At 44.0% G+C, this 57,671-nt stretch carries 53 protein-coding genes and 1 riboswitch (1 of these 54 only partly in view); of the genes, 33 read left to right on the top strand and 20 right to left on the bottom strand.

What is annotated here, in order from left to right; all coding sequences use genetic code 11:
• Positions 1-691: the final stretch of a MocR-like pyridoxine biosynthesis transcription factor PdxR gene (gene pdxR, locus OC193_RS16285; RefSeq protein ID WP_048663321.1), read on the top strand. It extends 767 nt beyond the left edge of the window; only the last 691 of its 1,458 coding nucleotides appear in the window; its start codon lies off the left edge, out of view; the stop codon is at positions 689-691.
• Positions 692-707: 16 nt separating this feature from the next.
• Here the strand turns inward: pdxR and yjeH are convergent, their stop codons facing one another.
• Complete coding sequence (yjeH, locus tag OC193_RS16290) at positions 708-1,973, bottom strand: L-methionine/branched-chain amino acid transporter (protein WP_048663323.1); 1,266 nt, start codon at positions 1,971-1,973, stop codon at positions 708-710.
• A gap of 255 nt (positions 1,974-2,228) precedes the next feature.
• On the opposite strand from yjeH, the gene OC193_RS16295 reads away from it, so the two are divergent.
• The 3 genes from OC193_RS16295 (at position 2,229) to OC193_RS16305 (ending at position 4,346) form a co-directional block, all read left to right on the top strand.
• Positions 2,229-2,690 (top strand): Lrp/AsnC family transcriptional regulator, encoded by a 462-nt coding sequence (locus tag OC193_RS16295; protein WP_048663325.1) that lies wholly within the window; start codon positions 2,229-2,231, stop codon positions 2,688-2,690.
• Positions 2,684-3,604, top strand: coding sequence for a LysR family transcriptional regulator (locus tag OC193_RS16300; RefSeq protein WP_048659057.1), 921 nt, complete (start codon positions 2,684-2,686; stop codon positions 3,602-3,604). Before OC193_RS16295 ends, OC193_RS16300 begins: the two co-directional genes overlap by 7 nt.
• A 127-nt stretch (positions 3,605-3,731) precedes the next feature.
• Positions 3,732-4,346 (top strand): LysE family translocator, encoded by a 615-nt coding sequence (locus tag OC193_RS16305; protein ID WP_048659058.1) that lies wholly within the window; start codon positions 3,732-3,734, stop codon positions 4,344-4,346.
• 115 nt (positions 4,347-4,461) lie between these two features.
• On the opposite strand, the gene OC193_RS16310 is transcribed toward OC193_RS16305, so the two are convergent.
• Both OC193_RS16310 and OC193_RS16315 read right to left on the bottom strand, forming a co-directional pair.
• On the bottom strand, positions 4,462-5,625 hold the full coding sequence (locus tag OC193_RS16310; protein ID WP_048659059.1) for an alpha/beta hydrolase: 1,164 nt from the start codon (positions 5,623-5,625) through the stop codon (positions 4,462-4,464).
• A 53-nt stretch (positions 5,626-5,678) separates the two neighbouring features.
• Positions 5,679-5,909: a hypothetical protein gene (locus OC193_RS16315; RefSeq protein WP_048659061.1), complete on the bottom strand. Its 231-nt coding sequence runs from the start codon at positions 5,907-5,909 to the stop codon at positions 5,679-5,681.
• Positions 5,910-6,182: 273 nt separating this feature from the next.
• On the opposite strand from OC193_RS16315, the gene hcp reads away from it, so the two are divergent.
• Positions 6,183-7,844, top strand: a complete 1,662-nt coding sequence (gene hcp, locus OC193_RS16320; RefSeq protein WP_048659062.1) for a hydroxylamine reductase — start codon at positions 6,183-6,185, stop codon at positions 7,842-7,844.
• Between the two features lie 120 nt (positions 7,845-7,964).
• A complete protein-coding gene (locus tag OC193_RS16325) occupies positions 7,965-9,020 on the top strand; it encodes a hybrid-cluster NAD(P)-dependent oxidoreductase (RefSeq protein ID WP_048659063.1) in 1,056 nt (351 codons plus the stop codon).
• A 239-nt stretch (positions 9,021-9,259) separates the two neighbouring features.
• Here OC193_RS16325 and OC193_RS16330 read toward each other — a convergent pair whose 3' ends face one another.
• Positions 9,260-10,696 carry a glyceraldehyde-3-phosphate dehydrogenase gene (locus tag OC193_RS16330; RefSeq protein ID WP_048608907.1) on the bottom strand — a complete coding sequence of 479 codons (1,437 nt, stop codon included), beginning with the start codon at positions 10,694-10,696 and terminating at the stop codon, positions 9,260-9,262.
• A 924-nt stretch (positions 10,697-11,620) separates the two neighbouring features.
• Here OC193_RS16330 and OC193_RS16335 point away from each other — a divergent pair.
• Positions 11,621-14,212, top strand: coding sequence for an ATP-binding protein (locus tag OC193_RS16335; RefSeq protein WP_048663514.1), 2,592 nt, complete (start codon positions 11,621-11,623; stop codon positions 14,210-14,212).
• Here the strand turns inward: OC193_RS16335 and OC193_RS16340 are convergent.
• The 3 genes from OC193_RS16340 to OC193_RS16350 all read right to left on the bottom strand — a co-directional run bounded on the left by OC193_RS16340 (position 14,209) and on the right by OC193_RS16350 (position 15,709).
• The gene (locus tag OC193_RS16340) at positions 14,209-14,445 is read right to left on the bottom strand and encodes an SMP domain-containing protein (protein WP_048659065.1); all 237 of its coding nucleotides are present in this window, start codon (positions 14,443-14,445) and stop codon (positions 14,209-14,211) included. The two genes, OC193_RS16335 and OC193_RS16340, sit on opposite strands and share 4 nt — an antisense overlap.
• A 170-nt stretch (positions 14,446-14,615) precedes the next feature.
• The gene (locus OC193_RS16345) at positions 14,616-15,242 is read right to left on the bottom strand and encodes a D-Ala-D-Ala carboxypeptidase family metallohydrolase (RefSeq protein WP_048663326.1); all 627 of its coding nucleotides are present in this window, start codon (positions 15,240-15,242) and stop codon (positions 14,616-14,618) included.
• Between the two features lie 152 nt (positions 15,243-15,394).
• Positions 15,395-15,709, bottom strand: coding sequence for a DUF496 family protein (locus OC193_RS16350; protein ID WP_004730049.1), 315 nt, complete (start codon positions 15,707-15,709; stop codon positions 15,395-15,397).
• A 195-nt stretch (positions 15,710-15,904) separates the two neighbouring features.
• Between OC193_RS16350 and OC193_RS16355 the strand changes: the two genes are divergently transcribed.
• The 5 genes from OC193_RS16355 (at position 15,905) to luxQ (ending at position 21,113) form a co-directional block, all read left to right on the top strand.
• Entirely contained in the window at positions 15,905-16,105 is a 201-nt protein-coding gene (locus OC193_RS16355) for a hypothetical protein (RefSeq protein ID WP_048659067.1), read from the top strand.
• A 63-nt stretch (positions 16,106-16,168) separates the two neighbouring features.
• The gene (locus OC193_RS16360; protein WP_019823422.1) at positions 16,169-16,825 is read left to right on the top strand and encodes a YceH family protein; all 657 of its coding nucleotides are present in this window, start codon (positions 16,169-16,171) and stop codon (positions 16,823-16,825) included.
• Complete coding sequence (locus OC193_RS16365) at positions 16,826-17,140, top strand: GIY-YIG nuclease family protein (RefSeq protein ID WP_048659068.1); 315 nt, start codon at positions 16,826-16,828, stop codon at positions 17,138-17,140.
• 308 nt (positions 17,141-17,448) lie between these two features.
• The gene (locus OC193_RS16370) at positions 17,449-18,543 is read left to right on the top strand and encodes an autoinducer 2-binding periplasmic protein LuxP (protein WP_048659069.1); all 1,095 of its coding nucleotides are present in this window, start codon (positions 17,449-17,451) and stop codon (positions 18,541-18,543) included.
• Complete coding sequence (luxQ, locus tag OC193_RS16375) at positions 18,543-21,113, top strand: quorum-sensing autoinducer 2 sensor kinase/phosphatase LuxQ (protein ID WP_048663327.1); 2,571 nt, start codon at positions 18,543-18,545, stop codon at positions 21,111-21,113. Before OC193_RS16370 ends, luxQ begins: the two co-directional genes overlap by 1 nt.
• Positions 21,114-21,161: 48 nt before the next feature.
• Here luxQ and OC193_RS16380 read toward each other — a convergent pair whose 3' ends face one another.
• Positions 21,162-21,821, bottom strand: a complete 660-nt coding sequence (locus tag OC193_RS16380) for a PilZ domain-containing protein (protein ID WP_048663328.1) — start codon at positions 21,819-21,821, stop codon at positions 21,162-21,164.
• Between the two features lie 195 nt (positions 21,822-22,016).
• Here OC193_RS16380 and OC193_RS16385 point away from each other — a divergent pair, with 195 nt between their 5' ends.
• Complete coding sequence (locus tag OC193_RS16385; protein ID WP_048663329.1) at positions 22,017-22,367, top strand: HopJ type III effector protein; 351 nt, start codon at positions 22,017-22,019, stop codon at positions 22,365-22,367.
• 118 nt (positions 22,368-22,485) lie between these two features.
• Here OC193_RS16385 and OC193_RS16390 read toward each other — a convergent pair whose 3' ends face one another.
• Entirely contained in the window at positions 22,486-22,794 is a 309-nt protein-coding gene (locus tag OC193_RS16390; RefSeq protein ID WP_080967369.1) for a DUF1289 domain-containing protein, read from the bottom strand.
• A 158-nt stretch (positions 22,795-22,952) separates the two neighbouring features.
• Between OC193_RS16390 and yegD the strand changes: the two genes are divergently transcribed.
• The 4 genes from yegD (at position 22,953) to OC193_RS16410 (ending at position 27,612) form a co-directional block, all read left to right on the top strand.
• Entirely contained in the window at positions 22,953-24,305 is a 1,353-nt protein-coding gene (gene yegD / locus OC193_RS16395) for a molecular chaperone (protein WP_048663330.1), read from the top strand.
• A gap of 492 nt (positions 24,306-24,797) precedes the next feature.
• Positions 24,798-25,835 (top strand): porin, encoded by a 1,038-nt coding sequence (locus OC193_RS16400; RefSeq protein ID WP_048659075.1) that lies wholly within the window; start codon positions 24,798-24,800, stop codon positions 25,833-25,835.
• Between the two features lie 361 nt (positions 25,836-26,196).
• A complete protein-coding gene (locus OC193_RS16405) occupies positions 26,197-26,829 on the top strand; it encodes a fumarylacetoacetate hydrolase family protein (RefSeq protein WP_048663331.1) in 633 nt (210 codons plus the stop codon).
• A gap of 150 nt (positions 26,830-26,979) precedes the next feature.
• On the top strand, positions 26,980-27,612 hold the full coding sequence (locus OC193_RS16410; RefSeq protein ID WP_048659077.1) for a LysE family translocator: 633 nt from the start codon (positions 26,980-26,982) through the stop codon (positions 27,610-27,612).
• A 107-nt stretch (positions 27,613-27,719) separates the two neighbouring features.
• On the opposite strand, the gene OC193_RS16415 is transcribed toward OC193_RS16410, so the two are convergent.
• A complete protein-coding gene (locus OC193_RS16415; RefSeq protein ID WP_048659078.1) occupies positions 27,720-29,426 on the bottom strand; it encodes a phospho-sugar mutase in 1,707 nt (568 codons plus the stop codon).
• Between the two features lie 485 nt (positions 29,427-29,911).
• Here OC193_RS16415 and coxB point away from each other — a divergent pair, with 485 nt between their 5' ends.
• Genes coxB through OC193_RS16435 form a run of 4 tightly spaced genes read left to right on the top strand, consistent with a single transcriptional unit; the run spans position 29,912 to position 34,321 of the window.
• The gene (coxB, locus tag OC193_RS16420) at positions 29,912-31,129 is read left to right on the top strand and encodes a cytochrome c oxidase subunit II (RefSeq protein WP_048663332.1); all 1,218 of its coding nucleotides are present in this window, start codon (positions 29,912-29,914) and stop codon (positions 31,127-31,129) included.
• The gene (gene ctaD / locus OC193_RS16425) at positions 31,126-32,787 is read left to right on the top strand and encodes a cytochrome c oxidase subunit I (RefSeq protein ID WP_048659081.1); all 1,662 of its coding nucleotides are present in this window, start codon (positions 31,126-31,128) and stop codon (positions 32,785-32,787) included. The genes coxB and ctaD overlap by 4 nt, the downstream gene beginning before the upstream one ends.
• An 11-nt stretch (positions 32,788-32,798) precedes the next feature.
• A complete protein-coding gene (locus OC193_RS16430) occupies positions 32,799-33,407 on the top strand; it encodes a cytochrome c oxidase assembly protein (RefSeq protein ID WP_048659082.1) in 609 nt (202 codons plus the stop codon).
• Between the two features lie 29 nt (positions 33,408-33,436).
• Positions 33,437-34,321 (top strand): cytochrome c oxidase subunit 3, encoded by an 885-nt coding sequence (locus OC193_RS16435; protein ID WP_048659083.1) that lies wholly within the window; start codon positions 33,437-33,439, stop codon positions 34,319-34,321.
• Between the two features lie 72 nt (positions 34,322-34,393).
• Here the strand turns inward: OC193_RS16435 and OC193_RS16440 are convergent, their stop codons facing one another.
• Complete coding sequence (locus OC193_RS16440) at positions 34,394-34,624, bottom strand: DUF2909 family protein (protein WP_048659084.1); 231 nt, start codon at positions 34,622-34,624, stop codon at positions 34,394-34,396.
• Between OC193_RS16440 and OC193_RS16445 the strand changes: the two genes are divergently transcribed.
• The 4 genes from OC193_RS16445 to cyoE all read left to right on the top strand — a co-directional run bounded on the left by OC193_RS16445 (position 34,518) and on the right by cyoE (position 38,171).
• The gene (locus OC193_RS16445; RefSeq protein WP_080967370.1) at positions 34,518-35,435 is read left to right on the top strand and encodes an SURF1 family protein; all 918 of its coding nucleotides are present in this window, start codon (positions 34,518-34,520) and stop codon (positions 35,433-35,435) included. The two genes, OC193_RS16440 and OC193_RS16445, sit on opposite strands and share 107 nt — an antisense overlap.
• A gap of 55 nt (positions 35,436-35,490) precedes the next feature.
• The gene (locus OC193_RS16450) at positions 35,491-36,099 is read left to right on the top strand and encodes a hypothetical protein (RefSeq protein ID WP_048663333.1); all 609 of its coding nucleotides are present in this window, start codon (positions 35,491-35,493) and stop codon (positions 36,097-36,099) included.
• 88 nt (positions 36,100-36,187) lie between these two features.
• Positions 36,188-37,243, top strand: a complete 1,056-nt coding sequence (locus OC193_RS16455; RefSeq protein ID WP_048663334.1) for a COX15/CtaA family protein — start codon at positions 36,188-36,190, stop codon at positions 37,241-37,243.
• Positions 37,233-38,171, top strand: coding sequence for a heme o synthase (gene cyoE / locus OC193_RS16460; protein WP_048663336.1), 939 nt, complete (start codon positions 37,233-37,235; stop codon positions 38,169-38,171). Before OC193_RS16455 ends, cyoE begins: the two co-directional genes overlap by 11 nt.
• Positions 38,172-38,285: 114 nt before the next feature.
• Here the strand turns inward: cyoE and gbpA are convergent, their stop codons facing one another.
• A complete protein-coding gene (gene gbpA / locus OC193_RS16465; protein WP_048663337.1) occupies positions 38,286-39,752 on the bottom strand; it encodes an N-acetylglucosamine-binding protein GbpA in 1,467 nt (488 codons plus the stop codon).
• A gap of 72 nt (positions 39,753-39,824) precedes the next feature.
• Positions 39,825-39,914, bottom strand: a riboswitch (cyclic di-GMP riboswitch).
• Positions 39,915-40,236: 322 nt separating this feature from the next.
• Here gbpA and OC193_RS16470 point away from each other — a divergent pair.
• The 4 genes from OC193_RS16470 to aroG all read left to right on the top strand — a co-directional run bounded on the left by OC193_RS16470 (position 40,237) and on the right by aroG (position 42,955).
• The gene (locus OC193_RS16470) at positions 40,237-40,590 is read left to right on the top strand and encodes a hypothetical protein (RefSeq protein WP_048659090.1); all 354 of its coding nucleotides are present in this window, start codon (positions 40,237-40,239) and stop codon (positions 40,588-40,590) included.
• Between the two features lie 99 nt (positions 40,591-40,689).
• Positions 40,690-41,361, top strand: a complete 672-nt coding sequence (locus tag OC193_RS16475) for a DUF3313 domain-containing protein (protein WP_048663339.1) — start codon at positions 40,690-40,692, stop codon at positions 41,359-41,361.
• 12 nt (positions 41,362-41,373) lie between these two features.
• Positions 41,374-41,589, top strand: coding sequence for a DUF3820 family protein (locus OC193_RS16480; protein ID WP_048663340.1), 216 nt, complete (start codon positions 41,374-41,376; stop codon positions 41,587-41,589).
• 313 nt (positions 41,590-41,902) lie between these two features.
• Entirely contained in the window at positions 41,903-42,955 is a 1,053-nt protein-coding gene (gene aroG / locus OC193_RS16485; RefSeq protein ID WP_048663341.1) for a 3-deoxy-7-phosphoheptulonate synthase AroG, read from the top strand.
• A 110-nt stretch (positions 42,956-43,065) separates the two neighbouring features.
• Here the strand turns inward: aroG and OC193_RS16490 are convergent, their stop codons facing one another.
• The 3 genes from OC193_RS16490 to OC193_RS16500 all read right to left on the bottom strand — a co-directional run bounded on the left by OC193_RS16490 (position 43,066) and on the right by OC193_RS16500 (position 47,195).
• Positions 43,066-44,490, bottom strand: coding sequence for a phosphohexomutase domain-containing protein (locus OC193_RS16490; RefSeq protein WP_048663343.1), 1,425 nt, complete (start codon positions 44,488-44,490; stop codon positions 43,066-43,068).
• Positions 44,491-44,505: 15 nt separating this feature from the next.
• A complete protein-coding gene (locus tag OC193_RS16495) occupies positions 44,506-45,999 on the bottom strand; it encodes a mannose-1-phosphate guanylyltransferase/mannose-6-phosphate isomerase (protein WP_048663344.1) in 1,494 nt (497 codons plus the stop codon).
• An 80-nt stretch (positions 46,000-46,079) separates the two neighbouring features.
• On the bottom strand, positions 46,080-47,195 hold the full coding sequence (locus OC193_RS16500) for a mechanosensitive ion channel family protein (RefSeq protein WP_048659095.1): 1,116 nt from the start codon (positions 47,193-47,195) through the stop codon (positions 46,080-46,082).
• 186 nt (positions 47,196-47,381) lie between these two features.
• On the opposite strand from OC193_RS16500, the gene OC193_RS16505 reads away from it, so the two are divergent.
• Both OC193_RS16505 and OC193_RS16510 read left to right on the top strand, forming a co-directional pair.
• A complete protein-coding gene (locus OC193_RS16505) occupies positions 47,382-48,038 on the top strand; it encodes a potassium channel family protein (RefSeq protein WP_048659096.1) in 657 nt (218 codons plus the stop codon).
• A gap of 26 nt (positions 48,039-48,064) precedes the next feature.
• Positions 48,065-49,432 carry a TrkH family potassium uptake protein gene (locus tag OC193_RS16510; RefSeq protein WP_048659097.1) on the top strand — a complete coding sequence of 456 codons (1,368 nt, stop codon included), beginning with the start codon at positions 48,065-48,067 and terminating at the stop codon, positions 49,430-49,432.
• 94 nt (positions 49,433-49,526) lie between these two features.
• Here the strand turns inward: OC193_RS16510 and msrB are convergent, their stop codons facing one another.
• Positions 49,527-50,669 carry a peptide-methionine (R)-S-oxide reductase MsrB gene (msrB, locus tag OC193_RS16515; protein ID WP_048663345.1) on the bottom strand — a complete coding sequence of 381 codons (1,143 nt, stop codon included), beginning with the start codon at positions 50,667-50,669 and terminating at the stop codon, positions 49,527-49,529.
• 199 nt (positions 50,670-50,868) lie between these two features.
• Between msrB and OC193_RS16520 the strand changes: the two genes are divergently transcribed.
• The gene (locus tag OC193_RS16520) at positions 50,869-51,267 is read left to right on the top strand and encodes an OsmC family protein (RefSeq protein WP_048659099.1); all 399 of its coding nucleotides are present in this window, start codon (positions 50,869-50,871) and stop codon (positions 51,265-51,267) included.
• 124 nt (positions 51,268-51,391) lie between these two features.
• Here OC193_RS16520 and OC193_RS16525 read toward each other — a convergent pair whose 3' ends face one another.
• From OC193_RS16525 to phnW, 4 genes are all read right to left on the bottom strand, one after another.
• Positions 51,392-52,462: an OmpA family protein gene (locus tag OC193_RS16525; RefSeq protein WP_048663346.1), complete on the bottom strand. Its 1,071-nt coding sequence runs from the start codon at positions 52,460-52,462 to the stop codon at positions 51,392-51,394.
• 343 nt (positions 52,463-52,805) lie between these two features.
• Positions 52,806-53,624, bottom strand: coding sequence for a phosphonoacetaldehyde hydrolase (gene phnX, locus OC193_RS16530; RefSeq protein ID WP_048663347.1), 819 nt, complete (start codon positions 53,622-53,624; stop codon positions 52,806-52,808).
• Positions 53,625-53,708: 84 nt separating this feature from the next.
• Complete coding sequence (locus OC193_RS16535) at positions 53,709-55,166, bottom strand: aspartate aminotransferase family protein (RefSeq protein WP_048663348.1); 1,458 nt, start codon at positions 55,164-55,166, stop codon at positions 53,709-53,711.
• Positions 55,166-56,269: a 2-aminoethylphosphonate--pyruvate transaminase gene (gene phnW, locus OC193_RS16540; RefSeq protein WP_048663349.1), complete on the bottom strand. Its 1,104-nt coding sequence runs from the start codon at positions 56,267-56,269 to the stop codon at positions 55,166-55,168. The genes OC193_RS16535 and phnW overlap by 1 nt, the downstream gene beginning before the upstream one ends.
• A gap of 325 nt (positions 56,270-56,594) precedes the next feature.
• Here phnW and OC193_RS16545 point away from each other — a divergent pair, with 325 nt between their 5' ends.
• Positions 56,595-57,605 (top strand): putative 2-aminoethylphosphonate ABC transporter substrate-binding protein, encoded by a 1,011-nt coding sequence (locus tag OC193_RS16545; protein ID WP_017094998.1) that lies wholly within the window; start codon positions 56,595-56,597, stop codon positions 57,603-57,605.
• The last annotated feature ends 66 nt before the right edge of the window (positions 57,606-57,671 follow it).

Genomic DNA, 57,671 nt, shown 5'->3' on the forward strand with positions numbered 1-57,671 from the left:
CACTCCAAGCAATCAATACCCAATGGGCACAACACTTAATACCGAGCAACGCCTCAAGCTAATCGATTGGGCCAACAAAAATCAGTCTTGGATTATTGAAGATGACTACGACAGTGAGTTTCAGTTTGCACATCGCCCTTACACCAGTATGCAAGGCTTAGCGGGTAAACTCGGGTTTGATGACCGAATCATTTATGTTGGTTCGCTGAGTAAAGTCATGTTCAACGGACTCCGCTTAGGCTACTTAGTGGTGCCAGAAAGTCTGGTGGCGAAGTGTCTTGAGATTAAAGATGCGCTCACTGGAGACACGGCGTCTCATACACAAGAAGCTTTGGCGGATTTTGTTCGAGAAGGCGACTTGCTGCGTCATATTAGAAAGATGCGTCGGTCATACAAACTCAAGTATGAAGCGATGATAGAAGCGATTGAAAGCGAGTTTAACGGTGATCTTGAAGTAATCAGTCAGGCGGCAGGACTACATGTAACGGTGAAGTGGTACAACGGAATATCTGAACATGAGTGGAGCCGTAGAGCAGAGCTTGAAAATATCATCATTCGTCCGTTTGATTTTTATGAATACGGTTCGAGTGATGCTCGTGATTGGAGTGGGGCGGTGCTGGGTTTTGGAAATATACGTTTGGCTGAGATAAAGCCGAAGATCAAACAGATCGCTCGGCTATTTTATCAGTGATATTGGTAGAGTTTGCTTACAACTTGTCGATAGAAACAGTGGGCTTACCCAACCATTTTCGCCAAGGGAGTGACAATGTCACAAAAATAGTCACGGCATAGAGCATCGACCAACTTAAACAGATAAACACTAAGGTACATATGACCAATGAGAGCATGGCTGTGTATCTAGATGCACCTGTCAGTAATCGGCAAGCCGCTAACATAGCAAGCAAATAAACCAGAACAAAAATACCATTGGCGAGCTTGAGAAAGAACTCAAGGTCCAAATTAGACAGTTCACCAATCACACACGAGATAAGCGCGATAAATCCAATAGCTAATGTTGGGTAAAGTGGTACGCCGCGGCTGTTCAGTTGAGCCATTCTACTTGTAGGAGTGTGTTGGCGAGCTTGAGCCCAGATCATTCGTGATAGGCTTTGTGTGTAAAGGTTGAGACTGGCAAAGCAAGCAAAGAAACCTAGCACACTGATGACGGTTTTGAAGCCATTACCAAACAGTTGTTCTGTTACCCAAGGGATGGATGCGGCATCGAATTCAGGTGAACCGTAAGCCCCCAGTTTAAGAATCACCACTGAACAAGTCCAGTACACTAACCCCGCAACAAAACAGCCTGCAATGATGGCGATTGGGAAGTCACGTTGTGGATTTTTGAACTCCTCTCCCATGTGAGCAAAAGCTTCTATTCCGACAAAGCACCAAAACATGACGGCTAAAGCAGCGCCGATGGACCACATAGAATCGGACGAGATGGTAGGGAGAGCCACATCGGTTACCGTGATGTCGGCTTTCCAAACAAAAGCGCTAACCAAGGCAAAAATTGATAAGGCAATCACCGTTTGCAAGCGGCCTGAAGACTTACTGCCCATCAAATTGACGGCAATCAGCAGAGCGACGGTAAAGGATTGAGCCCCAAGTGGTGTGTCGAGAGGTGCAGGTAACAACTGTTGAGCAAAGCCGCCTGCTAATGCAATCGCGGCTGGAATGCCAACAGGAATAACACTCACAAACAGCCAAGCGACACTCGTTTCTAAACGCTCGCTGAACGCCTGACGTACAAAGTAGGCGGTGCCACCTGCATTTGGGTAGCGTTTTCCCAACGCAGCAAAGGTTAGAGCGATAGGACAAATAGCGATAAACAGGATTAACCAAGCCAGTAGCGACAGCTGTCCAGCAATGCCTGCCGCGATAGCGGGAATCATAAAGAGCCCAGTACCCAACAAGGTCGTCGAGAGCTGCCCGATTCCGGACACTAGCGTGATTTCTTGTTTAAGTTGTGTCATTCGCTCTCCTAGCTATTGGCTTATGTGTTGACCTTCAGGTGTCTGTCTTCTGATGTTTGGGTGATGCTATGAATGAGAGCATACATTGTCGCCATCAATAATACAGCTAGCGAAACGTCGTAAGACACCGTCATTTTAACGGTATTAATCCGATTAAGCGTGAAAGTGTCGGCTGTCATAATGGCTGTTATAAGTAGGAAAGTTGTGTCAAATTAGGCGTTATAAATAGAACAATAAGTGGAAAGAATCAGAAGCATGGATAAATTTGATCGCCAGATTTTGGATATTCTCAAAATCAATGCACGATGCTCAGTGAGCGATATCGCACGAGATGTCAGTCTCTCGCGCTCAGCTGTGAACGCCAGAGTCAAGAAACTGGAAAGCGATAAAGTGATTACGGGCTACTGCGCTCAAGTTACAGACCCCAATCAAACGAAGAATGTGTGTGCTTATATTTTGTTGAAGTTCGACATGTCGAGCAGCGACCATAGTTGTGAGTCCTACGCGCAACGAATCCAGAGTATTGATGGTGTGCAGTGGTGTCACTCGATCAGCGGTGAGACGGACATGATGCTGTACGTTGAAGTGGAAAGCATGGAGCATTTAAATCAAGTTCGCGACCAACTGCAAAGCTATCCAGATCTGCGTCACCTAATGACTCATACTGTGCTGACCGAGTTTTTTAACAAACTGAATCCGACGGTACATTCATGTTAGGCAATATCAACTTAAACCTACTGCGTTCACTGCATGTACTTCTAGAGGAGTGTCATGTCAGCCGCGCAGCTCAACGCTTGCACATTACACAGTCAGCGGTTAGCCGCCAACTTAGCCAGCTAAGAGATTTGTGTGGTGATCCTTTGTTGGTTCGTGATGGTAACAAATTGGTTCCTACCAATCGTGCTCTATTACTTAAAGACAAACTCGATGACTTATTGGGCGAGTTTGATCACCTGTTAGACGATAAACCCTTTGAGCCACGAGACTGGCAAGGTGAGTTGGTGTTGTCTTCGAGTGATTATGTGGCTCAGTATATTCTTCCTGTGATTGTTGCAGAGGTGTCCGCTGAAGCGCCGAATATCAATTTGGCTTATCGCCTGTGGCAGCCAAACTACCTTGAAGCACTGAACGAGTCGGGGATCCACTTAGCTTCTAGTATGTTTCCCACAAAGCCAGAGCATGTTTCAAGCATCAAACTTGGTGAAGACAAGTCGGTGTGTTTGATGCGCAAGTCTCACCCATTAGCTCAACAAGTGGTTTTGAGTGCAGAAGACATTGTTAACTACTCTCACATAAAGGTGACGGGGGGCGGAGATAAAGACAGCTACGCGGACATAGCATTGAAGAAGCAAGGCCTGAAGCGAAGAGTGGCTTTGCAGGTTCCGTTCTTTTCATCGGCTGGCACTGTATTGATGCAAGACGATTACCTGATGATTGTGCCGGAACATATCGCCTATAACCTAGGTCGACACCTCGATACTACCTACTTTTCTTTGCCGTTTGATACGGAAATGCATACCTATTGGTTAATGTGGCACCCTAAATATGACAACGACTCTGCCCACAAATGGGCGAGAGAAAAGGCATTCCAAGCCATGAAAAAGTCGAGTTACAATATCAGTATGATTTGAAATCATAAGTGTAATGATAACCTTTGATTTCAAATGATACGTTCTGCGGATTATGGTAAGTGCCAAGTATTGAGTATTAAGCGTAGAGTGTTCAGCTGGAACGCTTTATTTTACTAGGAATGGAATGATGACAGTAACAATTTGGTTTTCTTTATTAGCGATTTGCTTGTTGGGTGCAATGTCTCCGGGCCCGAGTTTGGCGATGATCGCTAAGCACAGCTTGGCTGGTGGCCGCATGAACGGACTTATCGCAGCTTGGTCGCATGCTGCTGGTATCGGTATTTATGCGTTCGCAACCATTGTTGGTTTGGCCGTTGTGCTTGAGCAATCACCAATGTTGTTCAAAGGTATTAGTTTAGCGGGTGCTGCGTATCTGCTTTATCTCGGCGTAAACGCGTTACGTTCGAAAGGTGGTGTTGCCGCGAAATTAGAGGCGGGGGAAAAGATGAGTTACATGCAGTCTGCTCGCGAGGCTTTCTTGATCTCTATCTTAAGCCCAAAGATTGCGCTGTTCTTCATCGCTCTGTTCAGCCAATTTGTTGCATTAGGTAATGAACTGACCAATCAAGTGATCATTGTCTCAACGCCGTTGATTGTCGACGGCCTTTGGTACACTTTTATCACCTTGGTGCTATCTAGCCCGTTGATTGTTGAACGTATTCGCTCAAAGGCGCAGCTGATTGACCGACTATCAGGTTTGGTGTTGATCCTGCTTGCTGTTCGTGTGGTGTGGACGATATAGCAGTAAGCGATAAGAGTAAGTTACGAGAAACGATACTCATTAAAAAAGGCTCACTAGACGTTATCTAGTGAGCCTTTTTGATTTCTATGGATTGGCTTCGACAGGTTTGAGCTTGTTAGCCTTCAGAATTCAGCACGGCATCTAACTTCGCCATAGAATCTGAGAAGTAGGGGTTGTAGGTCAAACGCGCATGGTTCTTCCCTTCCTCGCGATAGCCCCATGCTGAGTACCAAACTTCACTGGTTGCATTACATTGTTCTTCAAAGCCTTCAGCCTGACCATTAGAGCAGATCTTCTCGCTACCATTGATTCCGTAGTAAGGGTTGCTTGGTGAGAACAGTAAGCCCATGTGAGAGCCGTTCGAGATACGCTGATCTGGAATTTTCATGCTGTACTGAACAGCGCGAGGATCCTCGAGTGTCGTTTCTCCTTGCCAAACCAACACATTGTTTGGATTCGGCATCGATTCAGTAAATGCTTGCTGAACGTAGTTGGTGTCAATCACGCTGTCGCCTTCACTCATCATAATAAACACCGGCTTATCGAAGTGCTTATCTTCCAAGTCATTGCGAACGACTTCTGATGTCTCGTAGTAAACTGAAGCACCGTTCATTGGCAGTGAGTTGTAACGCAGCACGTTATCTTCAGGATCTTGATCGGCCCAAGTAACAAAGTAGCTCGCTAGCTCTGCATATTGAACGGCTGACGAGCTCGGTTGAAACGCAGGAGAGAACAGCAGTAACCCAGAGATTTTTGGATCATGCATCGCCTGTGAAGTCACGAGGTTCGCACCGGTTGAATAGCCGCCTAGCCAAACAGAATCATACTCTTGCTCGAGTAACTTCGTATGATGAGCTACCACACCTTGCCAATCTTCTAGGCTCGGCTGCATTAAGTCACCCACGCGACTACCATGACCCGGCAGTAACACGGTTCTCACTAAGTAACCTTGCTCAGCCAAATGGGTAGCGATGTCTTTAAATGAGTAGGGTGAGTCACCTAATCCATGAACCAGTAACACTGCCTTGCCGTTTGGCGAGGTTGGTTGATACTCGGTTGGCGAATTGAGTTGGATCTCGAGTTGTTTGTCTTCCGTCATGAACACACGGTTTTTCAATAACCAATCTTGGGTGTCATTGACGTAGGCATCAAAGCTGTCTTGCTGATAGCTAGGCAAATCTGGAGAAGTTTCGTAAGCGGGTATTGATGTCTCGTTGGAGCAACCAACGAGACTTAAAGTCGTTAAGGCCAGCAGTGCTAGGAGGGGCTTTCTTTGCATTATGTAATCTTGTCTCTGTTGTGCTTTCACTATGTCTGAAACTGAAGTTTAGATTATTTTCTGCTTGAAAGGTCTTCGTACTCACCTTCAATAACTCCGGCATCATGGGTTGATGACTGACGAGTGTTCATATGAGCTGCGAAACCTTGTTTCTTCATTTGATTCTGAATGCGCTTGCCAGTGATTAAAGCTGCAATAGCCAAAGGAATAGCAAGGATCAAGCTTGTGAATAGTGCCAAAAGGCCAGTAAATAATGCAACAATCGTAACTAATATATTTTTCATATTCATTCCTCTTTTTCTATGTTGTTACTTTATCGCTTCTATTCTGAACGAAACATGAACGCCGTTAATTAATCTCGGAGAGTCACTATGACACGGATGTGTGCTCTTGGGGAGTTTATATGTAGTCATAATCACGCACTAAAAACATGGAATACAGCTAAGTCTAATAAAATCAATGAGTTAAAAGTTGGCACGGTTGATGCTCTATAGGGGTTGGAATAAGTCACTGTAAGCAAAGCACTTACAGCTAATAAAAATTACTGGAGCCCCTATATGTTCTGTATTCAATGTGAACAAACAATTCAAACCCCAACCGTAAAAGGCTGTTCTTTCGCACAAGGTATGTGTGGTAAAACTTCGGAAGTATCCGACCTTCAAGACGTGTTGGTGCATTCTCTTCAAGGTGTTTCTTTCTGGGCTAATTTAGGCCGTGCTTGTGATGTTATTGATACTGAAATTGATGAATGGGCACCAAAAGCATTTTTCGCAACATTAACGAACGTTAACTTCGATCCTGCTCGCATCATCGAATTTGCTCAGCAATCTCACGAGTTTAAGCAGCGTTTAGAACAACAAGTTCGAGCGGCAGCTACGTTGACCGGTTTTGAGATCCCAGCGCTTTCTGCTGCTGCTCAATTCGATCTTCCAACGGATTCGTCAGAGTTATTGGCGCTTGCCCCTCAAGCAGCGGTAAACCGCGGTCACGACTCTCAACACGAAGATGTGATTGGTCTTCGCCTTCTTTGCCTATACGGCTTAAAAGGTGCGGCAGCGTACATGGAGCACGCACGTGTTCTTGGTCAAACTGACAATGCTATTTTTGCTGAATACCACGAAATCATGGCGTTCCTAGGTACAGACCCATCAGACCTAAAACAACTGTTAGATACGTCTATGCAGATTGGCTTGATGAACTACAAAGTAATGGAAATGCTGGATAAGGGCGAGACAGATACATTTGGTCACCCTCAACCAACAACCGTGAATGTGAAGACGAAGAAAGGTCACTGTATCCTTGTTTCTGGTCACGACCTGCATGACCTAGAAAAGATCCTTCAACAAACAGAGGGCAAGGGCATTAACGTTTACACCAACGGTGAGATGCTACCTGCACACGGTTACCCTGAACTGAACAAGTACCCACACCTTGCGGGTAACTACGGCAGCGCTTGGCAGAATCAGCAAAAAGAATTTGCGAACTTCCCTGGTGCGATCGTAATGACATCTAACTGTTTGCTTAACCCTGATGTAGGCTCATACGCTGACCGTCTATTTACGCGTAGCATCGTTGGCTGGCCGGGTGTTGCTCACCTTGAAGGTGACGATTTCAGCGCTGTGATCGATTGTGCTCTTGCACAAGAAGGCTTCAAGCATGACGAGATCGAGCAAATGATCACTGTTGGCTTTGGTCGTAACGCACTGATGGAAGCAGCGCCTGCGGTTGTTGAGCAAGTGAAAGAAGGCAACATTAAGCACTTCTTCTTAGTCGGTGGTTGTGACGGCGACAAATCTGAGCGTAGTTACTACACAGATTTCACAGCTCAAGCACCAGAAGATTCAGTAATCCTGACCTTGGCATGTGGTAAATTCCGTTTTAATAAGAACCAATTTGGCGATATTAACGGTATCCCACGTCTGTTAGATGTTGGTCAATGTAACGATGCTTACTCTGCTATTCAGCTTGCTTTAGCACTGTCTAAAGAGTTTGACTGCGGCATCAACGAACTGCCTCTAACACTTGTTCTTTCTTGGTTCGAGCAAAAAGCGATCGTTATCCTGCTTACTCTGTTTGCTCTTGGTGTGAAAGGCATCTACACAGGCCCAACAGCGCCAGCGTTCCTAACAGAAAACCTACTAAAGATTATTCAAGACGAGTTCGATATGCGTTCTATCTCAACGCCAGAGCAAGATCTTAAAACAATCTTAGCGGCTTAATCTAAGCCAACTCCTAAGCCCCGTTGTTGTGACGTTTTTCAAAAACAGACAACGGCGGGGCTTTTTCGATTTAAATCCTTAGTCATTTAATCATCTAGTCATTAGCAAGGTACACGAACTATGTATGCATGGTCGGATAGCGATTCAATCAATTTAGTGTGTTTAAAGAAATGGCATGAGACGCCAGATACGGTCAGCTTTGAGCTTGGCAGCATTCCACAAGACTTACATTTTAATTTTAAGCCAGGGCAATTTATTACTCTGGGTTTAGATATGCCGACGAAAACGGATTACCGTGCTTATTCAGTGGCTTCTTGCCCGGAAGATAACCGTCTGAAGTTGACGGTCAAGCGTGTGGAAGGTGGTTTGGTTTCGAACTTTATTGTTGATGAGCTTGATGAAGGTGATGAGGTTTCAGTGTTGAAGCCGGCAGGCGCGTTTAACTGTATTGATTGTATGCCAACGGCGACAAAGAAAGTAACGCTAGTGAGTGCAGGCTGTGGTATCACACCAGTAATGGCGATGGTCAAGTATTGGCTGTCTCAAGACAGTGACATCGAGATTGATTTTGTCCACATGGCACGCAACAAGCTTGAGACTATCTACTTTCAAGAACTTCATCAGCTCGATGAATTACATGCGAATTTCAACTTAAAACTGCTGCTGAAAGACAACGAAGGAACAACGGCTCCTCAAGGTCGTTTAGATAAAAACTGGTTGGTGAAACTGAGCCCAGATATCTTAGACAGAACCGTTTACCTGTGTGGGCCTGTGGGCTTCATGCAAGACATTGAAAGTTATCTGAAAGAACTTGAGTTCAACATGGATAACTTCTATCAAGAAAGCTTCACTCCTGCTACTCAGAATGCTCAATCAGAAGCGTCAAAAGCCGAAGTTGCTGACGATACGAATAGTGCTGTTAAGGTATTTGTGCCTGCGTTCGGAGCTGAAGTTGAAGCGGAAACTGGTACACCATTGGCGGATTCATTAGAAAAAGCAGGCGTTCCAATTATTATCGCTTGTCGCAGCGGTATTTGTGGTTCGTGTAAATGCAAAGTGACCAAAGGGTCAGTGGAATCAAGCAGCCAAGAGACATTGACGCCAGAACAGATTGAGCAGGGGTACGTGCTCGCATGTTCAAGCTCGATTCTGTCAGATGTTGAGGTTGAGTTATAACAGACGTGAAGCTGTGTAAGAGTGATGAAGACAAGGTCTTGTCATAGAGATAAAAGTTAGGGCGCTAGATGTAAAAAGGCCACCTAGATCAGTTAGAGAGAGCAGATCTAAGTGGCAACCCTCTTGTTTATACGGGGGAGTAAAACAAAAGGGGTTGCGAAGTCCATACAGACTTCGCAGATATAGTTATTATGTTGTGGAGCTTGTTGCGATGGACGTATCTACAAGAGCGAAGTTGATTAAACTTCAGGGTATGTCTTGTAGCGAACACCCATCATCTGTTCCATACAGTGAACAACTTGGCAGCTGTAGCCAAACTCGTTATCGTACCAAATGTACAGCACGGCACGGTTGTCTTGTGCGATAGTCGCCACACCGTCAACCACACCTGGGTGACGAGAGCCAACCAAGTCTGTAGATACAATCTCAGTTGAATCTGTGTAATCGATTTGTGCAGACAAAGCAGAAGACAGCGCCATTTCACGTAGGTACTCGTTCAACTCTTCTTTGTTTGTGCCTTTCTCAAGGTTTAGGTTTGCTACTGCCATTGATACGTTTGGCGTAGGTACGCGAATCGCATTGCCTGTTAGCTTGCCTTCCATTTCTGGCATTGCTTTTGATACCGCTTTAGCAGCACCTGTCGATGTCAGTACCATGTTCAATGACGCAGCACGGCCACGACGATCACCTGAGTGGAAGTTATCGATTAGGTTTTGGTCATTGGTAAATGAGTGAACCGTTTCGATGTGACCAGACAGTACGCCAAACTTGTCGTGAACTGCTTTCAATACTGGCGTGATTGCGTTGGTGGTACAACTTGCTGCAGAGATGATGGTGTCTTCTGGTTGAATAACATTTTCATTCACACCAAATACAACATTCTTGATGTCGCCTTTACCTGGCGCTGTTAGTAGAACCTTCTTCGCACCGTTACATGCTACGTGTTGGCTTAGGCCTTCCGCGTCACGCCATACACCTGTGTTATCAACCACAAGTGCGTTTTCAATACCGTAAGCCGTGTAATCCACTTCTTCTGGTTTGTTTGCGTAGATAACTTGGATGAAGTTGCCGTTTACGATGATTGCTTTACGTTCTTGGTCTACCACGATGCTGCCGTTGAACTGGCCGTGAACAGAGTCACGACGGAGTAAGCTAGCACGTTTTTCTAGGTCGCCATCTTTGCCGCCACGTACAACGATTGCGCGTAAACGAAGTGGGTAACCTGGGCCGCTTTTCTCTACAAGAATACGAGTTAGCAAACGACCGATACGACCGAAGCCGTACAACACGACGTCACGAGGTTTCGTCATCGCGTCGCCTTCAAGCGAACCCATTAGAGCTGTTTGAAGGAAATCATCCATCGCGCTAAGGTCTTCGTGGTTTTCCCAGTACTGAGCTGCCAGACGACCAACATCAACGCGGCATGGAGACAAGCGCATTGATAGTAGATGCTGGATAATTGGTTGAGTTTGTTCTGCGGTTAGCGGTGAGCCAGTGTAACGTTTTGCGATGCGGTGAGCTTTGATGATGTCGATAGTTGTCGCGTTAACTAGGGTCTTACCGAAGAGGATAACTTCTACGCCTTTTTGACGGTATAACTGACCTAAAGTTGGAGCGATGGATTCAGCAATGGTTTGACTAGTTTGCCAATCTAGGAGGTGCTTTTCGGGACTCATCTTTACTCGGGACCTTTCACGTTAAGTTTCTGCATTCATGGCGGTTGTAGGGAAGCCAATCAGCATAGGGGATTTGAGGCATCAGGCTGTGGTCTATATTGCCACTTAAATGTGCTTGATATGCCTTGTGTGTAACTTGTAATTTTTATGTGGCAGGATTGTAAGGTACGACGGGTTATTCTGCTAGGAAAAATAAATGTAGACAAAATATCTGTAAATTGACTTTATATTAGCCAAAAATCAAGGTTTCAACGTCGATAAAGACTATTGACTTTAACAATCTGTAGCACTTATTTTTCGTCAAAAAATACTCAAATCAAAATGTAGTATGTAATAAAGGTCATGGTGATCATTAAATATGTGATCATTGACTCAGGTTACACGTAAAGAGTAAACGACAAATAAGGTAATCAACGTCCTTTCTTGTTCGACTTTTGAATAAGCGGAGTTCGAGTGCAAAAAGTCCATCACGCAAACGATTGGATGTCACAATTTTACCTGAATCATCTAATTATTTGTTATGGCAAGTCATCATTCACAGTTTAGTTGAGTCGCAGTAAGTGGATGTTCACTTGTTATGTGGGTGATAACAACTGGAGAAAGTGTCTTTTGTTTACATCGTGCTTGCTTAAACCTTTCTCGTTTAGAGCTCATTTGTAGAAATCTCCCGCGCGTAAAGCTCACTTATTCCAAGTATGCTCCTTCGCTTTAAAGCTCCGTTCTGGATATCAGTTGGTTCTAATTTTTCGTTCTGGGCTCAGAGTAACGTTTGTTCATATCCAATTTGATCAATAACCCCCTGTTAATGTCCTATCCTTAATCTGGGCTAGGTAAATTACTTTCGGGAAGGGAGTAGTTATAAAAGTGATAAATATGTCAATTAGATGGCGTCTTATTTTTCTTTCTACGGTTTCTGTACTCATTATGTTTGGGTTTACAGTGAATGAAGTGCTTAAGAACGAAAAGAAGATGAATCACCTTGAAACAACCCGTATTAAGGTTGAAGCGCTTCAATCTTTTAATACGATTTCAAGTGATGCTTATCGATGGTTGGTTCTGTCTAATGACTCTTCAGAGAAAGGTCTGCTGCTTTTAAAACTGAAAACTGATTTGACTAGGCTAGCTCAATACGAGAAACAGCTTCAACAGTTCGACAGTAATTGGACTGTTGAACCAAAGCTGGTTGAGCTTAAGAGCGTATTAGAGAGACTCGCCCGTGTAACCTCCAGTATTAACAGGGACGCGTCACAGGTTACTGATAACAACACGCAACTGACAGAGCGTGCCTTCGACTTGTTAAAAGGCGTGTTAATGGAGCTATCTGAATATCGTATTAACATTGTGGATGAAAAAGTCAGTCAAGCTAACGCGATGTTTATCAATCTTACTCATTATGTGTTCTGGACTCAGCGAGAAGCGTGGCTGAGTTACCGTTTGTATCGCTCTCCGGAGCTGATTGATCAATATTTATTGAGTTATGTTGGTGCTTTAGAAAGGCAGCTGCAATTATTAGATACGTTTTTCCGATCAGGTAGTCGCTCGCCTGAAATTAGAAAGCTACTAAGTACGTTTTCTAAAGATGAATTTCAAAACCGATTTACCGATCGAATCCTCAAAGGTGACTTCTCTTCACCTGAAATATATGAACATGTGGAAGGTTTAGAACGAAAGAAGTTGGCGATTTCAAAGGCAGTGGGTGCTTATACCAAGCAATTACAGTTTGATCTGACCAACAATATAGCGCTACAAAAAAAGCAAACCCTGATCATGACTTTGCTTATTCTTGCCATTTCAGGTGTGTTGTTGTGGCTCGGTGTAGCAACGTCTCTTCGCTTAAATCGAAACTTATCGATTATCCTAAGAGGGGTATCTGAATGCGCAGATAGCTACGGTGAACCCAAGGTGATTCAGATTCAAGGGAACGATGAACTCACCGAGTTCACTGAAACTCTAAATCGAGTGATGGAGCGTAACTACTTTCACAATAAAGAGTTGATAACAGCAAAAGAAGACGCGATTTCGGCCAATAAAGCCAAAAGCGCATTTTTAGCCAATATGTCACATGAAATACGCACGCCACTTAACGGTATTATTGGCATGGCTGAGATCTTATCTCAAAGCCAACTTAGCGCAAATCAGCAAGAAGTATTAGGGGATATTGAATCGTCTTCTCACTCTTTGCTAGTCCTACTTAATGACATCCTCGACCTATCTAAAATCGAGTCGGGTAACTTGATGTTGTCACCACACAATGCTGATTTACGAGAGGCGGTCTATGACTCTGTAAGTGTGATTCTGTCGAAAGCGATAAGTAAGGATATCGAGCTCGACATCAATATCGACTATCAAACGCCGCCACAACTGTTTTTCGATGAATACCGCGTGAGACAGGTGCTGACCAATCTGCTTTCGAATGCCATTAAGTTTACGTCCAAGGGCACAATTACCACGGACATTGCTTATACCCCTATGTCTATGGGCAGGGGTAAGCTTGAATGCAGCGTGTCTGATACCGGGATTGGGATTGAACCAGAGAAGTTAGAATCCATATTTGAACCTTTCACTCAAGAAGATGGCAGCATTACCCGCCAATTTGGTGGTACGGGGCTAGGGCTTGCGATTTGTCGACAGCTTGTTGATTTGATGGGGGGCTACATTACCGCCCGTTCAGTGAAAGGAGAGGGCTCGACATTCACGTTTTGTTTGTATGTCGATGTTGTAGAAGCGCCTGTTCAAACTTTCGATAACCTGAGCCGAGCGACGATCATCTCGAACTCTTTCAATTACCTTGATCAGCTTGTTAAAGAGTGTGAGCGTTTGAATGTTCGAGCCAATGTGGTGTCATCCATTGCTGCCCTTAGTGAAAGTGTAAAAGAAAGCGACTTGATACTTTATTGTCATACCTTGCATCACTCGATGGAGAAAGATCTTGCGACGTTGAAGGCGATATATCCTCTTGCCCGCGTCATCGTGTGTCAGCATCACCTATTCAAAACCAACCTAATCACAGAAACGGTCCACTCGACTCATACCTTGCCATTCTTGGGCCGACGATTCTTAAACAGCTTACAATCGCTTGATGTCGGTGAAGAGCAAGCATCAGCGGTGGAACCAAAAGATGAAGAGGTTCGCTCTCTGAATCGACGCATTTTGATCGTTGAAGACAATCTGATGAATCAAAAAATAGCGAGCTTCTTCCTTGAGCAAGCGGGTTATGAGTATTTGATTGCCAGTAATGGCCAAGAAGCGGTGGACGTCATCACTCAAGGTGCTCAGTTTGATGCCATCTTAATGGACTGCATGATGCCTGTTATGGATGGTATAACGGCGACTCGTGCGATTCGACAGTGGGAAACCACTCAACAAGCTGCGCCATTACCCATTATTGCTTTGACCGCTAGTGTCCTGGAAGAAGACATTAAAGATTGTTTTGAAGCGGGCATGAACGCCTACTTGCCCAAACCTTATAAATCTCACCAGTTGTACGATCTTTTCAGTAGTCTTGATATCGTCTAGCGGACTTCTAAGCCAAGGTTGTATTGTGCAAGACAGCGACCTACATAACTGATTTTCAACAAGGCTGCGACTAAGATGGTGCTGATGTGGGCGACAATTTGAATCGGCAGTGAGAAGTGATTGGCCATTGGATAAGCAACTATAATACTGAGAAGCATAAGCAAGGTTGTGATAGCTAGACTGAAGTTTGAAACAGAAAGCAGAGTTTGAAAGCGTTGAGTCATCGTCTTCATATTGAATTCCTAATTGCTATTATTTTCTTTTGATACTTAGTAATAGCAATTATCGTTCCATATTTAATTTTAATTAAATATCAATGGCTTAATAAAAATGCAGGCATAGGGAGAGTCAAAAAGACATGATCAATTGATGTGTCTATTTGACTTTTTGGTGTCTTTTTAAGTTACCAGTTTCTGAAGCCGCAAGTGTCGATATGGAATCGAACGCCGGCGTACAGGCCTAACCCTACGTTATTCTTCTGCCCGTATTCAGCGTGAATTTTTTTGAGTTTAACGTGCAAATCTGCTCGAGAAATACCGTTGGCTGGGACAAGATCTAAGGCGCAGAACTCTAAGTGTTTACTTTGCAGGGCACCGCCAGCTTGTTGATTGTAGAGTTTTGAACGTTCACCAGAAACAGGAATAACCACACCGATTTCAGGCTCGATGTATTCTTGAATGTACTTCAAGGTGTTGATCATGTTGGGTACATGTTTTTTGTTGGGGAGGGTAAACAAGGTGGTGTTACTCATTGCCCAGTCTGTCCCTTGCAACAACACCAGATGTAAAGGCATGCTTTGTGTGATTCCCGCATCTTTGAGCTGTTGTCCGATCTCTCTTACTTGGTCTTCTGCGTGATTAAGCAACATCCAGCCACGAAATGCCGAGCGAGTCGGTACCTTGTAGCCATGAACATCCACCACGAGATCCTCGTAGGTGATTTCAGTCTCTTCGTTATACAGCCTTTCAAATTCTTCTGGGTAGGGTTGAGTCGTTGATAGCGCTAAGGTAATCAGGATGCTTGAGTACATAAGGTGGCTCCATTACTTACGTTGGCTTTGCTAGTAATATTTGAATCAGTAAATACGTAAGCTTAAGTATAGACACTGGAATTTATGTACAAAAAAACCCACTATAAAGAGTGGGTTACTAACATTATTACAAGTTAATCAGCGAGGTTAGATTACTTCTTACCTTGCGTTTGCTTGTCTTCTTCTGTTAGTTCACGAATGCGGCGGCTGATGTCACGGCGAGCTTTAGAAATCTCTGCGCTCTTGATGATGTGGTCATCAACACGGTCTTCGTAGTCAGCTTTCATATTCTTGATAATGCCTAGGATCTCGTCGTGAGTCATCTCTGGCTTGATGTAATCAAGTAGGTTATCAAGAAGGTCAACACGCTTGCGGTTGTCACGAACTTTCTTTTCGTTGTCTAGAAGTTCACGCTTAAGTTTGTTCTTACGTCGTGCTTGGTTAACAATTTCAAATACGCTGCTCATAGATTCCTTTTCCTATTCGTCAAATACGTTGTCTGGTTCTGATTAAAGCACATCAATTGATGATGTAACAGTCTTTAGATCAAAGCAAAAGTAAGGTTGTTTAATTATTCGTCACTCTCGCCGATGTGCGATTGTTTTTATCTTACCGATCAAGTTAGTATCCTATGTAGATACTGCATTGATACGATATGTGAAATGAATCAACAACAATTGGAAACAGAAGATTTGGGTGACGATGTTACTGAATCTTCGGCAGAGCAGAACAAGCTTCGTGATGCGTATGTACAAGAGCGCACTTATTTGGAAGTCGTGGAAATAGAGCTAAACCGTTCTAAGATCATAATGATTGATGAACAAGGCAGAAAGAAACGAGTACCGATTTTGTCTGAGCACTAGCCAGTATTGGCTGCATTGTTAAGTGTTGAGATGGAATTATCAAAATAATAAAAAGGAAAAACGATGAACACAGTACTTTCCCCAATTGAAGCGAGAATTATCGGTTGCTTGATCGAGAAAGAAGTCACTACTCCCGATCATTACCCACTGACACTGAACAGCTTAACCACGGCATGTAATCAAAAGAGTAACCGTGAACCTGTTCTCTCTCTTTCTGAGTCAGACGTTTTAGATGCGGTTGATGGTTTGATCGGACGTCGTATGGTGAGCGATGAAAGTAGCTTCAACAGCCGTGTTAATAAGTATCAGCACCGTTTCTGTAACACTGAGTTCGGTGATCTGCAATTTACAGAGCAAGAGCGTGCAATCATCTGTTGCATGCTGCTTCGCGGCGCACAAACGCCCGGTGAACTCCGTACTCGAACAGGGCGCCTTGCAAACTTTAGTGATGTGAAAGAAGTCGAAGCAACATTAGATAAGCTAGCTGCAAGAGAAGCTGGTGCGCTAGTGGTCAAGCTACCACGCGAAGCGGGTAAACGTGAATCACGCTACCAGCACTTATTGAGCGGTGAAGTGGATGTTGAAGCGTTTGCGACGGCATCAGTAAGCGCGGCTGCACCCTCTGCGACGAGTGAAAAGTTTGAAGAGCTTGAGTCTGAAGTAGCAAGCCTACGAGCAGAAGTGGCAGAGCTTAAGGCTCTGGTTGAATCGCTGCTTTAAATGTCAGGCGCTGATAAAAATGCGGATTGGGTCGTGTACTTGATCCGCAATCGTCACAATGCCCTTTATTGTGGCGTGACGAACAATCTTGAACGTCGATTTGAACAACATCAAACCGGTAAAGGCGCCAAAGCTTTAAAAGGTAAAGGCCCACTTAAGCTGGTTTGGAGTTTTGATGTTGGCTCAAAAAGTGAGGCGTTGAAAACCGAATACGCGATCAAGCAATTGCCCAAATCCCGCAAAGAAAAACTGGTATCACTCAAACTGATTATTGAGTGGCAACAAGACAAAATTCAATATATCGAAGTCTCATAATTCATAGCCAAAATATTTATTACTGATAAAATGTTAATAATGTAAAAGCCTACAATAATTATATTTAAATGCATGAATTTAAAGGTTAATTGTTCTTGCTGTTAATGGTCTGAAATCATGATTCAACTCGTTGCTCTTAATCTCTATTCAAAATTAACATATTGCTCATTTAGAATGTCGTTCTAATTAGTGTTAGACGCTATCATTTATCATCGTTGTCCTACATAATATCCATTAGCCATACAAAGAGATGGTGTCATGCTAGGTTAAAAAATGAGCCAAAGTAGCTCATATAAAACGAGAAAAATATGAAACGTTTACTTATGTTGTTTGGACTTGCCGTATTTTCTGCGTCCGCTCTCTCCCACGGTACTCATGTCCTCAATGGATATTGGGAATACCAAGATTATCTTTCCAATTTTCCAGAACAAAAAGCATTGACCGATAAAATGGTCGAGGCTGTACAAAATCACCCTGTGCCACTGAGAAGAATTCAAGACGAGCCAATTACGATTTCTGTGGTGTATCCGGGTCAACAGATCTCGGATTACTGGGTTCGTAATATTCAAGCTTTTGAGAAGCGTCTCGATAGGCTGAAGATTCGCTACCAAATAAATCAAGTATTTACCCGTATTAATGCTGATCTCGCACAGCAGAGCATTTCATTGCAAGAAGCGATTGAAAACAAAACGGACTATTTGATTTTCACGCTAGATACAACGCGCCACCGCAAGTTTATTGAGCACGTGTTGACCTCCACAGATACTAAGTTGATTCTGCAAAATATTACGACGCCAGTGCGAGCTTGGGCGGATAGACAGCCATTTATGTATGTGGGCTTTGACCATGCGACAGGCAGCTTAAAACTGGCGGACTATTTTAAACAAGTAAGCCCACCAGACAGTAAGTATTCTGTTTTGTATTACTCACAAGGCTATATCAGTGATGCGCGTGGAGATACTTTTATCCATGAAGTGAATACTGATACTAACTTTACCCTTAAGTCTTCGTTTTACACCAAATCAAACAAAGACAGTGGCTACCAAGCGGCTAAAATCAGCATAGAGAACGATAAGGATCTAGACTTTATCTATGCATGCTCAACGGATGTTGCCCTAGGTGCAGCGGAAGCTATTCGCGAATCTGGTCGAGACATCTTAGTGAATGGTTGGGGAGGTGGCTCTGCTGAACTTGAAGCCATTGCGAGGGGCGACCTAGATGTAACTATCATGCGTATGAACGACGATACGGGTATTGCGATGGCAGAGGCGATCAAATGGGATCTAGTCGGTTTGGAAGTGCCTACCGTTTACTCTGGTGAATTTGAAATTGTGACCAAGGAAGATTCCCCAGAACGTATTTCAGAACTTAAACAGCGAGCATTTAGGTACTCAGGTCAATAATGAAGAAAAGCTACGCCAGTACACCTAGGAACACTTTAGCTAGACTCATTACGCGTATCGTTATTTTAGTGATAGGCGTGATGGCACTTGGCGTGCTTATTCATAATTATGAAACCAGCAGTAACATCGTAAAGCAAGAGACGAATCGAACGGTTCAGCAAACCTCAAGCCTGATCCAAAACATGTTTGATTATCGTTTGTCGGTGCTGCAAATCCACCAAGACAGTAGTTCACACAGTGACACTCTCAGAGAGTATTTTGATACGAGCGATGAAGAGGTGCTGAGCTACTTTTTCTTTGGTGTTGACCAACGTGAACCTGATCATGCGCCAGATTTACGCTTTGTGGCTACCCATGATGGTTTGGCTTGGGAAGATGGTAACAGTCAATTTTATGGTTTAGATGAGTCTAGCTTAAAGCATATTTCTGATGAGGTTTCGTTCAGCAGTAATTGGCATTTTATTAAACTGAGGACAAATATAGGTAAGCGTCACTTGTTGGCTCGCCGTACCCCTATTGTTGATAACGCTACCGGGGAAGTCCTTGGTCAGCTCTATATCGCCATTGTGCTTGATAACAACTTCTCTTTGGCTGAGTCAATCCAACAGGGCAGTAATAGCGAAAATATCGTGATTGAAGCGCACGGAACACCTGTTACATCGACATTCAGTGGTGATGAAAGCTATACCATTACAGACATACTCAATTATCACATATACGAACAGTTGCCTCGTCATTTTGTCACCATCGCAACCATTAAGATCAATGCTGTTGAAACTCCTTTAATCATTCGAGCTGTTCAAAAAAATAATAATTTCATTGCGTTAGAAGAGAATTATCAGCGTGCGATCATCGTGGTGATTGTGGTGATTATATTGATGTCATTCTTTGCGCGAACTTGGATTCAAAGAAGGGTTGCCGCTGAGTTAGATAAGCTGATGGATTTCACTCGTTCAGCAAGTGATGGTGAAGAGTACAACAAGTTCGATGGTTCTAATATTTTCGAATTTCATCATATTGGTTGTACCCTTGAAGACACCTTTGAGCGCTTATCAGAACAGAATCAAAAGTTTCAAGACCTCTTTAACTTTGCTCATTCTCCTATCTTGGTTTGGTCTGATAAAGGTGACTTGATTCAGATGAACCCCGCGGCTCGTATGGCGCTATTTGACGCCGATGATAACTATGGCCCAATCGCTCAAGAGTTTGAGCATCGTATGTTGCCTAACATTCAAATGGTGGTTCAAGGTTCTAAGCTAACGGGTATTAATGTCCCCATTGGTGAAAAGGTGTTTCGCTGGAATATGTCTGCTATTCGCGTAGAACACGGCATCACAGGTGTGGTAGTGCAAGGACAAGATATTACTAAGCTTATCGAGGCTGAACGACAAGCCGATCGAGCAAGAGAAGAAGCAGAGCACCTTGCCAATGTACGTGCAGACTTTTTAGCTAAGATGAGTCATGAAATTCGCACGCCACTTAATGGTATTCTCGGTGTGTCGCAGTTGTTGAAACGCTCTATGCACAGTGAAGACAACCGCGATCAGGTGGATGTACTGTGTAATAGTGCGGAACATTTACTAGCGGTACTTAACGATATCTTGGATTTTTCAAAGATTGAGCAAGGGCAGTTCAATATTCAAAAGAAAAACTTCCGTTTGGGGGAGTTGGTCAATACGTTGGACAGCATTTATCGTCCGCTTTGTGAAGATAAATCATTAGCGTTTACGATTGTGAATCACATAGTTGATGACATCGAAATAAATACCGACCAAGTGCGTCTTAACCAGATCATGTTTAACCTGCTGAGTAACGCCCTTAAGTTCACTCACCAAGGTGGTATTTCCGTGAGCTTTGAACTCGAAAGTATCTTTAATTCAGACCATGCTAGTTTGGTCGTTCGAGTGAAAGATACAGGTATTGGTATCGATGAAAGTAAAATTGATGCTGTGTTCGAACCTTTTGTTCAAGCTGAAGAGACTACGACTCGTGAGTATGGTGGAACAGGGTTGGGCTTAACGATTGTAAAAAACCTTGTCGATATGCTGGAGGGGGACATCCAAGTCCGAAGCGTTATAGAACAAGGTTCGGAGTTCATTATAGAAATTCCTGTGGAAGTGCGCTCTAAGTCGCTCTTGAGCATTAAGCAACAAGTGAATATCGAGCCAGAGGCGTTGTTTAGCCGGTCTTTGAAGGTGCTGCTGGTGGAAGATAATCACACTAACGCCTTTATTGCTCAAGCTTTCTGCAAAAAATATGGAATGGTAGTTACTTGGGCAAAAGACGGTTTAGAAGCGATAGAAATGGCTAAGGCGACAGCCTATGACCTTATCTTGATGGATAACCAACTTCCCAATCTAGGTGGTGTTGAAACTACACAGCAATTAAGAGGCGAAATTGGTGTCACAGCTCCAATTTATGCGTGTACCGCTGATGCTCAAGATTCAACCAGAGACAACTTTATGGCTGCAGGAGCGAATTACGTGATTGTAAAGCCTATTAAAGAAGAGTCGTTACACCAAGCATTTGTTCATTTTAAAAACTTACACTGGGATGTAACGAAATACTAATTTGACTCTTTGAAAGCGCTATAGATCAAGTATTGTGAATAAAATCATTTATACAAAGCCGGCAACAAAGGCCTGCTCTAACAGCAGCGTTTTTAACTCGTCACTCATATCTAGGTGTTCAGGAAACTGAATGCCTAACAGCCAGCCTTGGCCTTGTCGTTTCTTGCTCACCACTTTGTAGACCAGTTCACTATCTAAGTATTCACTTAAGACAGAGTTTACTTGTATCTTCCAACCTACATCGATATCTGATTGTTGCGTGATATAAATGCCGCAACCTGAAACTGAAAAATCGACCAAAGTGGCATCCAATGACAAAGTATCAAAGGTGACTTCACAGCTAAGGCGTACCTTGTATCTTTCGTGTTCTCGGATAGGCTTGCTTGCAAAGCTCGAAGGAGGACGCAGGAAAATAAGGTGCGCGGGCGAGGTGATATGAGCCAGTACATTGGTTTTAAAGGCGACAATATGCCCCAGTTCAGTATCTGTGATAGCACGAACAATAATATCGACATTGATGAGTTTTCTGAGCGTCAGTGCTTCGGTCGCTTTTTGTGAAAGCTCTAGGATAAGGTACTGATCTTGTTTGTGTCCGATATAGAGCGTACTGATCTGGATTGAATCGTCTGGGCCAAATTCCAATACACCTGCTGTTTTTGTACCTGGTTTTAGGTATCTGAACAGTTCTAAGTTTTTATCTTTATGCATATTCGTTACTGAACAATGTTAACCATCTGATAAAATAATATAACGTCCTGATAAAACTATGTCATTAGTTTCATTAAGGTAATTGGCCGCGTACAACAAAAAAGTTGACTGGCTATCCTAAGTAAACAACGGCTTACTCTTGTCAAAAAAAAAGATACACTGCTGTACGTTACTTACTTGATGGAGAAATAGTAAATGGAACTGGAAACCTTATTAAGCACGTTAGCTGAAACCCCGGAAAGCGTGCAATTTGAAGATACGATGCAAGTGATAGAAGCACGCTATGACTTTTCAGAGTGTGAATTTCGCAACGGTGATGTTGTGAATGCAGCCGGTCAGAATAACGGTTCGTGTAAGATTTTTGCTTTTGGTTTAGAGCAAGGCCTATCAGCAGAGCAAACATTGGCTTGTTTTGGTCAATTTTATCGTAACGACGTGTTAGGTTTTCCAGAGAATACCGACCATCAAAATATTCGCAACTTCATGGTTTATGGCTGGAATGGTATCCAGTTTTCTCAGCCTGCGCTTCTTGAAAAAGCGAAGTAGACACTAACCAGGTAACGATTAGGTCGAAATTTAATCTCAGTATTTTGAAGCGAGAAAGCAATCTCTCGCTTTTTTGTATATGTTGAACCTGCTCGTAACTTGCTGAATAGGTTATAAACTACTGAACAGGCAGGGCAGACAAGCACTTACGGCACATACAAACTCCAGCCTTTGGAATACCGCTTGTATCGCGCCTCTCTAATTCAAAACACCAACACGTGTCTTTACCAGCGCTGATATCGCATTGAGCGGGTTCATTACATTGGGGACATTGGTGAGTTGAACTCGCGCCACTGACGTTATCCATAACAGAATCCCTTTCGCTTTCAGATAAGCCTTTCCAACCTATAATTTCATCCATTGTGCGAAAGCAGCCGCTACACATTCCGCCATTATTTTTACAAGCCGCTCGGCAAGGTGTTTTCATTTATCTAACCTGTGATTCATTTGGGCTGAAATGTAGCATATTTGTTTGGCTATTAAGAGTCAGAAAAATAAAAATGACCAAGCGAAAGAAGTAAATGACCTCGTAATTTCAAGGCTTTTCATGTAGCATCTCGCCCCTTTTGTTGCGTGGGGGATATTATGTTTATTGGATTTGATTATGGAACAGCGAACTGTTCTGTCGCGGCGATGGTTAATGGAGAACCTAGCCTGTTACCACTAGAAGGTGACAACCACTATATTCCCTCAACTGTGTTTGCTCCTACTCGCGAGAGTGTTTCTGAGCATCTATTTCGCCATTTAAACATCAAGCCAAGTGATGCGGTTGGTGAGCAAGTGTTACGACGTGCGATTGCATTGAACCGAGAAGAGAGTATCGACCTAGTACCGGAAGATATGGCATTTGGTCAGGCTGCGTTGGATCTCTATTTAGAAGAACCTCGTGACGTTTATTATGTTAAGTCCCCTAAGTCTTTCCTTGGTGCGAGTGGACTGCATGATGTTCAGGTGAGCTTTTTCGAAGATTTAGTGTGCGCCATGATGGCAAATATTAAACACCAAGCTGAGCTTACGACTCAAGAGCAGATCAAACAAGCCGTCATCGGCCGACCAATTAACTTTCATGGTCGGGGTGGAGAAGAGGCGAACAGACAAGCTGAAGATATACTGTCTCGCGCAGCTAAGCGTGCCGGTTTCTTTGATATCGCTTTTCAATTTGAGCCAGTAGCTGCAGGTCTTGATTACGAAAGCACCTTAACTGAAAACCAAACGGTATTGGTTGTGGATATTGGCGGTGGTACCACCGATTGTTCATTGTTAGAAATGGGACCAACTTGGTCTGGTAAAGCGGATCGTACCCAGAGTTTGCTCGCACACAGTGGACAAAGGGTAGGGGGCAATGACCTCGATATCTATCTTGCGTTCAAACAACTGATGTCACCTTTTGGTATGGGCAGCAAAGGCATTTCGGGTATCGATATGCCACTGACTCAATTCTGGAATCCAATTGCGATTAATAATGTTGAAGCTCAAAATAATTTCTATTCAAGAGAAAACCTAGCAGCATTGAAATTACTTCGTAAAGAAGCGTCAGAGCCTCAAAAGCTAGAACGTTTGATGAAGGTTTATCATGATACTTTAGGTTACGGCATTGTGCGCAGAGCGGAAGAAGCTAAGATCGCGCTGGCAGAATCCTCTCAATATCGTGCTGCGATTAATGTTGCCTCTGAATTGGTCGAGGTGGACATCTCAATCGAACAGATGGTTGAAGCGATTGAAACACCAAAGTCTAAGATGATTGAGTTGGTTAAAGAAGCGATTCAACAAGGCCAGAAAAAGCCAGACGTAATCTACATGACGGGTGGTTCAGCTCGTTCACCGATACTTCGTGAAGCTGTACAACAAGCTGTGCCGAACGTACCGATTGTGAGTGGTAATTACTTCGGTTCAGTAACTGCAGGTTTAGCTCGTTGGGCTGAGGTTTGCTTCAAATAAGAGTCCAATGATGAGTTATGAAGGGCAACCAGTCGCTGATTGGTTGCCCTTTTTTTGTTTTTTCTCTAATGAACTTTCTATTGAGTGATTTTTCCTAGCTCAAATTGGGATTTGTTTCACAAAGCTAAATATTTCAGTTGAGTTCTGAATGTTACGAAATATTTCAAAGCTAGAGTTTTACCTCTAAATGGTCTGATGAGTCATTTTGGAATTAGATTTTTAATGCTTTTTTAGTGATTATAAAATCAAAAACAATCATAGTATTTATCTAAAAGAATAAAAAGAATTCCCAGTGCATTTTCTGTTAAAGTTTTGTTTTAAAATGGTTTTTTGTTTTTTATGATGCGATTTTTTTTATTTTATATATTTTAATGCAACTTTCTTGTCATTCGTATATTAGGGTTTGGCTACTTGTTAAATGCAGGTAACAACTTCTCCGTAAGCACGAGGTTGTTAGTGAATAACTCACCCAGTTACATAATGGATATGACAATGAATAAGAAACTTTTAGCGCTAGCAATTTCTGGTGCAGTATTTGGTACACAGGCAGTTGCAGTAGAACTTTACAACGAAGACGGCACAACATTTTCAGTTGGTGGCCACGTTTCAGTTGCAGTTGGTGACGTAAACAGCGATGACCGTCAAAACAGCGATGACATCGGTGTAGAGTCTGTTTCTCCACGTATCAACTTCGGTGCAACTCACGAGCTTGGCAACGGCTTTACTGCTGACGCTAAAGGTGAATGGGCGCTAAACATGCTTGACGGTGGTGAAGAGTCATTCACAACTCGTCTTGGCTACGTTGGTCTTTCTCACGACGATTACGGTCGTGCAGCAGTAGGTACTCAATGGGCACCTTACTACAACGTTGCTGGCGTAGCAGATATGCCAATCGCATTCGCGAATGACTTCATCTACGAAGATCACGGTAACCTAGGTACTGGTCGTGGTGAAGAGATGGTGAGTTACGGCAACGCTATCGATTTCGGTAACGCGGGTTCTCTAAGCGCAGCTGTTGCATGGCAAGGTCGTAAGATTGATGATGTAACTACATACGGTAACCGTGGTCAAGTTGCATTGAACTACGCAATTGCTGGTTTCACTGCAAACTACGCGTACAACACAGGTGACGTAGACTACGTACTTGCTGGTTCACAAACTGCTGATTCACACGTAGTAAGTGCGACTTACGGTTCATACGGCGCTGAAGGTCTTTACCTTGCTGGTGTTTACGCAATGAACAACTACATGAACTCTGGTAACGGCCAAATTCTTGAAGAGTCAGTTGCAGTTGAATTACTAGCTTCTTACGCACTATCTAACAGCCTTAACCTAAGCGTTAACTACGAAGCTGTAGAAGACGACAAGATGAGCGAAACTGTGTACAGCACGACTGCTCTACAAGCTGAATACAACTTCACATCTCAGTTCGTAGGCTTCGCTGGTTACCAGTTTGACCTACAAGGTTCTGGCGTGTACAAAGAAAAAGCTGACGACCAATGGCTACTTGGTGCTCGTTACTACCTATAAGTCGAAGACTTATTTAGCATAGTGTTTACTCCTTAAGTTTACCTTTTAGGATACTGTCCTAGACACCATGCTAAGCCCTCTCAAGCCTTTTGGTTTGAGAGGGCTTCTTTCGTTCTATACGCACCTGTTTTAGCTTTTCCTTCATGTTCCCCTGCTATTCATTTTGTCTACGTAGCTATGATCTACGAAGCTATGGCTCTTGTCATCAGTTCTTATATGCTGCGATCTTCGGATAAAAGTATTTAAATCATTTAATTGAGCTAAAGATCAGAATTTAGATATTGGTAGCCATCTTGTCGAAGACTCTCATTTTATGATGCGTTAAACTCTGCACTCCAAAAAAATAGTTCAGGGATAAACTATGAGCAGTGTTGTCGATCAGGAACAGTTGATGAATTCGAAACGAACAGCAACCCCAACTAAGGTGCTGTGTGTTGGGCGTAACTATGTCGATCACATCGAAGAACTCAATAACGCAATCCCAGACTCAATGGTGGTTTTCCATAAACCGAGCACAAGTGTTACGTCATCTCTGTCTTCTTTTCATCAAGAAGCGCTGCACTACGAAGCAGAAATCTGTTTTATTGTTGAAAATAGCCAGTACTCCGCTGTGGGTTTAGGACTAGATCTCACCAAACGTGAATTACAAAGTAGCTTAAAAGCGAAAGGCCTACCTTGGGAGCGCGCCAAGGCGTTTGATGGTTCCGCTGTCTTGAGCCGTTTTGTACCCATTGATAACTTAGATCTCTCTGACTTAAATCTAGAGCTATTTATTAACTGTGTTCGCGTTCAAAAAGGGCATGTAGAGCAGATGCTTTACTCTCCACAAACTATTCTCGAAGAGTTATCTTCTTACACGACTTTGCTCGATGGTGATGTTGTAATGACAGGCACACCTAAAGGTGTTGGTGAGGTCCATCGAGGTGATATCTTCCTTGGCCGTCTAAAGTGTGGTGAAACGACATTGATTGAGATTGAGTGGGTAGCGAGTTAATTAATACTCTATTTTTAGTTAATAAATTGGTTTAAATGGTTAGAGTTAGTTTTTAATTCGTACAATTTGCCACCTTACAACTAATTGCATCTGGAAGGGTGTTGGTAATTGATATAAAATCCGCCTCCGTTTTTATCAATACTGAAACCCATGATCGACTTAGCCATCTTACCTGTTTACCTGACAGCCGTTGTTGCACTTCTTCTTTTACCTGGCCCTGATATGTTACTCATCGCGAGCTCAAGTATGAGTTATGGCCGCAAAGTCGGTGTGTTTGCAAGCCTAGGCAACGCGACTTCTGGAATCATTCTGACAGTGTTAGCAGCGATGGGTGTATCAGCGTTGATCGCAATGAGCCCAGTTGCTCTCAAAGCCCTTCATCTTTTAGGCGGAACCTACTTATTGAAAATGGGGTGGGATTGCCTTCGAACAGAGCAGGGTAACGCTCCTGAGTTAGGCGATAACTTTGCAGCAAAAGCCTATTACCAAAGAGCGCTAATCAGTAACCTGCTTAACCCTAAAGCGTTGGTTTTCTTTGTGATGTTCTTACCACAGTTTGTGTCGACGAATATTGAAGCGACTTCTGGTGAGCAGATGCTCGTTCTGGGTTTATTGTTGAATGTTCTCGGCTTAACGTTCAACTTTTTGTTGGTGGCTTTAGTGGGTACGATTGGTAAGTCTCTCGTAGAGAATGCTAAGTTTCGTACCTATCAACAGAAAGTCATGGGCGGAGTCTTCATCGTGTTGGCTATCTGGATGTTGTCCTCTTTCTTTACTTCGTAGACGAGTCAAACCAGACATCTTCTAGCGGTTAGCCGCTGAGACAAAAATGGACGCTTCGAGCGTCCATTTTTTATTTATAACCGTTACATGGTGAACACGCTAAATCGCTATGAGTTTAACTCTTTTTGGTGCTGTTCAATCAGTTTTTCCATGTACTGTTCGCCGCGAAAGCGAGTGTCTTCGTATGTTTCTGTCCCTTCGAACTTTGTTACCGTCTCATAATAAACCTTAACTTTTGGTTCTGTGCCTGAAGGTCGGACGATAATGCGTGTGCCATCTTCTAGGTGATAGATGAGAACATCACTTGAAGGCAGGTTAATCGCTTCAGTATTGCCACCAATGACGAAGCGTAAAGAAGACTGAAGATCTTCAATCACAGAGATAGCAACACCGTTTATTGCTTTAGGTTGTGCTGCTCTGAGTTTAGAACCAATCGATGGTGAATCTGGGTCAAGAGCAAGGCTTCGCTGCGCGTTGGTATGAACACCATGTTCAAATGAAATTTGAGCGAGAAGATCCCAAACCGTTCGACCTTGAGATTTCAACTCTTCAACCAATTGAGCAAACACGACGATAGCAGACAGCCCATCTTTGTCTCGTACCTGAGTGCCAATTGTGTAGCCTAACGCTTCTTCATAGGCGAACAAGAACTCGTTCTGATCATCTTCTAATTGCATGCCAATATTCGCCAACCATTTAAAGCCTGTCAGCGTTTGGAAATAAGTCGCACCATGGGATTTAGCCACTTTCTCTAGCAGGGTGGATGAGACGATGCTATTACCAACTAATTGGTTTTTGGTGTGCGGCTTTGACAACAAGTAGTGCGCGAACAACACCCCCACTTGGTCACCCGTGAGCATTTTATAGGAAGTATCTTCAGTTCTGACTGCAACGGCGAATCGGTCTGCATCTGGGTCATTGGCACAAGCAATGTCGGCATCGACACTTTTTGCTAAGTTAACCACCAGATCCATCGCGCCTTTTTCTTCCGGATTCGGGAAGTTCACGGTCGGGAAGTTACCATCGGGCTCTCTTTGCTCGGCGACGCTGAACACCTTATGGAAACCAGAATCATGAAGAAGATCCTCAGCCATTTGCGCGCCCACACCATGCATTGCAGTGTAGGTGATGGTGGTGTTCGCCGATTCAATATCTTTACTCACGTATGGGCTCTGATTGATCGCAGCTCGGTAGGTCTGATAATAACCTTCAGTTAACCATACCAACTTACCTTGTGTTTCAGCATCATTAAGGCTCATCAAAGGGATAGGCTTGGTTGATGCGATATCTATTTCAGCGGCAATGCCAGCATCATGCGGAGGAATGATTTGCGCGCCATTCTCCCAGTATACTTTGAAGCCATTGTATTCTGGCGGGTTATGGCTGGCCGTCACCACAACAGCCGCTGCGGCGTTGAAATGCTCAATACCAAAAGCAACGATAGGGGTTGCAGCGACATTCGAGGTTAAGTAAACCTTAATGCCTAAAGCCGTGAGTACGGAGGCAGTATCAACAGCGAACTGCTTTGAATCTAAACGGCCGTCATAGCCCACAACCACACCACGAATCTTGGCATTTGCAACGTGCTCTATTAAATAGTGACCAAGCCCTGTCGCGGTTTCTTGTATCACTAAGCGATTCATTCTATTTGGACCACATCCAACTTTGCCTCGAAGACCTGCTGTTCCGAACTCTAATCGTTGAGTAAAGCGGTCTTCAAGTTCGTCATGCATTCCTTCATCGATGAGGTGTTGAAGCTCTTCACGAGTTCTTGGGTCTGGGTCTCTCGCTAACCAATTCATTGCATCTTGCATAATCACTAAACCTTTTAATGTCTGTATGACTTACTGTTGATCTAACTTAAGTGATATTGATTATCATTTCCATGAAAGCAATCGTAAAACTCGATATAAAATAAATTCCAACGTCAAGAGGGCATGTAGCTTAGTCACTTCAAATAATTGACTGTTTAGTAAGTAAACTTACCTTGAACTATTGGATATCACTAACTAGCCTTTTACATAAATATAACAAAATTTAACAAATTCGCCGTTTTTGAATCTTTCATGGAAACCTCCAACGTTTCTGAGCCGTATTGGCTCATGGGCAGATATGAGGTTGATAGTGCCTTAAAGCTGTCTCCATGTGAGTTGTAGATTGAGATTCAGCCTTTTCATGTGTAGTCGGGATAACAATGAATGTTGCCTGGCTCTTAATGACATGTAGTTCGTAATGAAACATAGCTCGTAACGACATTTAGGTCGCAAGTATCCAATTAGGAAGGATAAGGAGAGATCTTTTGAAAAGATTATTGGTTAGGCTAGTGTGGCTTTTGAAGAGTTTTGTTTTGATTTTAGTGTCGCCTTTAGTGCATGCAAGTAGTGAATACAACATGACAAGAGGTGTGACTGAGATCAGCAGTGAGGTTTATGAACTTCATATGCTTATCTTCTACATCTGCTGCGCAATTGCCTTCGTTGTTTTTGGGGTGATGTTCTATTCGATTTTGAGGCACCGAAAGTCGAAGGGAGCGGTGGCGGCTCACTTTCACGAAAGCACCAAAGTTGAAATCCTCTGGACCATCATTCCAATTATTATTCTTATTGCTATGGCGATACCCGCGACCAAAACCTTGATTGCTATGGAAGACACCTCTCAATCAGATCTGACCGTTAAAATCACTGGATCACAATGGAAATGGCATTACAGCTATTTTGGTGAAGACGTCGAATTTTTCAGCCTTCTAGCGACCAGTGACAAAGAAATCGAAGGCATTGAAGTGAAAGGGGCTCATTACCTGCTAGAGGTTGATAAGCCATTAGTTCTTCCTATTGATAGAAAAGTTCGCTTCTTGATGACCTCTGACGATGTGATTCACTCGTGGTGGGTTCCTGCCTTTGCCGTTAAGAAAGACACTATCCCGGGGTTCATTAACGAAGCGTGGACAAAAATAGATGAACCCGGTGTGTATCGTGGCCAGTGTGCTGAACTGTGTGGCCGAGCACATGGCTTTATGCCGATAGTGGTGCATGCCATGGAAGAAGACGAGTTTGATGCATGGCTGGCGGAACAGAAAGAATTGGCGATAGCCGCACAACAGGCGGCTCAAGATGCATTAGACGCGTCACTTTCTTTGGAAGAGCTGAACACCATCGGTGAAGAGGTTTACAAAACTCGATGCGCGGTCTGCCACCAAGCGAACGGTGAGGGTATTCCTGGTGCATTCCCAGCTATTAAAGGTAGCCCAGTTGCTCTAGGAGATGTCGATGTGCATATCGACACCATTGTTTATGGTCGTGGAGGCTCGGCAATGCAAGCCTTCGATAACCAGTTAACCGAGAAAGAGATCGCTGCGGTCGTCACTTATCAAAGAAATGCATGGGGTAATGATACGGGCGATATTGTTCAGGCTTCAGATATTAACGCTTACAAGGTTAAACAAGAAGGCGGAGCCCAAGCACCTGACGAACAGGGCTCAACGGATGAAGCACAAAGTGATGCTAAGGAGCAGCTATGAGTTCACCAATCAATAAGCCGGTGAAATCGGCGCCTGCAGAAGATCAGGCCTTGAGCCATTCTGTGGAAGGCACATTGGACAGCAATGACTTGTCTCTGGATGATCACGATTCTCACGCCGCTCCAAAAGGGTGGGCACGTTGGCTGTATTCAACCAATCATAAAGACATAGGCACATTATACCTGTGGTTCAGCTTTGCGATGTTCTTAACTGGCGGCGCGATGGCAATGGTGATCCGCGCTGAGCTATTTCAACCGGGCTTGCAGCTTGTTGAACCAGACTTCTTCAACCAAATGACCACAGTGCACGGCTTGATCATGGTGTTTGGTGCGGTAATGCCTGCATTCACGGGACTCGCTAACTGGATGATCCCTATGATGATCGGGGCGCCAGATATGGCGTTGCCTAGAATGAACAACCTCAGTTTCTGGATTCTGCCTTTTGCCTTCTTAATCTTAATTGGCTCTCTGTTTACAGAGGGAGGTGGCCCGAGTTTTGGTTGGACATTCTACGCGCCGCTGTCAACGACTTACGGCCCTGATAGCACGGCGCTGTTTGTCTTCTCTGTTCATATTATGGGGATCAGTTCGATCATGGGGGCGATCAACGTCATTGTGACCATCGTGAACATGCGAGCACCGGGTATGACTTGGTTTAAACTACCGATGTTCGTATGGACTTGGTTAATTACTGCTTTCTTACTGATAGCTGTGATGCCTGTTCTCGCCGGAGCCGTGACCATGGTGCTAACTGATAAGTACTTTGGGACAAGCTTCTTTGATGCGGCTGGTGGTGGTGACCCCGTTATGTTCCAACACATATTTTGGTTCTTTGGGCATCCCGAAGTGTACATCATGATCTTACCGTCGTTTGGTATTGTCTCTGCCATCATCCCAGCCTTTAGTGGTAAGCGTTTGTTTGGTTATCATTCAATGGTGTATGCGACCTGTAGTATCGCGATCTTGTCTTTCTTAGTGTGGGCACATCATATGTTCACTACGGGGATGCCGGTTTTTGCTGAACTGTTCTTCATGTATTGCACCATGTTGATTGCGGTTCCGACGGGAGTGAAAGTCTTTAACTGGGTAGCAACCATGTGGCGAGGCGCGTTGACCTTCGAAACACCAATGCTTTTCACCATCGCCTTTATTGTTCTATTCACGATAGGCGGCTTGTCAGGATTGATGCTCGCTATTGTTCCTGCTGATTTCCAATACCATGACACCTATTTTGTAGTGGCTCACTTCCACTATGTTCTGGTTACCGGTGCGGTGTTCTCGATAATGGCCGCAGCCTATTATTGGTTACCTAAGTGGACCGGGCATATGTACGATCACAAACTCAGTCTGTGGCATTTCTGGACTTCAGTAGTCTCAGTGAATGTCCTTTTCTTCCCGATGCATTTCTTAGGCTTGGCGGGGATGCCACGTCGTATTCCAGACTACGCTATTCAGTTCGCTGACGTTAACCAAGTAGTGTCGATTGGTGGCTTTGCTTTTGGTTTGTCTCAATTGATTTTCTTATGGTTAGTCATCAAGTGCGTAAAAGGCGGTGAGCCTGCATCAAGCAAGCCTTGGGATAGAGCTGAAGGACTTGAGTGGACAGTACCAAGCCCAGCACCTCATCACACCTTTACTCATCCACCTAAAATCGATTAGAGGGATGCACAATGAATGATAAGCAAAGTGAGATAGATAAAAAACAACCTAAGCGATCTACCAAGAAGCTGACGGGCTACTTGGTATTGAGTGTAGTGGCGATGTTTGGCTTCGGTTTCGCTTTGGTTCCGCTTTACGATGTGATGTGTGAGGCGTTGGGAATCAACGGTAAAACTAATACTGTTTCTGCTGTTCAACCTCAGGGGATGCAACCGGACTACTCTCGTACGATCCGAGTGGAATTCATGTCTCATATTAAGCCTGATATGCCATGGACGTTTTCGCCTGAAGTGCGTGTGCTAGAGGTTCACCCTGGTGAGGTGGTTCAAACTAACTACATTGCCAAAAACCTATCTGGAGCCTCATTGGTTGGCCAAGCCGTACCATCGGTGTCTCCAGGTATGGGGGCAACTTACTTCAATAAAATGGAATGCTTTTGCTTTAATCAGCAGCCACTGGACGGGTTCAAGAGCGCTGATATGGGTTTGATATTTTATATAGAGCCAGACATTCCAGACTCGATACACACGCTGACGCTCTCTTATACGCTGTTTAATATCACGAGTGAGGTGGTCGGGGAATCAAGCAGTCCCGAGCCTAATGTAATCGCGAGTAACTAGGAACCAGAATCAACAAAAGGAGTTGAGCGATGAGTTCTAAAAAGGAAGTTTATTTCGTTCCACATCAAAGCCACTGGCCATTAGTCGGTGCCGTTGCGCTGTTTCTTGTTGCTGTTGGAGCAGGGTTAACCGTGCAAAACATGGGGACTGATGCTGCTGGTGGCGTGTTCGGCAAAGCGGTGTTGTTAGTCGGATTTGCTGTTCTTCTGTATATGCTTGCGGGTTGGTTTAGCAACGTAATTACGGAATCATTGAGTGGTGTTTATTCCGAGCAGATATCTCGCTCCTTTAGGCAAGGCATGAGCTGGTTCATCTTTTCTGAAATCATGTTCTTCGGCGCTTTCTTTGGTGCGCTTTTCTATGCTCGTATGATTTCTGTTCCTTGGATTGGTGGTGCGGGCAACAATGAAATGACCCATGAAGTCTTGTGGCCGATGTTCCAGTCTATGTGGCCACTGACCACGACACCTGATGGCGTAACGACACAAGCTATGCCTTGGCAAGGTATCCCTCTAAAGAACACCATAATTCTGCTGCTTTCCTCTGTGACGCTGCATATGGCACATATCAGTCTTGAACAAAATAAGCGTATGGCTTTGATCGTCTGGTTGGAGATAACCATTGTTCTGGCCGGTTTCTTCCTGTTTTTCCAAGTCGAAGAGTACGTCCATGCCTATCAAGAGATGGGGCTGACCCTTCAATCAGGCATCTACGGCAACACTTTCTTCTTATTGACTGGTTTCCATGGTTTGCATGTCTGCTTAGGGACGATCTTTTTGATTGTATTACTGGCAAGGGTTGCGAAAGACCACTTTACGCCAAAAGACCACTTTGCTTTCCAAGCCGGCAGTTGGTATTGGCACTTTGTTGATGTGGTTTGGTTAGGGTTGTTTGTGTTCGTCTATGTCCTTTAATAATAACGGAGTTGCTTTAAGCCCTGCTTGGAAGAATAAATATGTTTGAAAACGTTGATCAACTTGAAAGCCTTAATAAGGCCTTGGATTTGGAGTAATGGTGCCTGAGGCTAGGGCAAGTAACAGCAATAGCACAACGATGGCAGACAGCACCACACGACGACCTAAGAAGTGACTCAGTCTTTTGCCATTTTGTTTGCCTGAGGCGATTTGGATTAGACCTTTCATCAAATTGAAAGCGATAAAAAATAGCAAAGCGACCAATACAATTTTAAATAACAACACAAAGGTAGATGACGCCATAGTGATAACTCCAAACCGATTGATTGATGATGAACACAAGTTCCGCAGTAAAGGTTTTTGGATAGCGGTTGTTTTAACTGTGGTTTCAGTCGGCGCTTTAATCAAGTTGGGTTTATGGCAACTAGAGCGAGGTAACGAGAAATTACGTTATGAGCAACAATTAATAGAGAGAGCGAAGCAATCGCCGCAATCTTTAGACATTGTTATCTCTGAATGGAAGGACTCGCGTACACAAGCGCAAGATTCATCTGAACAGCCGTCTTTCAATGGTTTAAAGGTTGATGTCGAACTGGAAACGCCAAGTGGTTTGGTCGTTTTGTTAGACAACCAGATAAACCAAGGAACGGTAGGGTATGTAATTTACATGTTGGGCGAGGCTCCAACACAATATGGAAGCAAACAACTGTTGATCGATCTTGGGTTCGTTGCAGCAAGTAATGACAGAAGGGAGTTACCACAAATAGGAAACGTCACACTACCAACCAAGATGTCTGGGCGGTTGTACACTCGGTCAATGAATCCGTTAAGTCAGGAGTTGGGTTTGGAAAATACGGCACCGAAAAGAATTCAAAACATCAACATAGAGGCGTTATCACAATACACAGGCCAAGAGGTGTTGCCGTTTATCTTTCAACCTCAGAGTTTAAATTCATGGCCTTATGAAATGTTATGGCGACCTACGGCGATGAAGTCTGAGAAGCACTTTGGTTACTCGTTTCAATGGTTTGTAATGGCTGCGGTACTTTTGTTTTTGATGTTGTTGATTGGGTTCCGATATTTGAAGAAAAATAGCCATATGAATCAGAAGTAGGCACTTGAAATTGAAATAGTGACTTTAAAGGCAGTGTCTGCCACAAGGAAGAAAGATGAATAAATCTCAAGTACAAATGAACAAGGAAAGTGCCGATGCCAATCTCGCTGCGTTTAAACAGCGTCGATCTCGTGGTCGTCTTGTATTAATCGGACTGATTCTGATCTTCGCCTTACCTGCCATTATCGCTAAAACCGTGTTGGACCAGAATTGGTACACCTCAGGTGTCACTAACTCGGGGGAATTGGTAGAACCAAGAACCACACTAGCGGATTTCGGTGTAACGGTACCCATGGCTGGAGAGGGGTGGTTAGTGGGTTATATCGCGCCGGTGGAGTGCGAAAGCTTGTGCGAACAACAACTCCATTATTTGAATCAAAGCTACTTGGCGTTAGGGAAAAACAAAGAGCGTGTGACCGCCGTTGTTTTTGTTTCAGAAGGTAACTCGTTATCGGGTTCGCTCGATAAGCCCGGTTTGTCTTTGTTAACTGGTGGCGATCAGTTAAGTCCCGAGTTTGCGCCGGCTTCCATTGTCATTATTGACCCACTAGGGCAGCTAGTTATGGAGTATAAAAGCGTTTCTGACCCGTCGCAGTTAGTGGGGCAATCCAAAGGCATGATTCATGATTTAAGAAAGCTACTCAAGCTGTCACGAGTTGGGTAGTTAATAAGCTTAACTTGATAAGTTTTAGCAGATGGCGTTAATGCTGAGTGTTGTTAACGAAAAGGGAATAAGTATAGGGAGATAGACGATGCAGAATAAAGTCCCTGAATTACTCATCCACATGATGAGATTAACTATCTTATTGACCCTTACCGTGATTGTTCTCGGAGCTTATACACGTTTGTCGGATGCTGGCCTTGGCTGTCCTGATTGGCCGGGTTGTTACGGAAAGATCACCGTGCCCTCAGATGCCCAAGCGGTGAATCAAGCCAACCTGCAATTTCCAGAGCGAGCTCTCGAAGCAGATAAAGCTTGGATAGAGATGATACATCGCTACTTTGCAGGGACATTAGGGCTGCTTATCTTTGTTGTAGTCGCTTGGTGTATTAAAAAGAATGTTACTTCGATTGGGCTTCCTTTGCTTATTTCCGCCACTGTCATTTTTCAGGCCTTGTTGGGTATGTGGACTGTGACTCTCAAATTGATGCCTGTTGTGGTGATGGCGCATTTGATGGGGGGCTTCACGCTGCTGTCACTGCTGTGCCTGCTCTACTGTCGTTTGTCTCAATTCCAAAGCTGTTTTGGTGAGGCTTCTTGTTCTCCAACACTTAAAGTTTGGGCGCTCTTTGGATTAGTCATTGTGGTCGGGCAGATACTGCTTGGTGGATGGACATCATCAAATTACGCCGCATTGGTGTGTACACAGCTACCCATTTGTGAGGGGAACTGGACAAGCTATCTAGACTTTAAGAACGCTTTCGACTTTGCTCAACACGGCCATGATAACTATGAGTTTGGTGTGTTGGAATATCCCGCAAGGCTTACCATACATGTCATGCATCGATTGGGGGCTATTGTGGCGACATTAACGGTGCTGATGGTTGTGTATCAGCTATGGAGGTCTGGCCAAGCGCCTCACCAACAGCTGAGCGTGATTGTCACGATAGTGTTGTTTACTCAAATCAGTCTTGGGATCAGCAATGTATGGTTTCACCTGCCAATCTCAGTCGCGGTTTTGCATAACCTAGTCGCAGCGATGTTGCTTCTCAGCATGGTTGTAACCAATTTTGTCGTGTGGCAACGCAAACCAAGTGAGAGCTTGGTGAAAAATAGTGCATTACAAGGAGGTAATCATGGTCAGTAGAACGTCAACACAGCATCAAGTGGTGGTTCAAGACGAAGCTTCAAACAATGAAATGGTTGGAAAAAACAAAGCTGTTTGGAAGGTCTATTTAACACTGACCAAGCCTAAAGTGGTGGCGTTAATGTTGCTGACCGCACTAGTCGGGATGTGCTTAGCGGTGCCCAATGGACTACCTGTGCAGCAAGCTCTGTTCGGGATGATTGGGATAGGGCTAATGGCGGGTTCAGCGGCCGCATTTAATCATTTGATCGACAAAAAGATCGATGGACAGATGTCTCGAACTAATCGACGTCCTTTACCATCGGGTGAGCTCAGTAGTGTACGAGTGTTTAGTTTTGCTGCGGGCATTGGCTTGCTTGGTTTTGTGACTTTAGTCGTGTTGGTTAACCCACTTACGGCATGGTTAACCTTTGCAAGTTTGTTGGGTTACGCAGTGATTTACACCATGTATCTGAAGCGAGCGACGCCACAAAATATTGTGATTGCAGGGATTGCAGGCGCAATGCCTCCGCTGTTGGGTTGGACGGCAGTTACTAATGAGCTGCATTCAAGTGCATGGTTGCTGGTAATGATCATCTTTATCTGGACGCCTCCTCACTTTTGGGCACTTGCGATTCATCGTCGTGACGAGTACGCCAAGGTAGATATTCCGATGCTGCCTGTGACTCACGGGATAGCCTATACCAAGACGTCAATTCTGCTGTATACCTTGTTGCTTAGCATTGTATGCGTATTGCCCGTGTTGGTTGGTATGAGTAGCTGGGTATACTTGAGCGCTTCATTGGTGCTCAACGGCGGGTTTGTTTATCACGCTTGGGTACTTAAATATCGTGACGAGCCTAATATGGCAATGAAGACCTTCAAGTTCTCTATTTATCATCTCATGATCTTGTTTGTAGCCCTTTTGGCCGACCATTATCTACTCTGATAACTGACGTACTTGTGTTATTGAACAAGAAAACGGATGCCTTAAGCATCCGTTTTTGTTTATTTAGCTAATTGCTAAAGCTTATTTACTCGAAAGTATGTCACTCGTTAGCAATTAGTCCACTTTGTTCCAAGCATCTTGCCAGTGTGAACCTACACCTGGTTCGTACTGAGTTGCTGTTGGAGCCCATTGAACACAGTAGCCAGAGTATGGGAACTCTTTACACTGATAAACGCCACCATCGCTACTTAGTACTTTAGTACCGGCAGTGTAAGACTCAATGCTTTCTGGGAACACGAAGTCGTAGTCGCCTGCTGGTGGAGGTGTTTGCTCATCCATCAGATGGAAATCAAGCGTGTTCTGATCCACTAAGTTACCTTGGTCATCTTTCGTCACAACCACAAGCATGTGGTGGCCAGCTTCTGATTTAGACAAAGTCAGTTGAACATCTTCCACTTGTCCGTCTGCTAATTCAGATTTTTGAGAGGCAAGCGCTTCACGATGATGATTGTACACAGTCAATTCAGCTTGAATATCGCCTGTTGCCGCTAGAGTAAGGTCAAGCTGTGTTGGCTGGTTTTCATCGATAATGTACTCAGACTCTAAGCCAGTCACTTCTAGCTCATGGTCTGGTTCTGGAGTATCAATCTTGTAACCGATCTCGACGCTGTTAAAGCCTGAACCTGCCTTTAAGTAAATAGGGTTCGAACCGTATACAGGAGCGAAATCGCCTTGGCCGTTTAATTGACCTGCTTTGATTTGCGCCTGCTCTTGGTTGATCTTAGAGGCAAGAGCGTAAGACCAGTTGTTTGCTTTGCCTTGCTCGTTGCTTTCAATCACTAGCTCTGTGCTATAGGAAGCGTTCTCACCAGATTGGTCGAATACACGAGTGTAGACAGCGTCACCAACGTTCAGATCTTGAGTTGGGTTGATCTGACCGCCTTGATCCCAATCCGGAATAATAGGGCCGTCGCCATCAAATTTCACATCGATAACATTGTAGAAAGCTGCAGCAGTGTCACCCACGTCCCATACTGCAAGGATCACTTGATAACCTTCGCGTTCTGGAACATTACACAAGTGGCTTACTTGCATCGGTGGTTGTTCCATATTGCCTTCAACAACACAGAATGGTGTTAAATCAAAAGAGCTGCGTGCCAAAGGTTGGTTTGGATTCCAGTCAGGTTGCGTAATGTAGTATTTCCAATCGCGGGTTTTGTGGTTGGCTGTAAACGTCCACTCAAAATATTGAGAACCTGACTTGATAGGGCGTTTAACCCAGCGGTCTGCCTTTTGCTCGTCTAGTGCTGCTGCTAAAGAAGATTGCGCACTGGCGATTTTCCCATCAGCAGGGCCGACTTCAGGGAAACCTTCAGGGCCTTCCACACTTTGTGGTTCGTATTGGATACCACCACAGTCGGTGTTTTTCTGTTGTGTGTCACTCGCAGGGAACTTACATAGGGCAACACGGCTCTCAGCAACGCCATTATCGTATGCCGAAACATAACCGTGACCGAAGCTTGCACCGCTTACGCTAAGTAGCGACAGCGCGATGAGTGATTTTTTTGGGAGTTGTTTCATTATTTGTCCTTACTGTGTTTGGCCGACAAAAAAGAGAACACTCCGGCATGCATGTGCACTTAAATCCTATTAAGTGGCGGCCCCGCTATCATAGACAGAATATTTGTCGACAGACCGGTGGCTTTGCGTCCTATTCTTTCAAATAGTTTGCCAGAAGTGCGTTTAAGCAAACGGAATGTAGCCAACCAGTTTTATAAATGCGAATCAATAGATTGAAATGTGGAATGCTAATCTCGAACTTTTAATTCTTAATACAAATTAACTTGCTATATGTTTTGTTAGTTAACGTATAAATTATTGATATAAATAAAGAAAGTATTTGCTCTAATCGTTTTTGTGAATGTTTTGAGTCTTTGTGTTTCGTTCTATAGAACAATAGTGCTCATATCAAAACCAAACCTTTGGTTTCCACTAACCGAACTCTGACATGTCATGTATGAAAAAACGGACAATTGATTGGTATGAATTATATAAAGGAGTCGGTATGGAATTCACAGAACAAGACAGAGATGCGTTGTATCAAACGTGGATGTCACAAAAATCGCGAATGCGAATTACGCAGATGGAGTTTTCAAAAAAGCTAGGAATGAACCAGCTTGATTTCTCAAATGTACTGCGAGGGGAGACGCCATTGACCATGTCTTTCATTAGCCACTTTTGCCGTTTACTTCATTTAGAACCTAGAAATGTGTTCCCTTCACTTAAAGAAGGCAATGAATCTGGACCTAAAGTGGTGTATTTGAAAAGTAGAATGAGTGTTGATGGCGAGATTCAAAACGCTTATATCGAAGGAAATCAGGTGATTGTAGAGTATGCTCACACCGTGCAGCATGACTAATTTTAGAGCTAGCTCTGAGTTTTAACCCTTTTTTCTACAATCTTTTCACATAGGGTATGGCATACTTATCTGGATTATTCTATTTAATGTAAGTGCGCTATGAAACCTTTAAAACTTCTCTTGCTTGTTGCAACCAGCATTTTTTTGTTTGGTTGTGCAGGCGGTCCAATTAAAACAGCAACCAAGTTCACCAGCTATGAAGATTTTCAGCCAGGTCCTGACGGTGGTGTTGACTTAGTTTGGGCTAGAATCGGCCTGCGTGACGCACAACGTTTGAAATCTAAGTTAGACGACTATGATTCTGTGGTCATTGATCAGATCTTTGTGCTTGTAGAAGAAGGTTCGCTCGATCAAGAAGAGGTTCAAGAGCTTACTGATCATATGGTTTCACGCTTGGAAGAGAAAATATCGCCTCATAAAACAATTGTCGATGCACCCACGGGTAAGACGTTGCGCCTGAGTATCGCGTTGAGCAACGTTGAAACTCCAAACCCTATCTTAGCCGTGACGAGTAGCGTTCTGCCATTTGGTCTGGCGATGTCCACCATTTCTAAGGTGGCAACAGGCGAACACACCAACGTTGGGAGCGCCAGTGTTGAGTTATTAGTGAGTGATGCTCAAGAGGGGACGCCATTGTTCGCTGCAATCGATCGCGAAGCCGGGAACAAAGACTTTTCGACCATGATCGATTCTCTAGACGATGCCAAAGATGCGATCAACTATTGGGTTGAACGTTTAGGTGATACTCTACAGAGAACCGATGACGCATAGAAAGAGCCTGTAATGCTAGAAAAAGAGAACCTCATCAAACTTGCCAAAATGCAGATGCCTTTTGGCAAATACGCTGGTCGTACATTGATCGATTTACCTGAAGAATATTTACTGTGGTTCGATAAAAAGGGCTTTCCGTCTGGTGAACTGGGTGACCTATTAAAGCTGTGCCTTGCTCTGAAAATTGAAGGACTTGATAGTGTCGTCAAGCCATTGAAAAGAATGTAATTAAGTAAAAGCTCACGCTGATCTCGTGAGCTTTTTTGTTTTTAAGTTCTACACAATTTCATATGCATGGTGGAGCTTGAAGAATAGCTGCTCTTGCTTTCCTATAAATTACGCAACCGATAGTGTGTAAATAATGGTATACAGGGTGTTTTAAATATAAAACACAAAAAAAATTGCGTTTATTTTCAATTAGTGATTGAAACTGTGGTTTTTCCTAGTTAAGTTACAAGGAACAAGAAGATTAGTGCTGAAAGAAAGTGACGTGAGACAACGTACATTCAGCTCAAGGATAGAAAAAAGGAAGAAGTAAGCAATGTTCCAGACTGATGATGTAAGAATTAACAAAGTAAAAGAGTTATTACCACCTGTTGCTGTTTTAGAAAAGTTTCCAGCGACAGAAGTTGCTTCTTCTACAACCTTTGAAAGCCGTAAAGCGATTCATAATATTTTAGAAGAAACCGATGATCGCTTACTCGTTATTGTAGGTCCATGTTCTATTCATGATACTGAAGCTGCTCTTGAGTACGGCAAGCGTTTGAAAGTGTTACGCGACGAACTCGGTGACAAGCTTGAAATCGTAATGCGCGTTTACTTTGAAAAGCCACGCACAACGGTAGGTTGGAAAGGTCTAATCAACGACCCGTACATGAACGATACGTTCAAACTAAATGATGGCCTTCGTCTAGGACGCAAGCTACTGCTTGACCTAACTGACATGGGCATGCCGACAGCAAGTGAATTCTTAGATATGATCACACCTCAATACGTTGCTGACCTAATCAGCTGGGGTGCAATCGGCGCGCGTACTACTGAATCTCAAGTTCACCGTGAATTGGCTTCTGGTCTATCTTGCCCTGTTGGCTTTAAGAATGGCACAGATGGCAACATTAAGATCGCAACGGACGCAATCCGTTCTGCTAGCGCTTCTCACCACTTCTTGTCTGTAACTAAATACGGCCACTCAGCTATCGTTGAGACAGCAGGTAACCCTGATTGTCATATAATCCTACGCGGTGGTAAAGAGCCAAACTACAGTGCAGAACACGTTGGTAAGATTAAAGAAGAGCTAGCAGCTTCAGGTCTTCCACAAAAAGTGATGATCGATTTCAGCCACGCAAACAGCTCTAAGCAGTTCAAACGTCAAATGAACGTATCTGATGACGTAAGCACACAGATCTCTGGTGGTGATAAAGCTATCTTTGGTGTGATGATCGAATCTCACCTTGTTGAAGGTCGTCAAGACTTGGTTGATGGCAAAGCTGCAACTTACGGTCAATCTGTTACTGATGCATGTATTGGTTGGGAAGACACTGAGACAGTACTTCGTCAACTGGCAGATGCTGTTGAAGCTCGTCGCAACAAATAGATTAATTACAGCCAGCAACTAAGCTACTGAAAATTCAAAGCCCTTATTAGCAATCGCTAGTAAGGGCTTTTTTGTTGCTCTTAGGAGCAAATTGGAAGCACTTTGTACTCTTAAATGAGAAAAGACAGTAGCTCTTCGACTTTATGTGACAACAAAGCTTTATCTTTTTGGGTTTCAACATTGAGGCGTATCAGTGGTTCTGTATTCGATTTTCTCAGATTGAAGCGCCATGTTCCCATATTCACACTGATACCATCGATGAAGTCTACCGCAACGGCGCCCTTTTTATAGTGTTCTAAAACAGAAGCTATAACTCGGTTGGGATCTGAAACTCTGCGATTTATCTCTCCGGAAGAGGGGAATTTAAGCATACTGGTACACGTCAATTGGTGAAGAGATTGTTGAGTCTTCGAAATTAGTTCGATAACCAGTAGCCAAGGAATCATGCCTGAATCACAATATCCAAAATCACGGAAATAATGGTGTGCGCTCATTTCACCACCGTACACTGCGTTGAGCTTTCGCATTTTCTCTTTGATCAAAGCATGCCCAGCTTTTACGCCAACAGCGTTTCCACCTAGTCTTTCTGCAACCTCTATTGTATTCCATGTCATGCGCATGTCGTGTAGTACAGTCGCATTGGAGTCTTTCAGCAAGAAGGCTTCGGTTAGCAGGCCGACGATGTAGTAACCCTCAATGTAATTGCCTTTTTCATCGAAGAAAAAACAACGATCAAAATCTCCATCCCATGCGATACCAAGGTCGGCGGAATGAGCTAGCACAGCATTTCGTGTCGCAATCTGGTTTTCTTTGATTAAGGGGTTTGGAATACCATTAGGGAATTTCCCATCAGGAGTGTGATGAACCTTGATGAAAGAGATAGGAACATTCAGTTCGTTAAACCTCTCCTCTAACGCGTCAATGACATGCCCTGCAACACCGTTCCCAGCATTAACCACAATCTTCATCGGTGACAGCTTTGATGGGGTTATATACGAGAGTAGGTACTCGACGTACGGAGCAAGAATATTGGCCTTTCTGCAAGAATCAGAAGGTAGCACTCTACTGATAGTTATACCGTTTTTCAGCTCTTGACCCAGAACTTCAATACGCTGTTTGATTATATCTAAACCACTGTTTTTACTAATTGGCCTCGCATCTGCACCGACTAATTTCATTCCGTTGTAATTGATTGGATTGTGGCTTGCTGTAATTTGAATTCCGCCTATTGCTTGTAGGTGGCGAGTCGCAAAGTAAATCTCTTCAGTGCCTGTCATACCGAGATCGATCACGCCTATGCCAGACTCGTTTAAGCCTTTGGTGATAGCTTTTTGTAATGAAAGGGACGTTTCGCGGTTATCACGGCCAATCACTACCTGAGCTGAGTCGTAGAGTGACGTTTCAGTTGAAGCACAAAGTACGTGTTCGCCAAATGCTTTTCCAAACAGAAAGGCGAAATGTTCATTGATTTGTTGACCAATGATGCCGCGGATATCGTTATTCTTAAAGCAGCTCAAGTCTAATGGTGATTTCATCGATTTGTCGCTGCTTTAGTTCGATTTGATGATTTGAGATGAGTCAGGTTGTTCGCATTTCACGTCTCGCCCATAACTGTCTTGATATCGAATGATGTCGCCTTCGCTCAAATGGCTGCCGGTTTGTACCTCGATCATTTCGAGTGGCAGTTCGCCTGGGTTTTCTAAGCTATGAACATGTCCTAATGGAATGTAGGTGGATTGGTCTTCTTCGACTAGGTAAGTTTTCTCATCATTAGTCACCTTCGCGATGCCCGCTACGACAACCCAGTGTTCCGCTCTATGGTGATGCATTTGTAGCGATAACTTATGACCGGGTTTTACGGTGATACGTTTTACTTTGTCGCGTTTACCTAGGTCGATTACATCGTATTTACCCCAAGGTCTAAACACCTCACGGTGATGAACATGTTCTGTGCGACCAGCTTGGTTCAGCTGACTAACAATCGATTTTATGCCTTGAACTTTGTCTTTATTCGCAACCAATATAGCGTCTTTGGTTTCGACAATAATCAGGTTTTCGACACCCACAGTCGCAACCAATTTATTTTCGGAATGAATATAGTTGTGCTGAGAATCGACAGTTAACACATCGCCTTCAATCACGTTGTTGTGCTCGTCCTTATCACTGACATCCCAGATGGCAGACCATGAACCAATATCATTCCAACCAACATCCATAGGAATTACTGCAGCGTGTGACGTTTTTTCCATCACGGCATAGTCGATAGAGTCACTCGGACTGCTTTTGAATGCTTCGGCGTCAATACGGATAAAGTCGAGGTCGGTGTTTTGTGTCGCGAGAGCGAGTTTACAGGCCGCTAAGATCTCTGGACGATGTTCAGCAAGTTCTTCAAGGTAGCGTGATGCTCTAAACATGAACATGCCGCTGTTCCAGAGGTGCTGTCCTGAACTAATGTATTGCTCTGCGGTGGCTAGGTCAGGTTTTTCAACGAAACATTCAATGGCAAAAGCATGGTGGGAGAGTGGCTTTCCTTGTTTGATATAACCATAGCCAGTTTCTGGAGCGTTGGGAGTAATACCAAATGTGACCAGTTTGCCTTGTTTCGCGTATTCGACACCCCTCGCTACCGTTTGCTGAAATTCGGTCGTTTTGGCGATGTGATGATCGGCTGCCAGTACCAATAATATTGGATCTGACTTGTTCTGTTGGTTGCTGTTCGAGTGACTTAAGGCCTGTAAGGCTGCAAGTGCGATGGCGGGCGCTGTGTTTCGACCTACAGGCTCTAACAGAATACCACTGTGTTGGATATTAGCCGATCGAGCTTGCTCTGCAGCGATAAAGCGGTGTTCTTCATTACAGATGATGAAGGGAGCGGCACACTCGGTATCACTTAAGTGCGCTTCAAGGCCTTGCAAACGCAAAAGGGTTTGCTGAAGCATAGATTGCTCACCTGCGATGTTGAGGAACTGCTTAGGGTAAAGCTCGCGAGATAGTGGCCAGAGGCGGCTACCAGAGCCGCCAGCTAGAATGACAGGTAAAATCATATCGTGGTAATTGGGTGCCTTAAAATACTGGCGCTATGTTACCACGCTTCACCGTTATTATTTATCGATAAGAAATTTACTTATCGATGACCTTCTGGATTGGGAATGACAATGTCTTGAGTTTCGCTAAAACCTTGCGGGTCGATTTTAAGTGTTTGCGTTGGGAAGGCGATATCCGCATTATGTTTGTGAATAATTGCTAGCACCTGCAGTAGCACATCCTGCTTAACTTCATGGTATCTCACCCAGTTGACGGTCTTAGTGAAGGTGTAGATAAAGAAATTAAGTGTTGATGGCCCAAACTTGTCAAAGTTAACCATCAACGTCTGTTTGGCATCGATATCAGGGTGCGTTTCAAGCATGGCTTTTACGTCATCCACAATAGCAGCCAACTTGCTCGCGTCTTGGTAACGAAGCCCAAAGGTTTCATTGATTCGGCGGTTCAGCATTCTTGATGGGTTCTCTACCACAATGTTACTGAAAACCGAGTTTGGCACGTACAAAGGGCGTTTATCGAAGGTGCGGATGATGGTCATGCGCCAACCAATACGTTCGACAGTACCTTCGATTTGACGATCGGGAGAGCGAATCCAATCACCGACTTTAAAAGGTCGGTCGAAGTAGATCATCATGCCACCAAAGAAGTTCGAGAGTAGATCTTTTGCTGCCAAACCGACAATCAAACCACCCACACCACCAAAGGTCAGAAGGCCAGACAGGCTGAGTCCAAACGCTTGCATGACTGTCAGGCCGCCCATGACCATAAAGAACAGGCGAGCTACTTTTGCAATCGCCTGTACAGTTGTCTCATCCCTGTTTTTTTGCTCTAAGACGTATGCTTCAGTGTTGGTGATCATTCGTAAGGTAAACCAAACGAAGGTACATATGATCAAAATGTGTTTTAACGTTTTTAACCAGTTGATTTCGTTACCAAACTGGTCTTGGAGGATCAGCCCGATAGAGACCGTGGCTGGCCAACACCAAAGTAACGTACTGACTGGGGTTTTCAGTGCTTCTAGTAGCAGATCATCCCAGTGGAAAGGGGTTTTCTGAACCAGAATTTCTAAGCGATTGTGGACAATTCGCCAAGCTACCCAAGCAAGAAAACTCGCAATAGTGATGAATAGGACACTGTTCGCCCAATCACTATGGCTCTGGTTAATGTAGGTTTGTACTTGGGTTAAGAATTCATTCATTGTGTGTGCTGCCGCAGAAATTATGAATTGGAAATTAGCAGAAACTGGAGTTGTTCTCTACCTTTATAAATCAAGCGATTATGACACTAGTATAACCTTATTATTGAAAAACTAACTTTTTTTGAGATAGAAACTAATATAGGTTTGGCTATCCCGTGTAATTAAAATTTCTCAACAGGATTTCAAATGAGCGACAAACAATATGCAGTTATCGGTTTAGGGCGTTTTGGTTTATCTGTTTGCCAAGAACTTCAAAGTTCAGGTTCACAGGTGTTAGCCGTCGATATTGATGAAGAGCGAGTGAAAGAAGCCGCGGCTTTTGTTTCACAAGCGATTGTTGCTAACTGTACGAGCGAAGAAACGGTAAAAGAGTTAAGGCTAGACGATTATGACATGGTGATGGTGTCGATTGGCTCTGATGTTAACTCGAGCATTCTAACCACTTTGGTGGTGAAAGAGTCAGGCGCAAAAGCCGTCTGGGTGAAGGCGAACGATAAGTTCCACGGTAAGATCCTCTCTAAGATTGGTGCTGACCATATCATCATGCCAGAGCGCGATATGGGTATTCGTGTTGCGCGCAAGATGTTGGATAGACGCGTTCTTGAGTTTATCGACCTAGGCAGTGGTTTAGCGATGACCGAAATTGTTATCGGTGCTAAGTTGTTGGGTAAGCAGCTTCGCGAACTCAAGCTGTGCAAAGAAACTGGCGTTGAAGTTCTTGGCTTCAAGCGTGGCCCAAACTTAACCAAAGCACCGGAACTGGATGTGAGTTTAGAAATCGGTGATGTAGTGATCATTGCAGGGCCGAAAGAGACCTTGTCTAGAAAATTACGTAATTGGTAACCGGCAATGGGTCATAAGGTAATAGTATGAATTCGTTAAAACGAAAAGGTACTTTCTACACGCTTAAGAGAGATGAAAAGCCACGTAAAGGCTCTGAACCTAAGATTATTCTGACTAGTTTCTTAGGTGTTCTTATCCCTTCGGCCATACTTCTGACGATGCCTGTTTTTTCTGTTACAGGACTTAGCTTTACAGATGCGTTGTTTACCGCGACTTCCGCGATCAGTGTGACAGGTTTGGGTGTAGTCGATACGGGTGAGCACTTCACTTTGGCTGGAAAAATCTTGCTGATGTTCTTGATGCAAGTGGGCGGGTTAGGGCAGATGACCCTATCTGCGGTACTGCTCTACATGTTCGGTGTTAGGTTGAGCCTTAAACAACAAGCACTCGCGAAAGAAGCGCTTGGCCAAGATCGTAAGATTAACCTTCGCAAATTAGTTAAGAAGATCATAATCTTTGCATTAGTGGCTGAATTTATCGGTTTTGTATTGCTCTGTTTCCGCTGGGTGCCTGAGATGGGATGGTCAACGGGTAGCTTTTATGCACTTTTTCATGCGATATCAGCATTCAACAACGCAGGTTTTGCACTGTTTTCAGACAGTATGATGAGTTTTGTTGATGATCCATTGGTGATCTTCACGTTAGCTGGTTTGTTTATTTTCGGTGGCTTAGGCTTCACAGTCGTCGGAGACCTATCGAGTAACTGGCGTAAAGGTTTTCGACATCTTCATTTACACACCAAGATTATGCTAACCGCCACTCCGACTCTATTGTTAGTGGGTACGATATTGTTCTGGCTGTTGGAAAGAAATAACTCAGCAACCATGGAAGGATTATCGACTCAAGGGCAGTGGCTAGCCGCATTTTTCCAGTCGGCTAGTGCTCGTACTGCTGGCTTTAATAGTGTGGATTTGTCTCAGTACACTCAGCCTGCATTGTTGGTAATGATTGTACTGATGTTGATTGGTGCTGGCTCTACCTCAACAGGTGGTGGTATTAAGGTTTCGACCTTTGCAGTCGCTTTTGTCGCAACATGGACCTTCCTACGTCAGAAAAAGCACGTGGTGATGTTTAAGCGCACTGTGACTTGGCAAGCGGTAACAAAGTCGTTGGCCATTATTGTGGTAAGTGGGGCGTTATTAACCACCGCGATGTTTTTGTTAATGCTTACTGAAAAGGCAGCGTTTGATCGAGTCATGTTTGAGGTGATTTCTGCCTTTGCAACGGTTGGTTTAACGGCTGGCTTAACTGCAAACCTGACTGAGCCCGGTAAATACATCATGATTGTGGTTATGGTGATTGGACGTATCGGCCCCCTGACCTTGGCTTATATGCTAGCTCGCCCAGAGCCTTCCTTGTTGAAATACCCAGAAGACACGGTGTTAACGGGTTAATAAGATGAACAGGCTAATAAAGCTCTGTCAATAAAAACAAAGCCAGCGATATGCTGGCTTTGTTGTCGTAGGCTGACCGTTAATTGCTGAATGCTTAGCCCTCAAACATCTCAACGTATTCTTCGTAGCCTTCTTCCACTAATTTATCCGCAGGGATAAAGCGCATTGCGGCTGAGTTCATGCAGTAACGTAAACCTGTAGGTTTAGGGCCATCTTTAAATACATGACCTAGATGAGAATCACCAAATTTACTGCGGACCTCGGTTCTTGGGTAAAGCAACTTGTAGTCGGTAGTGGTTACGACATAAGCCTCACTGATTGGTTGCGTGAAGCTCGGCCAGCCTGTACCTGATTTGTATTTGTCTTTTGACGAGAACAAAGGCTCACCGGTGACGATATCAACGTAAATACCTTCTTGCTTGTTATCCCAGTATTTGTTGTCAAACGGGCGCTCTGTTGCATCGTCTTGTGTTACATCGTACTGCAGTGAGGTTAGTTTCGCCTTAATCTCAGCATCAGACGGTTTAACGTAGGTCTTAGCGTTTGCTGTCGCATTTTTGCTGTCGATGATCTGGCGGATAGTTTGTGGGTTTTCCTTTCTATCATCACCGAAGATTTTATCTAAATATTGATCACGACCGGAAGCGTAACGGTAATAGTTATAACGAACCTTGCTCTTTTTGTAATAATCTTGGTGGTAACCTTCGGCAGGCCAGAACTTTTCAAACTTAATCAGTTCTGTTTTTAGTGGAGCACCAAAGATCTTAGCTTTGTCGATTTCCATCATAAAGTTCTGAGCGACGTCTTTTTGCTCTTGATTATGATAGAAAATAGCAGGTCGATATTGAGGGCCTCGGTCTACAAATGAGCCTTTGTTATCGGTTGGATCTATGTGTCTAAAGAATTGGTCAAGAACCTGTTCGTAGCTGACAAGATCTGGATTGTAAGTCACGTTGATGACTTCGATGTGACCAGACTTACCTGAAGATACTTGTTTATAAGTGGGGTTTTCTAATTCACCACCAGAATACCCAGAGATAACGTCGGTCACGCCTGTCAGTTTTTCTAGGTCGGACTCTGTACACCAAAAACAACCACCAGCCAGTGTCGCGATTTCATTTTTACCTGAATCAGCCGTTTTATCCATTGTATTGGCAGTGCCAGTCTGGCTTACAAACAGCGAAATCAGTGGCAGTACGACTACGAGTGATACCAATATTTTAGATAGTTTATTCATAGATACCTCATCTTGACGTTTTTCTTATTCAATTTTGAATGTACGAATAGAGACAGGTTTTAGATGAAAAAAATTGCATCGTTCACAAAAAATATGTCGCCGAGAACATCTTGCTCATAAATGCCGCCAGTAGTAGGGTGTCAGTATTGATATCCAATAATAGATACTGATGGCGGTTATCGTACATCTAAGGAACCACATGCAAGCAGAAGTTAAATGGGTCGAAGGCTTTAAATTCCTAGGTCAATCTCAATCAGGTCACTCTGTCGTGATGGATGGAAGTGGCGGTGCTACTGCGCCAAGCCCGATGGAAATGGTGTTAATGGCTGCCGGTGGTTGTAGCTCTGTTGATGTGGTTGATGGTTTGAAATCTGCTGGCCAAAATATCACAGGCTGCAATGCAAAACTTGAAACCACACGTCGTGAAACCGCACCAAAAATCTTTACCGTGATTAACATTCATTTTGAAGTGTCTGGTGACAACCTAGATCCTGAGTTGGTCGCTAAAGTGTGTGCTGACTCTTTAGAAAAGTACTGCTCAGTGTGCTTAATGCTGGGTGCTGGCGTTGAAATGACGCACAGCTGGGAAATTATCTAGTCTCTGATTGTACTGCTTGGCGGTAGGCTAATTTTTACGACTTACGGGCATAGCTAGATAAAGAAAAGGGCGGAGCACTTTAAAGTGTTCCGCCCTTAATTATTCTAGCTAGAGTAGAGTGCTATTATTCAGTCGTTTCTACAATAACTTCTTCAATTTGAGCTTCTTCTTGGTATTCAAAGCTTGGGATCGTTGCGTCAACACGACGGTTTTGCGCACGGCCTTCAGCGGTAGCGTTTGATGCGATTGGGTTTTCTTCCCCTTCACCAGAAGCCGTAATACGCTCAGCTTCAATTCCTTGCTCTTCGATGTATGCAGCTACAGCGGCAGCACGTTTCTTAGAAATCATCATGTTGTATTCTGCCGCACCAGTTGAGTCAGTGTGGCCAACAATGTTAACGGTCGATTGAGGGTGCGCTTGTAAGACTTCAACAATTGGCTGTACAGCTGTTTTACCTTCTTCTGAAAGCTCTGTGCTGTTAGTCGCAAATGTACCTTGAGAGAAGCTCTCGGTTTGCGCTTTAGTAACAACTACCGCTGCTTCTTCTTCAATAACCACAGTTTCTGGCTCGGTGATTGGCTCAGAAGGTGCTTGAGTCACTGCCGCCTCAGAAGCTGCAGCCGCTGCTGATGCGGTTGTGTTACCTGTACCGAAGTTGTAGCTAAGGCCAACAGTCACAAGGTTAGAGTTAAGGTTTTGAATGATCTTATCATCAAAATCATCGAAGTATTGGTATTCAACTCTCAGCGCCCAATCGTCTGAAAACTGTTTCTCAGCGCCGATACCTAGAGCTAGTACAACATCGTCTTCATCGTCATGCATGATATAAGCAGGACCAGCTTTGAAGAAAACATCAAACTCTTGTTTGATCGCCAATCGGTACATTGGGCTTAACGATATTGCGATAATAGAGTCACTGTAACGCTGAATTGTTCTGTTATTATAAAAGCTGGTGTCATAGTCACCTAAATAGTCTGCGTTTAATTCGAGAGCAATGTTATCGGTAAAGTTGTAACCACCGTAAATACCACCCGCAACAGAATCATCTTCACACTTTTCACCGCTTACACAAGCGCTATCTAGCCAACCCATGCCAACTTTTGCGCCTACGTATGTCGTTGCGGCAATGGATGGAGCAGCAGCGAAACCTGAAGCTGCAATCACAGCACACATGATTTTTGAAAGTTTTTTCATAATCTTATCCTTGGATTAATTTTTATTGTTATCTGAACTGGCCATTAAATCGAAAACTTACCGTGTGGGACACTGCAACGGTAAGTAAATCAAGGCTTTAATTCAGTCAGGGCCTTTTCAGGAACTGTTAACACATTGTTAGTCTGATTGCTTATGAGAGTCAATGTGATTGTTGGGATTTATATTTTTCAAGGTGCCTATTTATAGCTTTTTTGTCGAAAAATTGTTGTCTCAAATGTTGGAAACGAAGAAACCTCGCATCATTTTTACGTGATACGAGGTTTCATTTTGCATGTGTGCGGATTATTGGGCTACAGACCCTGATTTGCAGAAGTGGCAGGAGTTATGGACGCTCACCTGCTAGTAAGCGCTTCTCGATATCAGCAATGATACCTGGCAGATCTGCAATAGTATCGATCAGGTAGTGTGGGTTTGATTTGTTTAGCTTCACGCTGGCTTTTTCACGTGCATCGGCGAGTGTTGCTTCATCTGCGTCTAAGTATTCTTGGTAGGTGAAGCCAGCTTCGTTGCCTGATAGTACAAGGCCTACTGTCCACATGCCTGCGTTGTGGCCTTCATCGATACCCGGCGCAGCGTCATCTACTTTCACACATGCAGCGACGTTTGTTACACCTAGATCTATCACGTTTTTAAGAGCCATAAATGGAGCTGGGCGGCCACCTTGAGGTAAGTCATCCGTTGCAACTACGTTGTCTGGTCGGTAACCGTAATCTGCCGCAGCAGGGATTAGCACATCCATCACTTCACGTGGGTAACCAGAACAAGAGCCAATTTTTACATTCTTTTCTTTTAGGTTATTTACAACTTCAATTGCGTTTAAAATTGGTGCTGCGTGGTCTGCTACTTTTGCTTTCTGAAGAGGCATGAATGCCGCGTAGATCGCATCAACGTCTTCACTTGTCATCGAGCGTCCGAACTGAGCCTTCCAACGAGCGTCAACAGCAGGAATTCGACCAACTGCTTGGATGTGGTCCCATTTGCCGATCCCCATAGGTTCACGCGCTTCTGCTAAGTCGATATCAAAGTTGAAACCTTGTCTGAATGCTTCAACGAAAATACTGGTTGGAGCAAATGATCCAAAATCAACGATAGTGCCAGCCCAGTCAAAGATAACCGCTTGGATAGGTGATGTTGTGTTCATAGTCGTGTCCTATTTCTGTTCTCTCCCAGCTAAAGTTGTTCTGGGAGATGAATGATTGTTTTAAGTTATTGGTTAGATGATGGTTTAAAGGTATTCAAAGTCTTTGCAGACTTTTGCTATCGCTTTTTCGAATACAGACAGAGCGACTTCTAGTTCGCTGCGGCTGATGATCAATGGTGGACTCAACTGGATCACGTTACCTTGTGACACCTTAAAGCTCAGACCATCGTTCAGACACTGGTAAAGCACCGCTTCTGCTTCATCGAAAGCTCGGGTTTTGGTGATGTGGTCAGTGACCAATTCCACCCCCCAGAGCAGGCCGATGCCGCGAATGTCACCAATGACTGGGTGCTTCTCTTTCATTTGAAGTAGCTGTTCACGTACGAATGCGCTGTCTGCTTGTACTTTTTCAAGTAGGTTTTCTTGCTCAATCACTTCCATGGTCGCGAGTGCTGCCGCGCAGCCAATTGGGCTTTTCTCGTGGGTGTAGTGACCAAGAGATACTTGCGCTGCCGTGTTGTATTTGTCTTTAGTGATCATGGCTGCGATTGGTACTAAACCGCCGCCAAAACCTTTACCGATACAAAGGATGTCAGGTTCGATATCAAACGCTTGGTGAGTAAACCATTCGCCGCTACGACCCATGCCATTTGGGATGTCATCGATGATCAACATGACGTTGTGTTTGTCACAGATCTCACGGATGCGTTTCCAATAAGCCTTACTTGGCACTTGAACGTCTGTGTTACGCACTGCTTCCGCAATGAAGGCACCAATGCCACCTTCTTTTTCAATCACATACTCAAGGTAATCGGCGTAGTGAACATCACATGCAGCCTCACTTTCACCGCCTGTGCTATTCCCACTTAACGGAAAACTATCGCGAAGCGAGAAAGAGTCATTAAGCGGGAAAGCACCACGATAGGAAACCGCTGGTGGAATACGTTCTACGCCAGACATTAACGGGCCCATACCTTCGCGGAAACACGCTTCGCCACCTACTGAAATTGCATCGAGTGACGCGCCATGGAATGAGTCCCACAGTGACACTACTTTAAAGTTGTTGGTGATATGTCGAGCCAGTTTGAGCGCCATGCCGATCACTGATGTGCCACCTGGAGCAAACAACACGCGATTCAAATCACCACCGCAGATCTGTGTCAGCTTTTCAGCACACTGAACGGCTGTTTCATTGGTAAAACGACGAGGTGAAAATGGCAATGACGCCATTTGCTGAGTCACTTTATTAATGATGTGGGGGTGACCATAACCTAGTTGATGGACATTATTGCCGTGAAAGTCCATGTACTTCTTGCCTGACGTATCTTGTATGTAGATGCCTTCTGCGGCTTCAAGTGTATCTAGACAAGGCGTTGACATGGCTTGATGAAGAAATACGTCAGAATCACGTTTTAACATCGCTTGAGTCGCGTCATCGTTTAGTGATTCGTTCCATTTTTCGCGTGCTGGTGTGGTGTTCACATCACCTTCACTTCGAAAGTGCGCCGCGTTCACCACTGGCTCTTGGTTAGTTATCGTCATTACTTGATATCCCAGTACATAGCATTCTTAACTGCGCCAATGAGAGCTTCAATGTCTGATGGGTACACTTCACCGATGTTACCGATTCGGAAGCAGTCTGCATTTGAAACCTTGCCCGGGTAAATCACAAACCCTTGTTCTTTCAAACGGTCATAGAATTCCTTGAATTGGTAATCGCTATGAGCTGGAGAATAGAAAGAGGTAATGATTGGTGAATGAAGGTCATCATTAAGCAGCGGTTCAAAGCCAAGAGAGCGCATACCTGCAACCAATGTGGTTTGGTTGGTTTGGTAGCGGTTATAACGAGCTTCAATGCCGCCTTCTTGTTCCAATTCAAGTAGAGCTTGGTAGAAAGCGCGCACTGTATGAGTCGGAGAGGTGAAACGCCATTTACCATGGTTGCTTTCCATGCAGTGCCATTGGTCAAACAGGTCAAGGCTTAATGAGCGAGCTTGGCCTTTGCACTTCTCTAACTCTGACTGCTTAGCAATAACAAAGCCGAAGCCCGGTACACCTTGAATGCATTTGTTGGCTGAGCTGATCATGTAATCGATACCTAAGTCAGCAATATCCATAGGGATACCACCAAAGCTCGACATCGCATCAAGAATGACGGTTTTGTTGTGCTGCTTCGCCAATTTGGCGATGTCTTTAATCGGATTCAACATACCAGTGGTGGTTTCACAATGCACAATTGCAACATGAGTAATGTCTGAATCCATGGCCAATGCCGTTTCCATTTCGTTCAAGTCAGGCTGTGATGTTTCACCTGGGGAAACGACATGGCATGGAATGTTTAAGTATTCTGAGATTTGAGCAATCCGAGCCCCATACGCACCGTTGTCAACAACAAGAAGCTTACCACTTTTAGAGATAACGCTACCGATTGTTGCTTCAACTGAAGCGGTGCCGCTACCTTGCATTAGTACGCTCGTGTAACCCGTTTGCTTAGTCGCCAAAGCCACTAGCTTGCTACGAATCACTTCAACAACGTCTTTGTTGTATTCATCATCCCAAGTACACCAGTCTTTTAGCATCGCTTGGCGAACGGTTTCAGAAGTAGATAGAGGACCTGGTGTCAGTAATAAGTATTCGTTTCTCATGTTCAATTCTCGTGATTTCTATTTTGGACTATACCAATTGTTGCGATTACTTTAACAACCAATTTAAACGGTCGTAAATAGCCCAAACGTTATTTTCACAAAAGCTTCATATTCAAATTTGTCACTTGTGTTGAGAAATTTTCCGATCTTTAAATTGCCATTTTTTGTTCATTTAATCGTCATAAAAGCCAATTAGCCTAATACTTGAAATCTGGTACATACCAATATGAAGGTGTGTGTTAACAACCTAACTGAATTTATGGATATAGAAGCATCTTGATGGGGCTTCTAACTTCTAACCTTGGCATCGGCCTGATTGGAGAAAATGATGAAAAACCGTTTTATGAAAGGATCACTTGCAGCGTTAGTCACTCTACTCGCTGGTAATGCTTATGCAGCACAGGAAGTGACGGTTTACACCGCTTTTGAAACTGACATTTTAGCGAAATACAAAAACGCATTTGAAAGTGAAAACCCAGACATCAACATCAAATGGGTTCGTGATTCAACTGGGATCATGACGGCAAAATTATTGGCTGAGAAAAACAACCCTCGTGCAGAAGTCGTTTGGGGCCTTGCTGGTTCTTCAATGGCTCTACTTAAAGAAGAGGGCATTCTTAAGCCTTACACTCCTCAAGGTGTAGAAGCGCTGCGTTCAAACCTCAACGATCCGCAATCTACTCAAGCTTGGTATGGCAATGACGCCTTCTTCAATGCGGTTTGTTTCAACGAAGTAGTTGCTAAGCAATTGAACCTACCTGCACCTAAATCTTGGGATGACCTAACGAAGCCTATCTACAAAGGCCACATTGCAATGCCAAACCCAGCGTCTTCTGGTACGGGCTACATGCAGGTTTCGGCTTGGTTACAAAACATGGGTGAAGACCAAGGTTGGAACTACATGCAGAAGCTAGATCAAAACATTGCTCATTACACGCACTCTGGTTCTAAGCCATGTGTTCAAGCGGGCATGGGTGAAGTGGCTATCGGTATTTCTATGGCGAGCCGCGGCGCGAAGCTGAAGACTCAAGGCGCGCCACTTTCTGTGATTACACCGGAAGGTATCGGTTGGGAATCTGAAGCGGTAGGTCTTGTTAAGCCTTCAGATGCAGCACAACGTGTTATCGATTGGTCTATCTCTAAAGCAGCGAATGAACTTTACATCGAAATGTATCCAGTTGTTGGCCACCAAGATGTCACAGGTAAAGCAGAAAACTTCCCGAACGTAGAGAAGAACATGGCAAAAATGGACTTCGCTCGTATGGGCAGCGAACGTGCAGATGTTCTGAAAACATGGTCTGAGAAGTTTGACGCTAAATCAGAGCCAAAATCTTAACCTGCTGAGCTAGTTAGTTTATTGGCTACTTGGTTCATTAGGCATTTGCTCCATTAAATACGCAGC

This window comes from Vibrio crassostreae (assembly GCF_024347415.1).
Lineage (GTDB): Bacteria > Pseudomonadota > Gammaproteobacteria > Enterobacterales > Vibrionaceae > Vibrio > Vibrio crassostreae.

What these genes read in the sequence shown, in the direction of transcription:
- OC193_RS16470 (WP_048659090.1), top strand. Translation starts at nt 40,237, where the DNA reads ATGGAATTCACAGAACAAGACAGAGATGCGTTGTATCAAACGTGGATG.
- OC193_RS16355 (WP_048659067.1), top strand. Translation starts at nt 15,905, where the DNA reads ATGAATCAACAACAATTGGAAACAGAAGATTTGGGTGACGATGTTACT.
- OC193_RS16490 (WP_048663343.1), bottom strand. Translation starts at nt 44,490, where the DNA reads ATGAAATCACCATTAGACTTGAGCTGCTTTAAGAATAACGATATCCGC.
- msrB (WP_048663345.1), bottom strand. Translation starts at nt 50,669, where the DNA reads ATGAATAAACTATCTAAAATATTGGTATCACTCGTAGTCGTACTGCCA.
- cyoE (WP_048663336.1), top strand. Translation starts at nt 37,233, where the DNA reads ATGGTCAGTAGAACGTCAACACAGCATCAAGTGGTGGTTCAAGACGAA.
- hcp (WP_048659062.1), top strand. Translation starts at nt 6,183, where the DNA reads ATGTTCTGTATTCAATGTGAACAAACAATTCAAACCCCAACCGTAAAA.
- OC193_RS16330 (WP_048608907.1), bottom strand. Translation starts at nt 10,696, where the DNA reads ATGAGTCCCGAAAAGCACCTCCTAGATTGGCAAACTAGTCAAACCATT.
- yjeH (WP_048663323.1), bottom strand. Translation starts at nt 1,973, where the DNA reads ATGACACAACTTAAACAAGAAATCACGCTAGTGTCCGGAATCGGGCAG.
- OC193_RS16305 (WP_048659058.1), top strand. Translation starts at nt 3,732, where the DNA reads ATGACAGTAACAATTTGGTTTTCTTTATTAGCGATTTGCTTGTTGGGT.
- OC193_RS16370 (WP_048659069.1), top strand. Translation starts at nt 17,449, where the DNA reads ATGAAACGTTTACTTATGTTGTTTGGACTTGCCGTATTTTCTGCGTCC.
- OC193_RS16500 (WP_048659095.1), bottom strand. Translation starts at nt 47,195, where the DNA reads ATGAATGAATTCTTAACCCAAGTACAAACCTACATTAACCAGAGCCAT.
- OC193_RS16505 (WP_048659096.1), top strand. Translation starts at nt 47,382, where the DNA reads ATGAGCGACAAACAATATGCAGTTATCGGTTTAGGGCGTTTTGGTTTA.
- OC193_RS16510 (WP_048659097.1), top strand. Translation starts at nt 48,065, where the DNA reads ATGAATTCGTTAAAACGAAAAGGTACTTTCTACACGCTTAAGAGAGAT.
- aroG (WP_048663341.1), top strand. Translation starts at nt 41,903, where the DNA reads ATGTTCCAGACTGATGATGTAAGAATTAACAAAGTAAAAGAGTTATTA.
- OC193_RS16300 (WP_048659057.1), top strand. Translation starts at nt 2,684, where the DNA reads ATGTTAGGCAATATCAACTTAAACCTACTGCGTTCACTGCATGTACTT.
- OC193_RS16380 (WP_048663328.1), bottom strand. Translation starts at nt 21,821, where the DNA reads ATGCATAAAGATAAAAACTTAGAACTGTTCAGATACCTAAAACCAGGT.
- gbpA (WP_048663337.1), bottom strand. Translation starts at nt 39,752, where the DNA reads ATGAAACAACTCCCAAAAAAATCACTCATCGCGCTGTCGCTACTTAGC.
- OC193_RS16350 (WP_004730049.1), bottom strand. Translation starts at nt 15,709, where the DNA reads ATGAGCAGCGTATTTGAAATTGTTAACCAAGCACGACGTAAGAACAAA.
- OC193_RS16315 (WP_048659061.1), bottom strand. Translation starts at nt 5,909, where the DNA reads ATGAAAAATATATTAGTTACGATTGTTGCATTATTTACTGGCCTTTTG.
- OC193_RS16545 (WP_017094998.1), top strand. Translation starts at nt 56,595, where the DNA reads ATGATGAAAAACCGTTTTATGAAAGGATCACTTGCAGCGTTAGTCACT.
- OC193_RS16335 (WP_048663514.1), top strand. Translation starts at nt 11,621, where the DNA reads ATGTTTGGGTTTACAGTGAATGAAGTGCTTAAGAACGAAAAGAAGATG.
- yegD (WP_048663330.1), top strand. Translation starts at nt 22,953, where the DNA reads ATGTTTATTGGATTTGATTATGGAACAGCGAACTGTTCTGTCGCGGCG.
- OC193_RS16480 (WP_048663340.1), top strand. Translation starts at nt 41,374, where the DNA reads ATGCTAGAAAAAGAGAACCTCATCAAACTTGCCAAAATGCAGATGCCT.
- OC193_RS16310 (WP_048659059.1), bottom strand. Translation starts at nt 5,625, where the DNA reads ATGCAAAGAAAGCCCCTCCTAGCACTGCTGGCCTTAACGACTTTAAGT.
- OC193_RS16410 (WP_048659077.1), top strand. Translation starts at nt 26,980, where the DNA reads ATGATCGACTTAGCCATCTTACCTGTTTACCTGACAGCCGTTGTTGCA.
- OC193_RS16345 (WP_048663326.1), bottom strand. Translation starts at nt 15,242, where the DNA reads ATGTACTCAAGCATCCTGATTACCTTAGCGCTATCAACGACTCAACCC.
- OC193_RS16295 (WP_048663325.1), top strand. Translation starts at nt 2,229, where the DNA reads ATGGATAAATTTGATCGCCAGATTTTGGATATTCTCAAAATCAATGCA.
- OC193_RS16525 (WP_048663346.1), bottom strand. Translation starts at nt 52,462, where the DNA reads ATGAAAAAACTTTCAAAAATCATGTGTGCTGTGATTGCAGCTTCAGGT.
- OC193_RS16440 (WP_048659084.1), bottom strand. Translation starts at nt 34,624, where the DNA reads ATGGCGTCATCTACCTTTGTGTTGTTATTTAAAATTGTATTGGTCGCT.
- OC193_RS16415 (WP_048659078.1), bottom strand. Translation starts at nt 29,426, where the DNA reads ATGCAAGATGCAATGAATTGGTTAGCGAGAGACCCAGACCCAAGAACT.
- OC193_RS16405 (WP_048663331.1), top strand. Translation starts at nt 26,197, where the DNA reads ATGAGCAGTGTTGTCGATCAGGAACAGTTGATGAATTCGAAACGAACA.
- OC193_RS16535 (WP_048663348.1), bottom strand. Translation starts at nt 55,166, where the DNA reads ATGACGATAACTAACCAAGAGCCAGTGGTGAACGCGGCGCACTTTCGA.
- ctaD (WP_048659081.1), top strand. Translation starts at nt 31,126, where the DNA reads ATGAGTTCACCAATCAATAAGCCGGTGAAATCGGCGCCTGCAGAAGAT.
- OC193_RS16430 (WP_048659082.1), top strand. Translation starts at nt 32,799, where the DNA reads ATGAATGATAAGCAAAGTGAGATAGATAAAAAACAACCTAAGCGATCT.
- OC193_RS16520 (WP_048659099.1), top strand. Translation starts at nt 50,869, where the DNA reads ATGCAAGCAGAAGTTAAATGGGTCGAAGGCTTTAAATTCCTAGGTCAA.
- phnX (WP_048663347.1), bottom strand. Translation starts at nt 53,624, where the DNA reads ATGAACACAACATCACCTATCCAAGCGGTTATCTTTGACTGGGCTGGC.
- OC193_RS16360 (WP_019823422.1), top strand. Translation starts at nt 16,169, where the DNA reads ATGAACACAGTACTTTCCCCAATTGAAGCGAGAATTATCGGTTGCTTG.
- OC193_RS16325 (WP_048659063.1), top strand. Translation starts at nt 7,965, where the DNA reads ATGTATGCATGGTCGGATAGCGATTCAATCAATTTAGTGTGTTTAAAG.
- OC193_RS16450 (WP_048663333.1), top strand. Translation starts at nt 35,491, where the DNA reads ATGAATAAATCTCAAGTACAAATGAACAAGGAAAGTGCCGATGCCAAT.
- OC193_RS16365 (WP_048659068.1), top strand. Translation starts at nt 16,826, where the DNA reads ATGTCAGGCGCTGATAAAAATGCGGATTGGGTCGTGTACTTGATCCGC.
- OC193_RS16340 (WP_048659065.1), bottom strand. Translation starts at nt 14,445, where the DNA reads ATGAAGACGATGACTCAACGCTTTCAAACTCTGCTTTCTGTTTCAAAC.
- OC193_RS16390 (WP_080967369.1), bottom strand. Translation starts at nt 22,794, where the DNA reads ATGAAAACACCTTGCCGAGCGGCTTGTAAAAATAATGGCGGAATGTGT.
- OC193_RS16475 (WP_048663339.1), top strand. Translation starts at nt 40,690, where the DNA reads ATGAAACCTTTAAAACTTCTCTTGCTTGTTGCAACCAGCATTTTTTTG.
- luxQ (WP_048663327.1), top strand. Translation starts at nt 18,543, where the DNA reads ATGAAGAAAAGCTACGCCAGTACACCTAGGAACACTTTAGCTAGACTC.
- OC193_RS16455 (WP_048663334.1), top strand. Translation starts at nt 36,188, where the DNA reads ATGCAGAATAAAGTCCCTGAATTACTCATCCACATGATGAGATTAACT.
- OC193_RS16435 (WP_048659083.1), top strand. Translation starts at nt 33,437, where the DNA reads ATGAGTTCTAAAAAGGAAGTTTATTTCGTTCCACATCAAAGCCACTGG.
- OC193_RS16495 (WP_048663344.1), bottom strand. Translation starts at nt 45,999, where the DNA reads ATGATTTTACCTGTCATTCTAGCTGGCGGCTCTGGTAGCCGCCTCTGG.
- phnW (WP_048663349.1), bottom strand. Translation starts at nt 56,269, where the DNA reads ATGAGAAACGAATACTTATTACTGACACCAGGTCCTCTATCTACTTCT.
- OC193_RS16385 (WP_048663329.1), top strand. Translation starts at nt 22,017, where the DNA reads ATGGAACTGGAAACCTTATTAAGCACGTTAGCTGAAACCCCGGAAAGC.
- OC193_RS16400 (WP_048659075.1), top strand. Translation starts at nt 24,798, where the DNA reads ATGAATAAGAAACTTTTAGCGCTAGCAATTTCTGGTGCAGTATTTGGT.